The sequence below is a fragment of the Dryocola sp. LX212 genome, from assembly GCA_041504365.1.
In the GTDB taxonomy this organism is placed as follows: Bacteria; Pseudomonadota; Gammaproteobacteria; order Enterobacterales; family Enterobacteriaceae; genus Dryocola.
In genome coordinates this window covers 3,334,478-3,392,148 of the sequence record CP167917.1, presented here as the reverse complement: position 1 = coordinate 3,392,148, position 57,671 = coordinate 3,334,478, and the positions used below count along the sequence as shown (strand labels likewise).

Sequence of the window (57,671 nt, the reverse complement as noted above, 5' to 3'; positions counted from 1 at the left end):
TTTCCACCCTCGGCGTCACTGGCGGCAACAAAAAAAGCGGCTTCTACGAAGATGGCGTGCGTCAGAAAGAGCGCATGGACAACGACAATATGATTGCCCAGCTTGAAGCGCGCATCCGTGCCAAGGCCAGCATGCTCGATGAGAAGCAGCGAATCAGCATCCAGCAACTGGAAAAATAACGCGAAACATGGGAAGCACAAGGCTTCCCGTGTATGATTGAACCCGCTGGTTTTTTTGCAGTAGCGAAGAAACTGATTTCGGGTTCATTTTTTGTATAAAACGACAGAGAACAAACGTGGCAAAAAATATTCAAGCCATTCGCGGCATGAACGATTACCTGCCGGGCGAAACCGCCATCTGGCAGCGCATTGAAGGCATCCTCAAACAGGTACTCGGTAGCTACGGCTATAGCGAAATCCGTTTACCGATTGTAGAGCAGACCCCGTTATTCAAACGCGCCATCGGTGAAGTCACCGACGTGGTTGAAAAAGAGATGTACACCTTTGAGGATCGCAACGGCGACAGCCTGACCCTGCGTCCTGAAGGCACCGCGGGCTGCGTGCGCGCCGGTATTGAACATGGTCTTCTGTACAATCAGGAACAGCGTTTGTGGTACATCGGGCCGATGTTCCGCCACGAGCGCCCGCAGAAAGGGCGCTATCGTCAGTTCAATCAGCTGGGTGTGGAAGTCTTTGGCCTGCAGGGGCCAGATATCGATGCCGAATTAATCATGCTGACCGCTCGCTGGTGGCGTGCGCTGGGTATTGATAAGCATGTTAGCCTGGAACTGAACTCTATCGGTTCGCTGGAAGCGCGCGCGAAATACCGTGAAGCGCTGGTTGCCTACCTGGAGCAGTTCAAAGATAAATTAGACGAAGACAGCCAGCGCCGCATGTATAGCAACCCGCTGCGCGTGCTGGATTCTAAAAACCCTGACGTTCAGGCGCTGTTAGACGATGCGCCTGCACTGGGGGACTACCTTGACGAGGAGTCCCGTGAGCATTTCGCCGGCCTTTGCCAGTACCTTGACGCAGCCGGAATTGCCTATACCGTGAACCAGCGCCTGGTACGTGGTCTCGACTATTACAACCGTACCGTGTTCGAATGGGTCACAACCAGCCTTGGCTCCCAGGGAACCGTGTGTGCTGGTGGCCGTTACGACGGTCTGGTTGAGCAGTTAGGTGGCCGTGCGGCACCTGCTGTTGGCTTCGCCATGGGGCTTGAGCGTCTTGTTTTACTGGTTCAGGCGATAAACCCTGAATTTAAAGCAGAACCTGTTGTCGACATATACCTGATATCGTCGGGTCAAGGGACTCAGGCAGCGGCCATGCTGTTAGCAGAGCAGCTGCGTGACCAGATCCCGACGCTGAAACTGATGACCAACTATGGCGGCGGCAACTTTAAGAAACAGTTCATTCGCGCAGACAAGTGGGGCGCACGCGCCGCGCTGGTTTTGGGTGAAGATGAAGTTGCTAAAGGTCTGGTCGTTGTGAAGGATCTGCGCACAGGTGAGCAGCAAACCGTGGAACAGCAAAACACGGTGGCGCATCTGCAGGCGCTACTGGGTTAATTTCCCCGGTGATTAATCGTTAAGGAGAAGGACGCGTGGAAATTTACGAGAACGAAAACGATCAGATGGAAGCGGTAAAACGCTTCTTTGCCGAAAACGGCAAAGCGCTGGTGGTTGGTGTCGTACTGGGGATTGGCGCGCTGGTTGGCTGGCGCTACTGGAACAGCCACCAGGTTGATTCCGCAATGGCATCCTCTATGGAATATCAAACCGTCACCAGCAATGTGCAAGCCGATCAACCGGCAACGCTCAGCGCTGCTGAAAAATTTGCTGCTGAAACGGACAACACCTACGGTGCGCTGACCTCGCTTGAGCTGGCAAAAACGTATGCCAATAAAAATGATCTTGCCAAAGCTGCGGCGCAGCTGCAGCAGAGTCTGAGCAAAACCAAAGATGCGAATCTTCAGGCGCTGATCAATCTGCGTCTGGCTCGTGTCCAGGTACAATTAAAACAAGCTGACGCCGCGCTGAAGACCCTGGATGGGATCAAAGGTGAAGGCTGGGTGGCCATCGTCGCGGATATGCGTGGTGAAGCTCTGCTCAGCAAAGGGGACAAGCAAGGTGCGCGCGATGCGTGGAGCAAAGGCGCCCAGTCCGATGCCTCTCCTGCACTGCGTGAAATGATGCAGATGAAAATCAATAATTTGTCCAGCTAAGAGGGACACGATGCAATTGCGTAAATTACTTGTGCCAGGTTTGATTTCTCTGACGCTGCTCAGCGGCTGTTCGTTGTTCAGCGGCGAAGAAGATGTTGTTAAAATGTCTCCGCTGCCAACGGTTGAAAATCAGTTCGAACCAGAAAAAGTGTGGAGCACGTCGGTGGGCAACGGGATAGGAGACTTCTATTCCAACCTGCACCCGGCGTGGCAGGACGGCAACGTCTATGCTGCGGACCGTCGCGGTACCGTGAAAGCGGTTAATGCTGATGACGGTAAAGAAGTCTGGTCAGTTGACCTGTCAGAAAAAACCGGTTTCTTCTCCAGCAATCGCCCGGCACTGCTTTCCGGTGGCGTAACGGTTGATGGTGCACATGTCTATATTGGTAGTGAAAAAGCGCAGGTTTATGCGCTCAACACCTCCGATGGCAGCATTGCATGGCAGAGCAAAGCGGCGGGTGAAGTGTTGTCTCGTCCGGTGGTCAGCGATGGTTTAGTGCTGATCCATACCAGCAACGGCCAGCTGCAGGCGATGAACGAAACGGATGGCGCGCTTGTCTGGACCGTCAACCTCGATATGCCGGCGTTGTCCCTACGGGGAGAATCTGCTCCATCCGTTGCCTTTGGCGCAGCGATTGTGGGCGGTGACAACGGACGCGTCAGCGCAGTGCTGATGAAACAGGGCCAGCTGATTTGGCAGCAGCGTATTTCCCAGGCCACAGGCGCGACCGAAATCGATCGCCTGAGCGATGTGGATACGACGCCAGTTATCGTCAACGGCGTGGTTTACGCGCTGGCTTATAACGGTAACCTGACCGCGCTGGATCTGCGCTCCGGGCAGATTATGTGGAAGCGTGAGCTGGGCTCGGTTAACGATTTCATCGTTGATGCCAACCGCATCTTCCTGGTGGATCAGAGCGACCGCGTAATTGCTCTCAACGCAGAAGGCGGCGTGACGCTGTGGACGCAGAGCGATCTGCTGCACCGCAACCTTACCGCCCCTGCACTGTACAACGGCTATCTGGTCGTAGGCGACAGCGAAGGCTACATGCACTGGATTAACACCGACGATGGCCGCTTTGTTGCTCAGCAAAAAATGGACGGCTCCGGCTTCCAGACCGAGCCGGTTGTCGCCAGTGACAAACTGCTGATTCAGGCGAAAGACGGTACGCTGTACTCGATCAAACGCTAAACTTGCCCTGAGTAAGTTGTGAGTTCGAAACGGTTCCCTAAGTCCGGGAGCCGTTTCCTGTTTTTAAGAAACGGCGTATTTACACGTCGTTTGATGATGAATTATTGAGTAATGAGGCTTTTATAATGGTACCTGTGGTTGCGCTTGTCGGGCGCCCTAATGTCGGAAAATCCACGTTGTTTAACCGCTTAACGCGTACCCGTGATGCGCTGGTCGCGGATTTCCCGGGGCTGACTCGCGACCGCAAGTATGGTCGTGCAGAAGTGGAAGGACGCGAATTTATTGCTATCGATACCGGCGGTATTGACGGCACGGAAGACGGCGTTGAAACGCATATGGCTACTCAGTCGCTGCTGGCGATTGAAGAAGCGGATGTGGTGCTGTTTATGGTGGACGCTCGTGCGGGCCTGATGCCTGCCGATGAAGCCATCGCTAAACACCTGCGCTCGCGTCAGAAGCCAACCTTCCTGGTGGCGAACAAAACTGATGGCATGGACCCGGATCAGGCCGTTATCGATTTCTACTCCCTGGGTCTTGGCGAAATCCATCCAATCGCTGCCTCCCATGGTCGTGGTGTCACCACGCTTCTCGAACACGTGCTGATGCCGTTCATCGATGAAGTTAACCCTCGCGAAGCGGAAGAAGAAATCGACGAAGATGCGGCCTACTGGGCGGCATTTAACGCGAAAAACGGCATTGTCACCGAAGATGACGAGGCCGAAGAGGAAGAAGAAGAGGAAGCTTTTAATCCTCAGGATCTGCCGATTAAGCTGGCTATTGTCGGGCGTCCTAACGTTGGTAAGTCAACGCTAACTAACCGTATCCTCGGTGAAGACCGCGTCGTGGTCTACGACATGCCTGGCACCACCCGCGACAGTATCTACATCCCGATGGAACGTGACGAACGTGAATACGTGCTGATCGATACTGCGGGCGTACGCAAGCGCGGAAAAATCACTGAAACCGTTGAGAAATTCTCCGTAATTAAAACGCTTCAGGCTATCGAAGACGCTAACGTCGTGCTGCTGGTCATTGACGCCCGCGAAGGCATCTCCGATCAGGATCTCTCACTGCTGGGCTTTATCCTCAATAGTGGGCGCTCACTGGTAATAGTAGTCAACAAGTGGGATGGCCTGAGCAACGAAGTTCGCGAACAGGTGAAAGAGACCCTGGATTACCGTCTGGGCTTCATCGACTTTGCCCGCGTACACTTCATCTCTGCACTGCACGGCAGCGGCGTTGGCAACCTGTTCGAATCCGTACGCGAAGCCTACGACAGCTCAACACGTCGTGTGAGCACCGCGCTGCTGACCCGTATCATGAACATGGCATCAGAAGATCACCAGCCACCGCTGGTTCGCGGTCGCCGCGTGAAGCTGAAGTATGCGCACGCTGGTGGTTACAACCCGCCAATCGTGGTAATTCACGGCAACCAGGTGAAAGACCTGCCGGACTCTTACAAGCGCTACCTGATGAATTACTTCCGTAAGTCGCTGGACGTCATGGGGACGCCAATCCGCATCCAGTTCAAGGAAGGGGATAACCCGTTTGCCAACAAGCGTAATACCCTGACGCCGAACCAGATGCGTAAGCGTAAGCGCCTGATCAAGCATATTAAAAAGAGCAAGTAATTCATAACGGGAGCAAAGCGCTCCCGTTTTCTTTGAGGAGAAATCATGGAACTTAACTGCCCAATCTGCGACAAGCAGCTACAGGAGATCGACGGCGGCGGCCACTGCGAAAGCTGCAATCAGGATTTCAGACTGGTAGCCCGCTGCCCGGACTGCCATCAGCCGCTGGAAGTGTTGAAGGCCTGCGGCGCGGTGGATTATTTCTGCCAGAACGGCCACGGATTGATTTCTAAAAAGCGCGTCGAGTTTGTTCCCATCGTGCAGTAAGCGCTAACTTTTAGCCGCAGGTTTACGCTTGCGGATAGGCTTAACCGGCGTAATGCCGGTAACCTGACTCTCCACCCAGCCATCTTCCAGACGCGTTGTCAGCGTATCCCCGGATTTCACCTGTTTTGCCTTTTTTAGCACTTTGCCGTCTGTCGCCGTTGTGACGCTATAGCCACGGGCAAGCGTTGCCAGCGGGCTGACGGCTTCGAGCTGTGCCAGCGCCGTTCCAAAGCGTTGTCGGGTGCTGTTTAGCCGGGCCGTTAAAACCTGCGACAAACGATATTCCAGCTGCTGTATTCGGGTCTGTGCGCGGTGGATTCGTGCCTGCGGCTGCTGCTGGTTAAGGCGCTGGGCCAGACGCTGCTGCTGCTGGCCAGAACGGCGCAGCTTGCTCTCCATCGCGACGCTCAGGCGCTGCTGCAAACGCTCAAGCGCGGTCTGCTGACGGGCCAGACGAAGCTGAGGATGCTGTTGTTGAAGGCGATGCTGCAGGCGAGTGAATCGCTGCGTTCGCTGGGCGAGATAGTAGTCCAGCGCCATTTCCATCCTCGTTTGCTGGGACTTGATCTGACGTAATAATTCAAGCTGATTACGGCTGACAATCTCTGCCGCAGCAGAAGGTGTAGGAGCACGCAAATCTGCGACAAAATCGGCGATCGTGACATCAGTTTCGTGCCCTACGGCGCTAACGACCGGGATTTGGCTTGCAAAAATAGCGCGGGCTACTCGTTCGTCATTAAAACTCCATAAATCCTCCAGCGAGCCGCCGCCGCGCCCGACAATCAGTACGTCGCACTCAGCGCGCTGGTTGGCAAGTTCGATTGCGCGAACGATCTGAGCAGGGGCATCTGCGCCCTGAACGGAGGTGGGATAAATGACAATCGGCAATGAGGGGTCGCGGCGTTTCAGTACATGCAGAATATCATGCAGGGCCGCGCCGGATTTGGACGTAATTACGCCCACCTGGCGAGCAGGGCTGGGCAGGGATTTTTTGTACTGCTGCTCAAACAGACCTTCAGTCGTCAGGCGATGCTTGAGCTGTTCGTACTGCTGCTGAAGCAGACCTTCGCCCGCCAGCTGCATGCTCTCAACGATTATCTGGTAATCGCCTCGAGGCTCATAGAGCGTGATATTGGCGCGAACCAGAACCTGCTGGCCGTGCTGCGGCCGGAAGGTCACCCGACGATTGCTGTTACGGAACATCGCGCAGCGAACCTGGGCGGTATCGTCTTTCAGCGTGAAGTACCAGTGGCCGGAGGAGGGCTGGCTGAAGTTAGAGATTTCGCCGCTGATCCAGACCTGACCCATTTCCTGTTCCAACAGCAAACGGACCGCCTGATTGAGACGGCTGACGGTAAAAATTGAGGGAGAATTTGCGATTGGCATGTGAGCTGGATCAAATTTTAAATCAGCAGGTTATTCGGTCAATAGTACCTGCCATAATGCGAGTGGCAAGGATTTTTGGTAAAAAAATGTAGATGCAACCGATTACGCTCTGTATAATGCCACGGCAATATTTTATCTGTTCTCATTCACCCCAGGTTGAGATATTGCCATGCTACGAATCGCCAAAGAAGCACTGACGTTTGATGACGTTCTCCTCGTTCCAGCTCACTCCACCGTTCTGCCTAACACGGCGGATCTCGGCACCCAACTGACCAAAACTATTCGTCTGAATATCCCTATGCTGTCCGCAGCTATGGATACCGTGACCGAAGCACGTCTGGCCATTGCCCTTGCCCAGGAAGGTGGTCTTGGTTTTATTCACAAAAATATGTCGATTGAGCGCCAGGCTGAAGAAGTCAAACGCGTGAAGAAACACGAAAGCGGGGTAGTAACCGACCCGCAGACCGTGCTGCCAACCACCACTCTGCGTGAAGTGAAAGAACTGACCGAGCGCAACGGCTTTGCTGGTTATCCTGTCGTTACCGAGAAATACGAGCTGGTCGGTATCATCACCGGCCGCGACGTGCGTTTTGTTACCGATTTAAATCAGCCTGTTAGCGTGTACATGACCCCGAAAGAGCGTCTGGTTACCGTGAAAGAAGGCGAAGCACGCGACGTGGTGCTTTCAAAAATGCATGAAAAGCGCGTTGAGAAGGCGCTGGTTGTTGATGACCAGTTCCATCTCCGCGGCATGATCACCGTAAAAGACTTCCAGAAAGCAGAGCGTAAACCAAACGCCTGTAAGGACGACCAGGGCCGTCTGCGCGTTGGGGCTGCCGTAGGGGCAGGCGCAGGCAACGAAGAGCGTATCGACGCCCTGGTAGCTGCTGGCGTGGACATCCTGCTGATAGATTCCTCTCACGGCCACTCCGAAGGCGTTCTGCAGCGTATTCGCGATACCCGCGCCAAATATCCTGACCTGCAAATCATCGGCGGCAACGTTGCAACGGCGGCGGGTGCTCGTGCTCTGGCTGATGCTGGCGTCAGCGCGGTGAAAGTCGGTATCGGCCCTGGCTCAATTTGTACGACACGTATTGTCACCGGCGTTGGCGTTCCGCAGATTACGGCTGTTGCAGACGCTGTCGAAGCGCTGGAAGGCACGGGTATTCCGGTCATCGCCGATGGCGGTATTCGTTTCTCCGGCGACATTGCAAAAGCCATCGCGGCGGGTGCCTCGGCGGTAATGGTTGGCGGCATGCTGGCCGGTACCGAAGAGTCTCCGGGCGAGATCGAACTTTACCAGGGGCGTTCATTCAAATCTTACCGTGGTATGGGCTCACTGGGCGCAATGTCTAAAGGTTCTTCTGACCGTTACTTCCAGACTGATAACGCGGCGGACAAACTGGTTCCTGAGGGTATCGAAGGCCGCGTGGCTTACAAGGGCCATCTGAAAGCGATTGTTCACCAGCAGATGGGCGGCCTGCGTTCCTGTATGGGCCTGACCGGCTGTGCTACCATCGACGACCTGCGCACCAAAGCGGAATTTGTACGCATCAGCGGTGCGGGCATCCAGGAAAGTCACGTGCACGACGTGACCATTACTAAAGAGTCCCCGAATTACCGTATGGGCTCCTGATTCTTCATCGCCCGCACATGCGGGCGATTTACTTTCTCTGTTTCACTTGCCTCGGAATTAGCGTCAATGACGGAAAACATTCATAAACATCGCATCCTGATCCTCGATTTCGGTTCTCAGTACACCCAGCTGGTAGCGCGACGCGTGCGTGAGCTGGGCGTTTACTGTGAGCTGTGGGCGTGGGATGTCACTGAAGCACAAATCCGTGAATTCAACCCAAGCGGCATTATTCTTTCCGGCGGCCCGGAAAGCACCACCGAGCAAAATAGCCCGCGTGCGCCGGAATATGTATTTACCGCAGGCGTCCCGGTATTCGGCGTGTGCTACGGCATGCAGACCATGGCGATGCAGCTTGGCGGCCATGTAGAAGCCTCTAACGAGCGTGAATTTGGTTATGCGCAGGTTGAAGTTAAAACCGACAGCGCGCTGGTGCGCGGTATCGAAGATTCCCTGAGCGCAGCCGGTAAACCCCTGCTGGACGTCTGGATGAGCCACGGCGACAAGGTCACGGCCATCCCGTCTGACTTCGTGACCGTTGCCAGCACCGAAACCTGCCCGTTCGCCATTATGGCCAACGAAGAGAAGCGTTTCTACGGCGTTCAGTTCCATCCGGAAGTCACCCACACCCGTCAGGGACAGCGCCTGCTGGAGCGTTTTGTTCTGGATATTTGCGGCTGCGAAGCGCTGTGGACGCCGGCAAAAATCATCGAAGATGCCATTGTTCGTCTGCGCGAGCAGGTGGGTAACGACAAGGTGATTCTCGGCCTGTCCGGCGGCGTGGATTCTTCCGTAACCGCTATGCTGCTGCACCGCGCCATTGGCGATCGCCTGACCTGCGTATTCGTGGATAACGGCCTGCTGCGCCTGAACGAAGCCGAGCAGGTCATGGAAATGTTCGGTGACCACTTCGGCCTGAACATCGTTCACGTGCCTGCGGAAGAGCGTTTCCTTTCCCAGCTGGCGGGCATCGATGAGCCTGAAGCAAAACGTAAAACCATTGGCCGCGTCTTTGTTGAAGTGTTTGACGAAGAAGCGCTGCGCCTGGAAGACGTGAAGTGGCTGGCGCAGGGCACTATCTATCCTGACGTTATCGAATCAGCGGCCTCCGCCACGGGTAAAGCGCACGTCATCAAATCTCACCACAACGTGGGCGGCCTGCCGAAAGAGATGAAGATGGGGCTGGTTGAGCCGCTCAAAGAGCTGTTCAAAGACGAAGTGCGTAAAATTGGTCTGGAGCTGGGCCTGCCGTACGATATGCTGTATCGCCACCCGTTCCCGGGGCCAGGTCTGGGCGTGCGCGTGCTGGGCGAAGTGAAGAAAGAGTACTGCGATCTGCTGCGCCGCGCGGATGCTATCTTCATCGAAGAGCTGCACAAAGCGGATCTGTACAATAAAGTGAGCCAGGCGTTCACCGTGTTCCTGCCGGTTCGTTCCGTGGGCGTAATGGGCGATGGCCGCAAGTACGATTGGGTTGTTTCCCTGCGTGCAGTGGAAACCATCGACTTCATGACCGCGCACTGGGCGCACCTGCCGTACGACTTCCTTGGCCGCGTTTCCAACCGCATCATCAACGAAGTTAACGGTATCTCCCGCGTGGTTTACGATATCTCTGGCAAGCCGCCAGCAACTATTGAGTGGGAATAACCCTCACGCCGTAAATAAATCGGGTGGCCATGTGCCGCCCGTTTTTTTGTCTGGTATTCACGAACGACAGGCGTGACAAAGCTCACTGGCCAGAGGCAGCGTTATTTTGCTTAACGGGGCGGGTTACCGGTTGGTGTTATCCACGGAGAGGCTGCTTTGCTGGGCGTCCGCTTTTTTGTCCTGGTGATGATGCCAGGCGCCAATCGAGGAGTAGACAAAACGTCCAAAAAGGAAAAGGAAGCTGATAAGAAGAATAATGCGGGTCATTCGGCTGTTAAACCGGTGTCGTCTTCGCATACTCGTAACCTGTGTCACGCAAATGGTCTCTGGATTAGCCCGACAGCTGCGGGCGACGCTGATATTTAGGCATAGCACGGCGGCTGGGTCAATTCGTAATCGTGTAAAAGAGCGTCAATGAAGACGGACGGACTGATAGATAAATGTTTCTTTAGTATGAAAGGCGATATTTTATTACTGCGTATCCTGGAATATTCTGGTTCCTGACGCAACTTTCATCATAAATTGATCTGCATCAATTCTCATGACCTTTCCCTAACTAAAATCTTCATTTCATACCTGACCCTTTTCATATTAGCGCAGGCAGGCTGGCATCCTTTCTGACCTTCACCCAGACAATATTAATGGGATTTCTGGCGACTCACTATGCACTTTGCTGACTGGTACAAAACATATAAAAATAAATGGTGGGCGATGCCCCTGGTTATGCCGTGCCTGTTGCTTCCGCTGGCTGCCTGGTTTAATGCCAATACGGTCATGGACGGCGGTCGGGTATTCCTTATTTATATGCCGCTGGGGCTGATGACGGCCTGCACCGTTATCTTCGGCTGGGCGGCCCTGCCGGGCATTATGCTGGCGCTACTCATTCGCTACATTCCAGTGAAAGGCGAACTCATCGCTTTTTTCGCCGCCGTGCATTTTATTGTTCCCATTGCCCTTAGCTACAGCGGCTATCGTGCCTATGTGCCGCGTCGAAACGCGATTATTTTTGGCGTTATCTACCTTACCCTGCAACGCATGTTCTGGCTGGTATTATTTAACACTACAATTTTCTTATTTATTTATCAGATTGGTGTGTTTTTCGGCTGGTATGAGCCAGTCATGAAAATGGTGATGGAGAATCCTTTACAGCCGCGAACCCTGATTAATTTCCAGGCCGTGTTGGTAGGATGCCTGACGGGCATGCCATTTTTCTACACCATTATTCGTGCCATACGCCATCCGCGCTTTGTGCTGGTCTTCTGGTCTCGTATGCGTGCCCAGGCACAACACGGCGTAAGCAAAACGGAATTTGTCATTTGGGCGGTAATGCTGATAACGCTGGTCAATTTACTGTTGCTGCCAGACAGCCAGACGGGGTCGATTTTTAAAACCGATTATACCCTGACGCTTATTTTGCCCGTGATGCTGTGGGGGGCCATGCGTTTTGGCTACTTATTTATTACTACGATCTGGTCGATCATTTTACTTGTGCTTTGTAGCGGTTTTCATAACTATTTGCTGCCCGACATTGGCTTTCAGCTGCACCTGGCCATTGCAACGTCCTGCTATGCCGTATTTTCGCTGACCATTTACACCATGGCAGCCGTGACGACGCGGCAGCGTCTTCTTCACTCTAAAGCGAGGCGCGTGGCCTTCATCGACCCGATTACCCAAATGCCAAACTTGCGCGCTTTGACGCGTGATTTAAGCCGCTATCCCTGGTCCACCTTAACTTATTTATCCATTCCCGAACTTGAACTGCTGGGCCGACATTACGGCGTTCTGCTGCGTATCCAGTACAAGCAGCAGTTTGCCGAGTACCTTCGCCAGCATCTGCGCGTGAATGAAAAGGTTTATAATCTTTCCGGTCACGATCTGGCGGTGCGGCTTCACGGTGAGTCTCACGAAGAGCGAATTGAGATTATTGACCGGCGAGTTAAGCAGTTCCGCTTTACCTGGGATGATATGCCGCTTCAGCCGCAGGTGGGGATCAGCTACTGTTATGTTCGCCAGCCCGTCAGCCATTTGTACCTGCTGCTTGGTGAGCTAAGCACTATGGCTGAGCTGTCGCTGACGACCTCCCACCCGGAAAATCTGTTGCAGCAAGCTTCAGGGCAGGTTCAGAAAGCCGTGAAAAACAAAGTGGCGATGATGAACCGGCTCCAGGTTGCCCTCGATAACGGCGATTTTGTCTTAATGGCGCAGCGTATTCAGGGAAGCCGTGGGGATCATTACCACGAAATATTGATCCGCATGAAGGATGCCGATGGGGCAACCGTCCTGCCGGATAGCTTCCTGCCGGTGGCCCATGAGTTTGGCCTTTCGTCGAAAATCGATCGCTGGGTGCTGGAAGCGACGCTGCAGTTTATGGACCGGTGCCGGGAAGCGATGCCCGGCTGTCGTTTCTCCATAAATCTTACGCCTGCCTCGGCCGGACGTGCCCAGCTCCCTGCGGAGGTGAGGGTGCTGCTGAAGCAATATAATATCGAGCCCTGGCAGCTTATCTTTGAGGTAACGGAAAGTGACTCGCTAACTAATCTTGACCAGGCGAACATGACGCTTTCCGCATTGCAGGGCATGGGCTGCCGGGTCGCTATTGACGATTTTGGCACGGGCTACGCGAGCTATGCACGCCTGAAAGATATTCATGCGGATATGCTCAAGATTGACGGTAGCTTTATCCGCAATATCCTCACCAGCAGCCTGGACTATCAGATTGTCGAGTCTATCTGCCAGCTGGCAAGAATGAAGAAAATGCAGGTGGTAGCGGAATATGTAGAGAGCGAAGAAGTGCAGGAAGCGGTGCTGCGGTTGGGTATTGATTACATGCAGGGTTACCTGATTGGCCATCCGCAGCCGCTGGATGATCTGGTCGAAAACGGACAGGCGCTCACGGAATAAAATGGAATACCCGGCCTGCTACAGCCTGTAGCGAGCCGGGGTTTCAGCAGAGGCATTAAGCTGCAATTGTCGGGCTTGCCTCTTCTTCGATCACAAGCTTCCAGCCCGGCGTATTGTCCCAGTACTGCTGCTCCCGCTCCAGGTCGAGCATCACCAGCGTATTCTGGCTGAACCAGTCATGGGGGAAGCGCAGCGTCCAGTGGTTCTCATCCGTTTCAAGCACCAGCGTCGGCGGGGTCGTTGTCGCCTGGCGCTGGTTATTGAGCAGGACGCTCAGGCGCAGGATCTGGATAAGCGGCAAGAACTGCTTTTTCTTGAAGAGCGTGAAGCGCGGCAAATCGTCAATTTTAATCGCTTTACGGTGATAACGAACCAGCGAGGCGATAAGCATCTGCTGCTCCTGGTTAAACCCGGGCAGATTGCTGTGCTGCAGGATGTAGGCCGAATGGCGGTGCAGCCCGCTGTGGTTGATATTCAGCCCCACCTCGTGCAGCATAGCCGACCATTTCAACAGGGCTGCCATCTGTGGATTAGCCTGCTTCGGGTTTTGGGTCTCCCACTGCTGGTAAATTTTGTCGGTAGTATCCAGCACGCGTTTAGCCTGGTCGCTGTCTATGTGGTACTGGTCTGCAAGGCTCTGCGCGGTGCGGATACGAATATCCTGATGCCTGAATCTGCCTTCCATTTCGTAAAGTACCCCCTCACGAAGCGCGCCGTCGGACAAGCGAAGCTCACGGATGGCCAGCGAGTCGAATACCCCACAAAGAATCGCAAGCCCTGGAACAAAAACGGCTTTGCGCTCTTCTGAAAGGCCCGGCAGGCTCATTGACGAAAAGTTTTTATACTTCAGAACCTCGTCACGCAGCATCTCCAGCCGTTCGGGGGTGATTATGCCGTTCTTCTCACCCATATTGATCAGCACTTCATGGGCGGCTTTGATGGTGCCGGACGCCCCCATCGCCACATTCCAGCCCTGCAGGCGATACTGCCAGGAAAGGTTTTCCAGCTTCTGGACCGCCGCGAGACGTGCTCGCTTAAAGTTTTCAGCCGTGATGGCACCCTGTGGGAAATAGTTCTGCCCGAAGCTGACGCAGCCCATGCGGCGGCTTTCCACCAGCATCGGCTCGAAGTCTTCGCCTATTACCAGCTCGGTGGATCCTCCGCCGATATCGATAACCAGCTTGCTGCCTTTTTCCGGCTGCGTATGCTCCACGCCCATAAATATCAGGCGGGCTTCTTCGTTACCGGAGATGATTTCGATCGGGAAGGGGATAACCTGTTCGGCACGCTTGAGAAACGCCTCAGCGTTCACCGCCTCACGCAGGCTGTGGGTGCCCACAATACAGACATTTTCCGCTGAAAAGCCCTGCAGGCGTTCTGCAAAAAGCGTCAGACAGGAGAGGCCGCGTTCTATCGCCTCTTCGCTTAATTCGTTTTGCGCATTCAAACCGTCAGCCAGATGCACACGCTGTTTCAGGCGCCCGATAATTTGCATCGCGCCGTCAACCACGCGGGCAATGACCATGTGGAAACTGTTAGAGCCAAGGTCGACCGCGGCAAATTCCTGCGGGCGTGGGGCATGTTTTTTTATCGGCATAGCGTTAGTCAGGTTGTTCCAGAGATTTAATGTAGTCATAAATCGCCAGCTGCGAGCGCACCTTACGGCGATTGCCTCGTGGAACATAGCGATTGCTGAGTTCTTTATCGAGATAGCGTGCTTTCACGGTATCACTAAACAGAATGTCGATAATATCCAGTACCCGCTGCTTAAGGCGCGGATCGAGTACGGCTACCGCCACTTCAATTCGATAATCAATGTTGCGGGTCATCCAGTCAGCGGAAGAAAGATACACTTTCTTATCACCGCCATTTTCAAAGATATAGACACGATCGTGCTCAAGATAGCGGTCAACAATGCTGATGACGCGGATATTGTCGCTGATCCCTTCCAGATTAGGAATAAGAGAACACATGCCGCGCACCAGCAGATTAACCTTCACGCCGGAGCTTGACGCCGCATAGAGACGGTCCACCAGGCCTTTATCGACCAGGTTGTTCAGCTTCAGCGTAATGCCGGAAGGCTCGCCATTCTGCGCGTTGGCAATTTCGCGGTCGACCAGATCGTAGAGCAGGCGGCGCGAGTTTTGCGGCGAGACCATCAGGTAGTCAAACGTCACCGGACGATACGGGTTTTCAATGAAGTTGAACACCCGGCGCACTTCGTTGGTAATGCGCGCATCGGCGGTCAGTAACGAATAGTCGGTGTACAGGCGTGCCGTTTTCTCGTTGAAGTTACCGGTGCCGATGTGGGCGTAACGTACCACCTCGTCGCCTTCTTTGCGGGAAATCAGGAACAGCTTGGCGTGAATTTTCAGGCCCGGCGCGGAGAAGATAACGTGTACGCCAGCTTCCGTCAGGCGCTTAGCCCAGTGGATGTTCGCTTCTTCGTCAAAGCGTGCCTGAAGTTCGACCACCACGGTGACTTTCTTGCCGTTGTGAGCTGCGTGGATCATTGATTCAATAATGCGCGAGTCTTTCGCCACGCGGTAAATATTGATTTTGATTGCCAGCACGCTCGGGTCAAACGACGCCTGGCGAAGCAGCTCCAGCACGTGCTCGAAGGTGTGGTACGGGTAGTAAAGCAGCACGTCGCGGTTGCGGATGGCATCGAAGCCGTTACGGAACTTGTCGAACCAGATATGTCGCAGGCGCGGCAGCGGCTTGTTCACCAGGTTGGCTTTGCCAACGTTCGGGAAGTTAATAAAGTCTTTAAAGTTGTGGTAGCGCCCGCCGGGAATAATCGAATCGTAGTTGGTGATGGTGAGCTTGTTGCGCAGCATTTCTACCATCGCGTCAGGCATATCTCGCTGGTAGACAAAGCGTACCGGTTCGGCGGTCAGGCGCTGCTTCAGGCTGGACGACATCAGTTCAAGCAGGCTGGATTCCATTTCGGTCACCAGATCATATTCTGCGTCGCGGGTCATTTTCATCGAATAGGCGTTCAGCGCGTCATAGTCGAAGAAGCCTTTGAAAATGTCATCCAGGCAGTAGCGCAGAATGTTGTCCAGCAGGATCATCGGCTTGCGGCGGCGCGGTGCCTCCGGCGGCAGATTCACAAAGCGCGGCACTTTATCGGACGGGATCTCCAGCAGGGCATAGCGGGTATCGTCGCCGCGAATGATCTCCACTGCCAGGTAGGTGTAGTCATCCTTCAGAAACTGCACCAGATCGGTGTCGTGATTAATCAGGATCGGGGTGATGTGCTGGCGCAGATAGTGTTTAAAGTAGTGACGCAGCCAGTTTTGCTGGTTCTCAGAGAGCTGGCGTTCGTTAATCAGGAAGATTTGATTACGCGCCATTTCCAGCAGCAGATCGTTATACAGGCCGTCGAATTCCTGATCGGCTTTGAGCACACGGGCCTGGATTTTATTGAGCAGATGGCGTGAGTTCGGGGCGGTACCTTGTTCTTCGCTGATTAGAATGCGGCGTTTCAGCTCGGCAAAGCGAACCTTGTAAAACTCATCAAGGTTATTGGAATAGATGCCGAGAAATCGCATTCTTTCGATCAGCGGATTGATTTTATCCGCCGCTTCCTGGAGCACACGTTCGTTAAAAGACAACCAGCTCAGTTCTTTTTCGATATACAGCTTATCCTGACCCATTAGCCCTCACTTCCGTTTTCGTGGACGAAAAATGCCGTCGCGTCATCATTATGGCGAGCTTTGGCAGGGAATGTCCAACGCTGCGGGTTAAAGTAAGATGTTTGCTTCCTCTCGCTTGTGCGCAGGCATTAAAAAAGGGGCCGAAGCCCCTTTGTTTACTCTTCCGCCGCATGCCCTTCTGGGGGGAGCGGCTGCCCGTCGAGCCAGACAACGTTGCCGCGCATCTCCAGGCGTCCTTCCATAAACCAGCTGACGACCAGCGGGTAGATGGCGTGTTCCTGATGCTGCACGCGGGCGGTGATTACGTCTTCGTCATCCCCTTCAAAGACGGGAACTTTGGCCTGCAGAATGACCGGGCCGCCATCGAGCTCGTCGGTCACAAAGTGAACCGAAGTGCCGTGCTCTTCGTCGCCGTTTTCCAGCACCTGACGGTGGGTGTGCAGGCCTGGGTATTTCGGCAGCAGGGAAGGGTGAATATTGATCAAGCGGCCGCTGTAGTGGGTCACGAACGCCGGGCTGAGGATGCGCATATAACCTGCGAGCACCACCAGATCCGGGGCGTAGGCGTCGATCTCCTGCATTAATTCACGATCGAACGCCGCGCGGTCAGCAAAGTGGCTGGCGGTGAGGGCGTGGGCCGGGATCCCGGCTTCGCCTGCGCGTTCAAGACCGTAAGCATCGGCCTTGTTGCTGAACACCGCCGCAAGGGTGCCGCGAATCTTTTTTTGTTTGCAGGCGTCTATAATCGCCTGAAGATTGCTTCCGTTGCCGGAAATCAGCACCACTATGTTTTTCATTACTCAATAACCACGCGCTCTTCGCTATCGGATGCTTTGATAATACCGATTTTCCATGCGTTTTCACCTTTCGCCTTCAGCAGCTCAACGGCTTTATCGGCTTCCTGCGCGGGCAGGACGATGAGCATGCCCACGCCGCAGTTAAAGGTGCGATACATTTCGTGGCTGCTGATATTGCCTGCTTTTTGCAGCCAGCTGAACACGGCTGGCCACTGCCATGAGGCTTCGCTAATCACCGCTTGAGTATTGTCTGGCAGAACGCGCGGGATATTTTCCCAGAAGCCGCCACCGGTGAGGTGGGCAATGGCGTGCACGTCCACTTCGCCAATTAGCTCAAGCAGGTTTTTGACGTAAATACGGGTGGGTTCCAGCAGGTGATCCGCGAGCGGTTTGCCTTCCAGTTCGGTGGTTAGCGGGTCTGTGCCGCTCACTTCCAGCACTTTACGCACCAGGGAGTAACCATTGGAGTGCGGGCCACTTGAGGCCAGCGCAATCAGCACGTCGCCGTCGGCGACTTTCGAACCATCGATGATTTCTGACTTTTCGACCACGCCAACGCAGAAGCCAGCCACGTCATAATCTTCGCCGTGATACATGCCGGGCATTTCAGCCGTTTCGCCGCCGACCAGCGCACAGCCGGACTGGAGACACCCTTCGGCAATGCCGGTAATCACGCTTGACGCCGTTTCCACATCCAGTTTGCCGGTGGCGTAGTAGTCCAGGAAGAAGAGGGGTTCTGCACCCTGTACGACCAGGTCGTTCACGCACATGGCGACCAAATCGATACCGATGGTGTCGTGACGTTTTAAATCCATAGCCAGACGCAGTTTAGTGCCCACGCCGTCGGTGCCGGAAACCAGCACGGGTTCACGATATTTCTGAGGCAACGCGCAGAGCGCACCGAAACCGCCCAGTCCACCCATCACTTCCGGGCGGCGGGTTTTTTTCACTACGCCTTTAATTTTGTCGACCAGAGCGTTACCAGCATCAATATCAACACCGGCATCTTTGTAGCTAAGGGAGGTTTTGTCGGTCATCTTCAGGTTCCATCGGTTGGTCTGGAATAAAAAACGCCGCAATTCTAACAGTGGAGGCAAACGTTTGCGAGCCTCTTGTGCGGAGGGATGGAATATTGTTGCTCTATACTCTTTCGTGTCCCGTTGATCTCGATCAATCCCATTTCCGGTGGCGAAGCGGCTAAAAAGCGGTATAATCCGGCGATTTTTTTTATGGACGCCAACATCTCGGGGAGAAAGAGTATGAAGATCGTGGAAGTGAAACACCCACTCGTCAAACACAAGCTGGGGCTGATGCGTGAGCAGGACATCAGTACCAAGCGCTTTCGTGAACTCGCCTCAGAAGTTGGCAGCCTGCTGACTTACGAAGCCACTGCGGACCTGGAAACCGAACTCGTCACTATCGAAGGCTGGAACGGCCCGGTAGAAATCGACCAGATCAAAGGGAAGAAAATTACCGTTGTGCCAATTCTGCGTGCCGGTCTGGGCATGATGGAAGGCGTACTGGAAAACGTGCCAAGCGCGCGTATCAGCGTAGTTGGCGTTTACCGTAACGAAGAAACCCTTGAGCCGGTGCCTTACTTCCAGAAGCTGGTTTCTAATATTGAAGAGCGCATGGCGTTGGTGGTTGATCCAATGCTGGCAACCGGCGGCTCTATGATCGCCACCATCGACCTGTTGAAGAACGCCGGCTGTACGAGCATTAAAGTTCTGGTGCTGGTGGCCGCGCCTGAAGGTATTGCCGCGCTGGAAAAAGCGCACCCGGACGTGGAACTGTACACGGCTTCCATCGATCAGGGACTCAATGAGCACGGATACATTATTCCGGGGCTCGGCGATGCCGGCGACAAGATATTTGGTACAAAATAAAAAAGCAGCCGACTTCGAAAGTCGGCTTTTTTTTGGTTTGAAAACACGACGTCCGTTAAATAACACTCAGAGGAAAACAACATGACCCGCCGTGCGATTGGGGTAAGTGAAAGACCACCTTTGCTGCAAACGATTCCGCTCAGCCTGCAGCATCTGTTCGCTATGTTTGGTGCCACCGTGCTGGTACCTATCTTATTCCATATTAACCCGGCTACGGTGCTGCTGTTTAACGGTATAGGCACGCTGCTGTACCTCTTTATCTGTAAAGGCAAAATCCCGGCTTATCTGGGGTCCAGCTTCGCGTTTATCTCCCCGGTGTTGTTGCTTTTACCCCTGGGTTACGAAGTCGCTCTCGGCGGTTTTATCATGTGCGGCGTGCTGTTCTGCATCGTGGCGCTGATTGTGAAAAAGGCGGGAACCGGCTGGCTGGACGTGATGTTTCCCCCGGCGGCGATGGGGGCGATTGTTGCGGTCATCGGCCTTGAGCTGGCGGGCGTTGCGGCGAATATGGCCGGGCTGCTCCCTGCGGACGGCACCTCTCCAGACTCCACGACCATCATTATTTCTCTGGTAACGCTGGCGGTCACGATTTTCGGTTCCGTTCTGTTCCGGGGTTTCCTGGCGATTATCCCGATTCTGATTGGCGTGTTGGCGGGTTACGCGCTCTCCTTCGCGATGGGCGCTGTGGACGTCACGCCTATCGTGGAAGCCCACTGGTTTGCGCTGCCAACTTTCTACACGCCGCGCTTTGAGTGGTTCGCTATCTTCACCATTCTGCCTGCCGCGCTGGTCGTCATTGCGGAGCACGTAGGCCACCTTGTGGTTACCGCGAACATCGTGAAAAAGGATCTGATTCGCGACCCGGGCCTGCACCGTTCGATGTTCGCCAACGGCATCTCGACTATTTTCTCCGGCTTCTTCGGCTCGACGCCTAATACCACCTACGGTGAGAACATCGGCGTAATGGCAATTACCCGCGTGTACTCGACATGGGTCATCGGCGGCGCGGCGATTCTGGCGATTCTGCTGTCCTGCGTTGGCAAACTGGCGGCGGCAATTCAAATTATCCCGGTTCCGGTCATGGGCGGCGTTTCCCTGCTGCTCTACGGTGTAATTGGCGCGTCCGGTATCCGCGTGCTGATCGAATCGAAAGTGGATTACAGCAAGGCGCAGAACCTGATCCTGACCTCCGTTATCCTGATTATCGGCGTCAGCGGTGCAAAAGTGCACATCGGCGCGGCTGAACTGAAAGGCATGGCGCTGGCGACGATCGTGGGCGTAGGGCTGAGCTTAATCTTTAAGCTGATCGGTATTATTCGTCCGGAAGAAGTGGTGCTGGACGCGAAAGAAACCGACGTTATTCCTTAATTCAGCCTCCTGCCGGGCGGCGCGGCCGCCCGGTTCTACAGCGCTACAATAGTGTGATAAACTCTTAAGCGTTTTTCTGCCTGTTATGGTTGAGGTACTTCTGAATACGCCGGCACAGCTTTCGCTGCCACTCTATTTACCTGACGATGAAACCTTTGCCAGCTTCTGGCCGGGTGACAATCCTTCTTTGCTCGCAGCCCTGCAGTCCGTGCTTCGCCAGGACCACAGCGGCTATATTTATTTCTGGTCGCGGGAAGGGGGCGGGCGCAGTCATCTGCTGCATGCCGCCTGTGCTGAACTGTCACAGCGCGGCGAAGCGGTCGGCTATGTGCCGCTCGACAAGCGCACCTGGTTTGTGCCTGAAGTGTTAGACGGCATGGAGCAGCTTTCTCTGGTGTGCATCGATAATATCGAATGCGTGGCAGGGGACGAGCTGTGGGAAATGGCGATCTTTAATCTCTACAACCGTATTCTGGAATCGGGGAAAACCCGCCTGCTGATCACCGGCGATCGCCCGCCGCGTCAGCTCAATCTGCAGCTACCCGATCTGGCTTCTCGCCTTGACTGGGGGCAGATCTACAAGCTCCAGCCGCTGTCCGATGACGATAAGCTGCTGGCGCTTCAGCTGCGTGCAAAACAGCGTGGATTTGAACTGCCGGAAGATGTGGGTCGGTTCCTGCTTAAACGACTGGATCGGGAAATGCGCACGCTGTTTATGACGCTTGACCAGCTCGACCGGGCGTCGATTACCGCCCAGCGCAAGCTGACCATACCGTTTGTGAAAGAGATACTCAGTCTGTGACTTCCGGTGGATGACATTTTGTTTACCCACCCTACAAGCCAGGCCAATTTAAGCCTCTATAGAATCTCCAGCGCCGACTCCGGCGGGCGGCCAATTCTTGCCTGGCCATTCGCCAGCACGATTGGGCGTTCGATCAGTTTTGGATTGTCGATCATCACCTGAATTAGCTGCTCTTCCGATAAGCTTTCGTCTTTCAGGTTCAGCTCCTTATAAAGATCCTCTTTCTGGCGCATCAGGTCGCGGGCGCTGGCAAAGCCCAGCTTGCTCAGCAGAGACTTTAAGGTTTGCGCATCCGGTGGGGTTTCCAGATACAGCACAACGTCTGGCTCCACGCCATTTACCTTCAGCAGGCTTAGGGTTTCACGGCTCTTAGAACAGCGCGGATTGTGGTAAATTGTTACTCCTGCGGACATAAAAACTCCTGTTACATCTTCTGGTATTGTTGGAAACGCTTTTGCAGCTCGCGGAACTGGTCGATACGCGCGTCGTAGCGGGCCTGCTGCAGGCTGCCGAGCTTCGCCTGGGAGCTGGCGCTGCTGAGCAGGGTAATCGCCTGATCCAGACGCCCGCCCAGGGCCATCACCTCCGCCCGTGCAGCCAGTTCCTGATCTCGATTGCCTACTGCCGCTTCGGCCTGCGCTAGCAGATCCCAGCCGTTGACGTCATCGGGGTGTGCAAAGGTGTAGCGATTAAGGATTGTTGCCGCCTGCGCGTTCTGCCCGGCCTGAACATAAGCGTTGGCCAGGTTCAGCTGCAATACAGGATTGAGGTTGAGGCCCGGTGCGCTTTTGAGACGGTTAATGGCATCTGCGGTTTTATGCTGTCCCAGGTCGATATCCGTAGACAAATCGAGGAACCAGGGATTAGCAGGCTCGGCGGCCAGCAGCGGCTGGAGCTGCTTACGGGCTTCCGCCCAGTTATTTGCTTCCATCGCCAGCAGGGCGCGACCATAGGATGCCGCACGCTGCTCGCGAACGTTGCCTTTTGACCAGGCGTCCAGCATATCCGTGGTCAGCTGGTTGCGGCCTGAGTTATACATGCCAAGCGTTCGCACTTTCGCCATGTAGAAATCTTCAGACGACTGTACGACCACCGGACGCATCTGGTTGGCACGGTTACGGGCATCCGCCAGGCGGCTTTCCGGTAACGGGTGAGTCAGCAAAATTTCTGGTGGGCGGGTGGAGTAACGCGCCTGATCGAGCAGCTTCTCAAGGAATGTAGGCATAGCCTGCGGGTTGAAGCCGGAGCGCTGCAAAACCTGAATGCCGATACGATCGGCTTCCTGCTCGTTCTGCTGCGTAAAGCTAATCATACCCTGCTGCGTCCCTGCCAGCGTACCCGTCAGCGCAGCCATCCCTGCCTGCGGGCTCGCCATGGCCAGCAGGATGGAGCCTAATGCGCCAACCCAGGTGAGCGGGGCATTTTTCTTCTGATCTTCCATCGCGCGTGCGAGGTGACGCTGGGTCACGTGAGAGATTTCGTGCGCCATAACAGACGCCAGCTGGCTTTCATCATCCGCATAGCGGAACAGCGCGGAGTGCAGCACCACGTTGCCGCCGAAGAAGGCAAAGGCGTTGATTTCGTCGTTATTGATGAGGAAGAAATGGAAAGGTGTCTTGACCGAGTTAGCATGGCTGACCAGCCGCATACCGAGGCTATTGATGTACTGCACCAGTAATGGGTCGTTGATCAATGGGGCGCTTCCGCGCAGCTGGCGGACGTAGAAGTCACCCATCTGCATTTCCTGGCCGATAGACAGCGTGCTTCCTGCTGATGTCCCCATGTCAGGCAGTTGATCGGCCACATCCGCGGAGGCCGGAACGGTGGCTCCGGCGAGTAATGTTGTCATCAGGGTTGCAACGAGCGTTTTTTTCAACTGCTTGAGCATAACCACTATCCTGTTTGATCTAGGTCTGAATTCGACACGCCAAGCGCGGTTTTGTTCGTAAAGCGATACGAACAATTTGCGACGTAATAATTGAAGAAAATCTTAACACTGAAATAATAAACGTTCTTCAGGATGGTATGAATTGACTGTAAAAAGCAAAGTCTTTCATGTGACATTTCGATACAATCGCGATCCGCACAAAGCAGTCAGGGAAAGGATGTATGCTCGAGTTGTTAATGCAGTGGTATCGTCGGCGGTTCAGCGATCCGGAGGCCATCGCACTGCTGGTCATTCTGGTCGCCGGGTTTGTTATTCTCTTTTTCTTCCATGGTCTTCTGGCCCCGCTGCTGGTGGCTATCGTGCTGGCCTATCTGCTGGAGTGGCCTACGGTACGTCTACAGCGCCTGGGCTGTTCGCGAAGCTGGGCAACAAGCATTGTGCTTATTCTGTTCGTCGGCATTTTAATGATACTGATGTTGGTGATTGCGCCGATAGCCTGGCAGCAGGGTATTTATCTGATCCGAGATATGCCCGGCATGCTGAACAAACTTTCTGACTTTGCCGCCGCCTTACCCAAGCGTTATCCGGCGCTGGTGGATGCGGGCATTCTTGATGCAATGGCCGAGAACGCGCGTACGCGTATGTCCGGCATGGGCGATCAGGTGGTTAAATACTCCCTGGCGTCGCTGGTTGGCCTGTTAACCCTGGCTATCTATCTGGTGTTGGTACCACTGATGGTCTTTTTCCTCGTCAAGGATAAAGAGCAGATGCTCAATGCCGTCAGACGCGTCCTGCCCCGCAACCGGGGTCTGGCAGGGCAGGTATGGCTGGAGATGAATCAGCAAATCACCAACTACATTCGTGGCAAAGTACTGGAAATGATTGTGGTAGGCATCGCAACCTATATCGGCTTCATTATCTTTGGGCTGAATTATTCGTTGCTGCTGGCGGTGCTGGTGGGCTTCTCGGTGCTGATTCCGTATATCGGTGCGTTTGTGGTGACCATTCCGGTTGTGTGCGTCGCGCTGTTTCAGTTTGGCATGGGGCCGGAGTTCTGGACGCTGTTTGCGGTCTATCTCATCATTCAGGCGCTGGACGGCAACCTGCTGGTGCCGGTGCTGTTCTCTGAGGCCGTTAACCTGCATCCGCTGGTCATCATTCTTTCGGTGGTGATCTTCGGTGGGCTATGGGGATTCTGGGGCGTATTTTTCGCCATTCCGCTTGCCACGCTGATTAAAGCGGTGGTACATGCCTGGCCGGACGGGCTGGTCATGGACGACGAGCATCCTTAAAAAATAAAAAGCCGACGTGAAGTCGGCTTGAGTTTTGTAGGGGGGATAAGCGAAGCGCCATCGACCAGAGATGATTGTGGTGTCGGATGACGCTACGCTTATCCGACCTACGGACAAGAGCAAAAAGAGCTTTTGTAGGGGGATAAGCGAAGCGCCATCCACCAGTGATGGTTGCGATGTCGGATGACGCTGCGCTTATCCGACCTACGACAAAGGTATATCAGCAATAAAAAGCCGACGTGAAGTCGGCTTTTTTAATTTTGGCAGAGCTAAGCGTTCTCTTTCAGCCAGTTCACCACGATATCGTGATGATTGCTGGTTTTGAAATCATCAAACACTTTTTCAACTTTCCCTTCACCGTCCAGCAGGAAGCTGATGCGGTGAATGCCGTCGTAGGTTTTGCCCATAAAGGTTTTCTCGCCCCACACGCCAAACTGCTCGCAGACCTTATGGTCTTCGTCAGAAAGCAGGGTGAAGTTCAGCAACTCTTTTTCGGCAAAACGCGAGAGCTTCTCAGCTTTGTCGGTGCTGATACCCAGCACTTCAACGTTCGCTTTTTTCAACTCATCCATGTTGTCGCGCAGACCGCATGCCTGAACGGTGCAGCCTGGCGTCATCGCTTTGGGATAGAAATAAACCAGAACGCGCTGTCCCTGGAAGTCGGTCAAATTTACTTGCTCGCCGTCTTGATCGGGCAGGCTAAATTTCGGTGCACTGTCACCGGCTTTCAGTGGGCTCATCACTACTCTCCGTCTTTATTCATCTTGCTGTGGGTTCACCACGCTAATAGTGCCTTGTGCTTTAAGCTCTGTACATAGGGCTTTGAAGGCCTGTTCAATAATTGCGGCATCTTCTGACGCAGGACTATGGGCAGTGATTTGAATGTAGAGCTGCGGCGGCGTATTTTCCTGCGCGGGTTGCGTGCGGGAAACCAGCTCGGCGATGTTCATGTGGTGCGTGTCGAATAAATCTGTAAAGCGTTCGATCAAATGCGGTGAATCCGTTACCTCAACCTGTACCCAAACCGTGGCAGGCATGGCTGGTCTGTCCTGGGCCGCGGTGCGCTTCATCACAATCAACAGATCCAGCTCTGCGCCCTTGAGTGGCAGCGTCGATTCAATCAGGGTTATCGCGTTCCAGCTACCGGACAGCAGCATAATAAACGTGAACTCTTCACCGAGCATGGCCAGGCGGCTGTCTTCGATATTACAGCCACAGCTGCTCACATGGCGGGTGATGGTATTGACAATACCAGGGCGGTCAGCACCCAGAGCCGTGATAACCAAATAATGGTGAGGTGAAGGTGTCAAACGTGTTCTTCCTGTGAATCGGTGGGAGATCATAAGGAAAGCATAAAAAAATCCCGCATACAACCGTGTAGAGCCTCCTGGCGGCTTGCTTTTGATCCTGTACCAAACGTACCATTGAGGGACATGTTTGCACAGAGGATGGCCAATGTTCACGGGAAGTATTGTCGCGCTTGTAACACCGATGGATGAGAAAGGTAATATCTGTCGGTCAAGCCTGAAAAAACTGATTGATTACCATGTTGCCAGCGGGACGTCGGCGATTGTTTCGGTAGGGACGACCGGAGAGTCAGCGACCCTGAGTCACGACGAGCACGGCGATGTGGTGATGTTAACGCTGGAGCTGGCGGACGGGCGTATTCCGGTTATTGCCGGTACGGGCGCCAATGCCACTTCCGAAGCTATCTCCTTAACCAAACGCTTTGATAATAGCGGTATCGTTGGTTGTCTGACGGTCACGCCTTATTACAACCGCCCAACGCAGGAAGGGTTGTACCAGCACTTCAAAGCCATCGCGCAAAGCACCGACCTGCCGCAAATGCTGTACAATGTGCCGTCCCGTACCGGGTGCGACATGCTGCCAGAAACCGTTGCTCGCCTGTCGGAAGTTAAAAATATTATCGGTATCAAAGAAGCCACCGGGAACTTAACGCGAGTAAACCAGATCAAAGAGCTGGTTGAAGATGACTTCATCCTGGTCAGCGGTGATGATGCCAGCGCGCTGGACTTCATGCAGCTCGGCGGCCACGGCGTTATTTCCGTTACGGCAAACGTAGCCGCGCGTGAAATGGCGGAAATGTGTAAACTGGCGGCCAATGGGCAATTTGCACAAGCGCGTGAAATCAATCAGCGTCTGATGCCGTTGCATAACAAACTATTTGTAGAACCCAATCCTATCCCGGTGAAATGGGCCTGTAGAGAATTGGGACTTGTGGCGACCGATACCTTACGCCTGCCAATGACGCCGCTGACTGATGCCAGTCGTCCGGTGATTATCAGCGCGCTTAAGCATGCGGGTTTGCTGTAAAGTTTAGGGAGATTTAATGGCTTACTCAGTACAGAAGTCGATGGTAGCAACCGTTGCAGTGGTGTCGCTTGCCATGCTGTTATCCGCATGCAGTTCTGACCAGCGCTATAAGCGTCAGGTTAGCGGCGACGAATCCTATCTGGATGCACCTCCTCTGGCAGATATGCACGCGCCAGCGGGCATGATCCTACCGGTGGAGAACGGTCAGTATAACGTTCCTGTTACCAACGGCAGTGGCGCAGTAGGCAAACAGCTGGACATTCGTCCACCATCCCAACCGCTGGCGCTGGTGAACGGTGCCCGTACCCAGTTCACGGGTGATACCGCTACGCTGATGGTTGAAAGCGCCCGTGGCACTACGCTATGGCCGCAGGTGGTAAGCGTTCTACAGTCTAACAACTACACCATCGACAAGCGTGATGACGCAAGCCAGTCGCTGACTACCGACTGGGTGCAGTGGAACCGTGCTGACGAAGACGAACAGTATCGTGGTCGCTATCAGATCGGCGTGAAGCCGCAGGGTTATCAGCAGGCAGTGGTGGTTAAGCTGCTGAACCTGGAGCAGGCGGGCAAGCCAGTCTCAGACGCAGCTTCCCTGCAGCGTTACAGCGCGCAGATGCTTAACGTCATCAGTGCGGGTCTGGATAAAGTCCAGACGGACAGCCAGAACGTCAAAGACAGCCGTACCTCCACGCAGCTGGATATACAGAGCGCCGCAGACGACACCGGCTTGCCAATGCTGGTCGTACGTGCTCCGTTCAACGTGGTCTGGAGCCGTTTGCCAGCAACGCTTGAGAAAGCAGGCATGAAAGTGACTGACTCCACGCGTTCTACCGGCAGCATGGCCGTCACCTACAAGCCGTTGTCTGACAGCGCCTGGCAGGACTTAGGTGCCAAAGACCCGGGTCTGGTCAGCGGTGACTACAAGCTGCAGGTTGGCGACCTCGATAACCGCAGCAGCCTGCAGTTCATCGATCCTAAAGGACACACGCTGACCCAATCGCAAAATGACGCGCTGGTTGCCGTATTCCAGGCAGCTTTCAGCAAGTAACTTTAAGGGCCAGAGCAATCTGGCCTTTTTTCTGGTAGCCTACGCAAACGTGTGCGTAGCCCCAGTTAGCGGAATTAATCGTTAAATCTCACCAGGAGTAAGAAAGATGCAAAAGCAAGCTGAGTTGTATCGTGGCAAAGCAAAGACCGTTTACAGCACCGAAAATCCGGATCTGTTGGTACTTGAGTTTCGCAATGATACGTCAGCAGGAGACGGTGCCCGCATCGAACAGTTCGATCGTAAAGGGATGGTGAACAATAAGTTTAACCATTTCATTATGGCGAAGCTGGAAGAGGCCGGTATTCCTACCCAAATGGAGCGGCTGCTCTCCGACAACGAAGTGCTGGTCAAAAAACTGGATATGGTGCCGGTGGAGTGCGTTATCCGTAACCGTGCGGCTGGCTCCCTGGTTAAGCGTCTGGGCATTGAAGAAGGCATTGTGCTCAATCCGCCGCTTTTCGACCTGTTCCTTAAGAACGACGAGATGCACGACCCGATGGTCAACGAATCTTATTGCGAAACCTTCGGCTGGGTGAACAAACAGAACCTTGCCCGCATGCGCGAGCTGAGCTACAAAGCGAACGAGGTGCTGAGCAAGCTGTTTGACGACGCGGGGCTTATTCTGGTGGACTTCAAGCTGGAGTTCGGTCTGTTCAAGGGCGAAGTGGTGCTGGGCGATGAGTTCTCACCGGACGGCAGCCGCCTGTGGGACAAAGAGACCCTGGACAAAATGGACAAAGACCGTTTCCGTCAGAGCCTCGGTGGGCTTGTTGAAGCTTATGAAGAAGTGGCTCGCCGCCTTGGCGTAGAAATCGACTAATTCCCCCACCGTGATTTTTTAAAGGCCGATTGTTTTGTACTTTCGGCCTTTTCACTGCACGCTTCCTATGGTAATCCGGCCGTTAACCACCTACGATCTAGCTATTACAAGCTGTGAATAATGGGGTAGGTTATGCGTTGGCAAGGTCGTCGTGAAAGCGACAATGTAGAAGACAGGCGAAATAATTCCTCCGGCCCGAGCTTAGGCGGCGGCGGTGGGTTTCGTATCCCTCGGGGTAAAGGCGGGCTGATCCTGCTGGTTGTCGTGGTTGTGGCCGGCTATTACGGCGTCGATCTTTCGGCCCTGCTTGGCGGCGGTCAGCCGCTCACACAGCAAACCACTCAGCGTTCCATCAGCCCAAATGATGACGAATCGGCTAAATTTACCTCGGTGATCCTCGCAACAACGGAAGACACCTGGGGACAAATCTTCCAGCAGATGGGGCGTAGCTACCAGCAGCCAAAGCTGGTGATGTACCGTGGTGCCACGCGCACTGGCTGCGGCACAGGGCAGTCAGTAATGGGGCCGTTCTACTGCCCGGTGGACAGCACCGTCTATATCGATCTCTCCTTCTATGACGAAATGAAAACCAAACTGGGCGCCGACGGCGACTTTGCCCAGGGCTACGTCATTGCTCACGAAGTGGGACACCACGTGCAGAAGCTGCTGGGCATCGAGCCGAAAGTACGCCAGCTGCAGCAAAATGCTTCGCAGGTTGAAGGCAACCATCTGTCGGTGAAAATGGAGCTACAGGCGGACTGCTTCGCGGGCGTCTGGGGGCACAGCATGCAGAAGCAGGAAGTGCTCGACGCGGGCGACCTGAAAGAAGCGCTTAATGCCGCCGAGGCCATTGGCGACGATCGCCTGCAGCAGCAGGGGCAGGGCCGCGTGGTACCGGATAGCTTCACGCACGGTACCTCCGAGCAGCGTTACACCTGGTTTAAGCGCGGCTTCGACAGCGGTGACCCGGCGCAGTGTAATACCTTTGGTAACAGCGTCCGCTAGCCGCAGCAAGAAGGAAGGCGAGCATGGAGCAGCTAAGGCAGGCGACAGCCGAAATGGCCCGCAGCGGCATTCGCCGCATGCTGGTTATCGCAGGCGAAGCGGTATGGTGTAGCCAGCAGGTCGGCACGGTGGCCGGCCAGCTTCCCGGCGACTGGCTGTGGGTTGGCGCGGCGCCGGAGTTTCCCGTGAACTGCGCGCCATCTGCCGTGCGTACGCTGCTGGGCCGTGAATTTTTACATGCTGTTTTTGATGCCCGCAACGGGCTGGATGCCGAAGCGCTGGCCGCCGTTGCGGGGACGCTGAAAGCGGGCAGCTGGCTGGTTCTGCTGGTGCCTGACTGGACGCGCTGGCCCATGCTTCCCGATGCGGACTCGTGCCGCTGGAGCGACCGCCCGCAGGCCATCCCGACGCCTAACTTTGTTAATCACCTCAGGCGCAGCGTTGAGGCCGACGGGGAGTCTTTTCTCTGGCAGCAGCATCATCCTCTGTATTTACCCGAGTTTATAGTCCGCCCGCAGTGGCACCCGGCGAACGGTTCGCCCGAGCTGGAACAGGCGGATATCCTTGCTTCGCTCCGGTCTCTAATGTCTGGCGTAGCCGTCGTGACCGCGCCGCGTGGGCGGGGAAAATCTGCGCTAGCGGGAATGTTCGTCAGCAGCCTTCCCAGTAAAGCGATTGTCACTGCACCCACCCGGGGAGCAACGGACGTGCTGGCGCTCCACGCGGGGGATAAATTCAACTTTGTTGCGCCGGATGCCCTGCTGGCCCAACAGCAAAAACCTGACGCTGACTGGCTGATTATCGACGAAGCCGCAGCGCTTCCTGCACCGCAGCTGCGCAGACTTATCGCTCTCTTTCCTCGCACCCTGCTGACCACGACGGTGCAGGGCTATGAAGGCACAGGGCGAGGCTTCCTGCTTAAGTTCTGCGCCAGCATCGCGGATCTGAAGCGTTACAGCCTTTCAACGCCGATTCGCTGGGCGAAGAACGATCCGCTTGAAATCCTGCTCGACGCGATTTTGCTTTTCGATGAGGCGGACGTTACCGACGTGTCCGGTAGCGCCGTTGAGCTTAACGCCGTAGAGCAGCGTGATGGTGAACAGATCCAGCAGATGTACCGCCTGCTCTCCGGGGCGCACTACCGCACCTCACCGCTGGACTGGCGCAGAATGCTGGACGCTCCAGGGCAGCATTTCATTGCGGCAGGCGCCGGTGACGGCACCGTCGGGGCAGCCTGGCTGGTGGAAGAAGGTGGGCTGGATGAAAACCTGAGCCGCGCCGTGTGGGCAGGCTTTCGTCGTCCCCGTGGAAATCTAGTGGCGCAGTCCCTGGCTGCACATGGCGGCAGCCCGCTTGCGGCAACCCTGCGTGGGCTGCGCGTAAGCCGCATTGCCGTGCATCCTCTGCGCCAGCGTCAGCAGCTCGGCGGACGGATGATAGCCATGGCGAAAGCGCTCGCCCGGCGCGGTTTTGATTATCTGTCGGTCAGCTTTGGTTTTACCGATGAGCTATGGCGATTCTGGGAAAGCTGCGGATTTGTGCTGGTGCGGGTGGGCAGCCACCGGGAAGCGAGCAGCGGCTGCTATACCGCGATGGCGCTCCTGCCGTTAAGCGTTGAAGGTGAGGCGCTGACCCGCTTCGAAGCGCAGCGTCTGACGCGGGATATCACCTGGCTGCAGCCGTGGATAGACGAGCCTTTGCCCGTCATGCCGTCCGCAGAGGCAGCGTTAAATGATGATGACTGGTATGAGCTCGCAGGCTTTGCCTTTGCGCATCGTCCCGTTGAGGCGTGTACTGGCTCGCTTAACCGCCTGCTTCAGACGAGCGAACTGCCGCTGAATGCTCTGCGGGGAAGAGTTCAGGCGCGGCTGACAGCGGAGCAGGTTTGCGAGAAGCTTCGCCTTTCCGGGCGTAAAGCTTTGCTGGCCGCCATGCGTCAGGAGGCGGAGCAGGCTCTTATTTTGCTTGATAAACCGAAGGGCGAGGCGTTGAAAACCGCCGTTAAGCAGTTGCAGGTCGGGTAAGCTTACGTCACCCGACCTTGTAAGGGCGGATGACGTTTACGTCGATCCACCCGTGTTCTAAGGCTTCTTCTTAGGAAAGTCGTCTTCGTCATCCCACTTATCGTTAAAGTCACGATGCGGTGGAAGCTCGGGCTTGTTTGCCATGTATTTCTTCGGGTCGATGCGTTTCAAATCCTTAATCACGTTAAGGAAGATGCCTAACAGCAGCACCAGAACGATAATCCACCAGTAATGCGAGAGCCATTCCATGCCGGTACCTCTTTGAGTTGTACGGCCCGTCAGGCGACGAGCTGTTCCATAATACGCTGATACATGCGGGCCAGAAGCTGCAGATCGGCGGCGTTTACACACTCATTAATTTTATGAATGGTCGCGTTCACCGGCCCCAGCTCCACAACCTGCGCCCCCATCCGCGCGATAAAGCGTCCATCAGAGGTGCCACCCGTGGTTAACAGCTGCGGCCTGATCTCATTATAGTGCTCAACCGCGTTCACTACCGCATCCACCAGCTTACCACGTGAGGTAAGGAACGGTTGACCCGACAGCCACCAGTCGAGCGTGTAGCGCAGCTGGTGTTTCTCGAGCAGGGCAATGACGCGCTGCTTGATGTCGGCATCCGTCAGCTCGGTGCTGAAGCGGAAGTTGAACTGCACAAACATGTCGCCCGGGATGACGTTGTTGCTGCCGGTCCCTGCCTGCACGTTGGCAATCTGCATGCTGGTGGCCGGGAAGAATTCGTTGCCCTTGTCCCACTCGATACCGACCAGCTCGTTGAGCATTGGCGCGGCGCGATGAACCGGGTTGTCCGCCAGATGCGGGTAGGCGACGTGCCCCTGGACGCCATGGATGGTCAGGTTGCAGGTCAGCGAGCCGCGGCGGCCATTTTTCACCACGTCCCCAACGACTTCGGTACTGGAAGGCTCACCCACCAGACAGTAGTCCAGGCGTTCACGGCGTTCCATCAGCGTTTCAACCACCTTAACGGTACCATTTTTAGCGCTGGCCTCTTCATCTGAGGTGATCAGGAAGGCCAGGCGACCACGGTGATTCGGGTGCTGAGCGACAAAACGTTCGGCTGCGACCACCATCGCCGCCAGCGACCCTTTCATGTCGGCGGCACCACGGCCAAACAGCATGCCGTCGCGGATAGTGGGTTCAAACGGTGGGTTGATCCAGCGGTCCGCATCGCCGGACGGCACGACGTCGGTGTGACCAGCAAACGCCAGCGTTTCCCCTTGTCCTCGCCATGCCCAGAAGTTTTGCGTGTCGCCAAAATCCATATGCTCGACGGTAAAACCAATCGCGCGCAGCCGCTCAATCAGCAGCGCCTGGCAGCCTGCATCGTCTGGGCTAAGGGAAGGGCGGCGGATAAGCTGTTGCGTCAGCTCGATAACCGGGCAGGACATAGCACTATACCTCGTTGATAAACTGCTGATAGTTTGATTCGTTGAAACCCAGCAGCATAGGCTGCCCGGGCGCGCAGAGCAATGGTCGTTTAATCATTGCGGGCATTTCCAACATTAATGCGGCGGCGCCTGCCGCGTCTTTAATGGATTCGCGGCGCGCTTCGTCCAGCTTGCGCCAGGTGGTGCCACGGGTATTGAGCAGCGCTTCCCAGCCCAGCTCCGCAATAAAACCGTTCAGCAGCTCAGCACCAAGGCCGTCCGTGCGGTAGTCATGAAACTGGTACTCCACGCCGTTTGACTCCAGCCAGCGGCGCGCTTTTTTGATGGTGTCGCAATTTTTAATGCCGTAGAGGGTGATCACGGAGATTCAGTCCTTATGTCGAAATTCTGAATTTTTAATCAGATAATTAGCATGATTAAAAGATGATAAAAAAGTGCCAGGGAAAAATATAACCTGATTACTACTCTTTTCATCAGATAATATAACCGTTGCGCTGCATTTCGAATAATATTTCATCAATTATGCATCCGGCATCCTTCTTCAGTAATTGAAAAGCATCACATTAATGAGTTTCGTCTTAAACCCATACTGCATAGTTAAATAGCTTCTGCATTCTTTGACACGGCTGCTCACGCCCCCGTCCCGCTTAGATTCCGCCTGGCCTGCGCTTCCTTATTTCTTTATAAAAATTCTGAAATTGGCAGAAACATTTTGTTTCAGGTGCTGCGTCACATTATTCGCCAAAGTACGGGTTAAGATTAGGGGTATACGTAAAGTCGTTAATATGCGATGGCGGTCATAAAAGCAGCTATTCAGAATGGATTCCAACCGTAAAATGGATTGCGTATAATTAAAGCAATTATAAGAGAGGCCGTTATGATTGAGCATGAACTAGGGAACTGGAAAGATTTCATTGAAGATATGCTTCGTAAATGATCTGACCAGACGAGCAACAGCAGGATGTTCTTATTGAAATGCTTCGGTAAGCGACACCAGCAAATTAAGAAGATGTACCAGCAAAAAGGCGACCGAAAAGGCCGCCTTTTTTGTTGCTGTCAATTTACGGGCTAATCGTTGTGCGGCTCTTTGAGCGGGAAGCGGCGACGTACCAGCACAAAGAACAGCGGCACAAAGAAAATAGCCAGCACGGTCGCGGAAATCATGCCGCCCATCACGCCCGTCCCGACGGCGTGCTGGCTGCCGGAGCCCGCACCGCTGCTGGTCGCCATTGGCAGTACGCCGAAGATAAAGGCCAGCGAGGTCATCAGGATCGGACGCAACCGCTGGCGGCAGGCGTCAAGCGTGGCGGAGACCAGTTCGCGGCCCTGCGCATTCAGGTCGTTGGCAAACTCGACGATCAGGATGGCGTTCTTGGCCGAAAGCCCGATGACCGTCAGCAGACCCACCTGGAAATAAACGTCGTTTTCCAGCCCCCGCATCCAGGTGGCGAGCAGCGCCCCGATAACACCCAGCGGTACCACCAGCATGACCGAGAACGGCACCGACCAGCTCTCATAGAGCGCGGCCAGGCACAGGAAGACCACCAGCAGAGAAATCGCATACAGAGCAGGAGCCTGAGCGCCGGACAGGCGTTCCTGATACGACATTCCCGTCCACTCCAGGCCAAAGCCGTTAGGCAGTTTTTTCACCAGCTGTTCCATGATATCCATCGCCGTACCGGTGCTGACGCCCGGCGCAGATTCCCCGACGATCTCAAGCGCAGAATAGCCGTTATAGCGCTCCAGCCGCGGTGACCCCGTTTCCCAGTGCATGCTGGCAAAGGCGGAGAAGGGCACCATACCGCCGTCTTTATTGCGTACGTACCACTGGTTAATGTCATCGGGGAGCATGCGGAATTTGGCGGCGGCCTGCACGTAGACCTTCTTCACGCGGCCGCGATCCATAAAGTCGTTAACATAGCTCGACCCCCAGGCCGTTTGCAGCGTGTTGTTGATGTCGTCGATGGAAACGCCCAGCGCCTGGGCCTTACGCTGATCGATATCTATCTGCATCTGTGGGCTGTCGTCCAGCCCGTTGTGACGTACGCGGGTCAGTAATTTCTCGTCGCCGGCCATGTTCAGCAGCTGGTCGCGAGCGGCCATCAGCGCGTGGTGCCCGGCGCCGCCGTGGTCCTGCAGCTCCATATCGAAGCCCGCGGCGTTGCCCAGCCCGCTGATAGCCGGAGGGCTGCTGGCAATCACTCGTGCTTCTTTGATTTTATGAAAGGCTTTGGTGGCCCGCTCGATAATGGCGAAGGAACTGCCGTTATCCGGGTCGCGATCGTCCCAGTCTTTCAGGCGCACAAACATACGCGCCACGTTCTGGCCGTTCCCGCCGGGGCCTGCGCCGATGGTCGAAAACACGGACAGCACGTTATTTTTCTCCTGAGTGAGATAGTACTGCTCGATCTTCGCCACGACTTTTGCCGTCTGCTGCTGGGTAGAGCCACTCGGCAGCTGGACCGAAGTGGTGAATACGCCGCGGTCTTCCAGCGGCAAGAATGACGTTGGCAGACGCAGGAATAAGAAGACCATGCCGCCCAGCAGCACCACATAAATCAGCATCCAGCGGGCGCTGTGGTTCAGAATTTTACCCACGCTGCTTTCATAGCGCAGGGCGTTACGGTTGAACATCCTGTTAAACCAGCCGAAGAAACCTTTCTGGCCGTGGTGTTGGCCCTTGCGTAGCGGTTTAAGGATGGTGGCGCAGAGGGCTGGCGTAAGAATTAACGCAACCAATACCGACAGCACCATTGCCGACACAATCGTAATAGAGAACTGCCGGTAGATAGCCCCGGTGGTGCCGCCAAAGAAGGCCATCGGCACGAATACAGCGGAAAGCACCATCGCAATCCCCACCAGCGCGCCCTGGATCTGGCCCATCGACTTACGTGTTGCTTCCCGGGGCGACAGCCCTTCTTCGCTCATGATGCGCTCTACGTTTTCCACCACCACGATGGCGTCGTCGACCAGCAGGCCGATGGCCAGCACCATGGCGAACATTGTCAGGGTGTTGATGCTGTAGCCGAACGAGTAGAGCACGGCGTAAGTTCCCAGCAGTACCACCGGGACGGCGATGGTCGGAATCAGCGTGGCCCTGAAGTTCTGCAAGAAAAGATACATGACGAAGAACACCAGCAGGATAGCTTCCAGCAGGGTCTTCACAACGTCTTTGATGGAAGCCTTAACGAACGGCGTAGTTTCATAGGCAATTTTTGCTTCCAGCCCGTGGGGGAAGTACTGCGAAAGCTCTTCGATTTTGGCGCGAGCGAGCCTGTCCGTTTCCATTTCGTTGGCACCGGAGGCAAGCTTAATGCCCAGCCCGGATGCGGCCTGGCCGTTATAGCGACTCAGATAGTCATATTTTTCTGCACCCAGCTCAACCGTCGCCACGTCGCCCAGGGTAACAAGCGAACCGTCCTGATTTACGCGCAGGGTAATGTCTTTGAATTGCTGTGGCGTTTGCAGTAAGGACTGCGAGTTAACGGTCGCGTTCAGCGCCTGCATATCAACCGACGGCGTGCCGCCCAGCTGACCAACGGCAATCTGCGCGTTCTGGGAGCTGATGGCGTTGACCACGTCCTGGGTCGTCATCTGGTAGCTGGTCAGTTTGGTCGGATCGAGCCAGATGCGCATGGAGTACTGTGAACCGTAGGCGTCTACGTCCCCGACCCCGTTAATACGGCTGATGGGATCCTGGATATTACTCGCCACGTAGTCGGCGATATCCTGCTTGTCCATGCTGCCGTCGGTAGAGACGAAGGCGATCATCAGGATATTGCTGTCGCCGGTCTTACGCACCGTCACGCCCTGGGTCTGCACGTCCTGCGGCAGCTTACGCAGCGCGGACTGGAGCTGGTTCTGCACCTGCTGTACGGCTTCATCCGGGTCGGTGCCCGCCTTGAAGCTGAGCGTAATGGTGGCCTGGCCGGTGCTGCTGCTCTGGGACGACATATACATCATGTTGTCCAGGCCGGTCATGTTCTGTTCGATAACCTGGGTGACGGTGTTTTCCAGCGTCTGGGCGGAAGCCCCTGGGTAATTAGCCGTTATGCGCACGTTAGGCGGCGCGAGGTCCGGGTATTGCTCAACGGGGAGCGAAAAGATAGCAAGCGTACCGGTGAGGCATAAAATAATGGCCAGCACCCAGGCAAAAATGGGGCGATTGATAAAGAAATTCGCCATCTGGTCAGGACCTCGTAAGCACTTCAGACTGTCGTTAGGGGGGCAGTTGACACTTTAGCCCTATCCGCCTGCCCAAACGTGGAGAAAATGAGGAGATAATGTAAATGATCTTAGCCTGACACAGCCCATCGCGCCGGGGATTCAACGGGTTAAACCCCGCGGCTTTCGAAATACAGCACGGTAGCCGCCACGCGTGAACGCACCTGAAGCTTGCGCAGTAAGTTGCGGATATGCACTTTGACCGTCTCTTCGGAGATATGCAGCCCTGCTGCTATCTGCTTGTTAGACAGGCCGCGGGCCACTTCCTGCAGTACATCCAGCTCCCGCTCCGTCAACGCAGCAAAGGGATCGCTACCGCGTTTTTCCGTCCCGCGATTATGCAGATACTCTGCCACCTGAGCGCTGAACGCTTCGCCGCCCTTTGCTCCACGCCGGATATCATCCAGTAACACTTCCGGATCGCTGTCCTTGAGCAGGTAGCCGTCGGCACCGGCATCAATCAGCGTGAAGATGTCGCTTTTCGAGTCGGATACGGTCAGTACGATAATGCGCGCGTTGATCCCTTCCCGCCGCAGAGCGTTCAGCGTATCCAGGCCGCTCAGGCCTTTCATATTAAGATCCAGCAGAATCAAATCAGGGCTGAGGCGATTCGCAAGGCTTATTGCCTCCGTGCCGCTGCTGGCTTCGGCCACTACCTTAAAACTGTCGTCCATTTCCAGCAGCTGGCGGATACCCCGCCGCATCAGCGGATGGTCATCAACAACCAGTACCTCACAGACATGTTGCTCACTCATTGCTGCTCCTGCGTTTTAATTATCGTTATTGTCTGAAGTCGATGAACGAAACGTTATCGAGATCAGCGTCCCGCCCTCGGCGGGGCGGGAAATTGTCAGCGTGCCGCCCAGCCGGGCCGCACGTTCATGCATAATATTCAAACCATAATGGCCTTCCGGCTCCTTCAGGCTGGCGATACCGCTGCCGTTATCAAGAATAGATGCCCTGTGCTCGCCTTCAGGGGAGGTCGCGCAGGTTATGGAAATGTCCTGCGCACCGGCGTGTTTAATCGCGTTGAGCACGGCCTCACGAATAATTTGCAGCAGATGCACCTGCTGCTGGGCGTCCAGCGCCTGGGTCGGCATGGTGCAGTCCAGATGGATAGCGGCATCCGTTTGCTGGCGGAGCGGGGCAATCATCTCCCTGAGCGCGGCGGGCAGGTCTGCCTGTTGCAGCGTCAGGCGGAACGTGGTCAGCAGCTCGCGAAGCTGTCGGTAGGCGTCATTCAGCGCCTGCGAAAAATCATCGATGATGCGCCGGGCATTGTGATTCTCTTCCGGCACCGAGCGTTTGAGCAGCGTCAACTGGATGCGCAAATAGGAGAGCACCTGGGCCAGGGAGTCGTGCAGCTCGCGGGCAATTGTCGCGCGCTCCTGCATCAGCAGCAGCTGCTGATAGTGTTTCTGTGCCTGGTTGAAGTAAAGCCCGCGCCCGAGCATATTCGCCACGCTTTGCATCAGCGCCAGGGGCGGCATGCCCGCGGTAGCCTGCCAGCGCAGCTGCCCCAGCTCATGATCCTGCTGCATGACCGGCACCGACTGCCACAGCACGTCGCTGCGCTGCGTCCCCTCTCGCAGCAGCCAGTTCTCGCCAACCTGCAGTTCCAGATAGCCCACCTGCTCTTTCTGGCGCACCAGCTGCAAAATTTGCGTAAAGCAGTGCTGGTCGATGGTGCTGACGTTCAGCGCCTGGGAGCAGGAGTAAAGCACTTCAAGAGTCCGATTCGCCTCCTGCAGGCTCAGCGTTTTTTGTTCGACCTTTTCTTCCAGCGAGCGATAAAGCCGCTGCAGCTCATCCGCCATACGCGTGAAGCTGTGCGCCAGCAGACCGATCTCGTTAGGCAGAGCGGTATCCAGCGGCTGGAAGCTAAATTCCCCCCGTTCGATTGATTCGCTGGCAAGCATCAGCTTATTGAGCGGGGCCACGACCTGATGGCGGAAGCGGCGGAGGGTAAAAAAGACCAGCGTGAAGATAGCGATAAAGCCCACAACGGAAGTGGTGACCACCTGCATCATTTTGCGCTCTGCGTAGTGCTGAAGGGCCAGCACATACTCATCAATTTGCTCCACGTAGGCCGTGATATTGGCGTCATACCAGGCTTTATCGCCCTGGCGGATATGCCGCTCCATATGGGCCCAGGTATCGTTAAGGGCGTTGTAGCGTTCGAGAACCTCCTGTGGGATCCACAGGCGGCCAGGGTTGATAAGCGCCTGCGAGCCTAATGTCCGGTTATACATCGCCAGATGTTCCTGAATGCGGCTGCCGCTGCCCTGTAAATCGTACCCCAGGCGATAGCTCTGCATCCGCAGCGACCCGGCAACGTTCACCGCTTCGGCATCGCGCAGGCTGCTGGCAAGCGTGATCAGCGCAACGCCCGTGGAGAGCATGGAGAGCAGGACAATATAGAAAAAGGCGCGGGCAAGGCTTGCCCGGACCGAGCGTTGCAGCATCACAAGGCGAAAGTCTCTGAAAATCACTGGTGGGCGAAACGTACCAGAAACCCGGGCTGGCTCAAACGTTTGTTGGCGTTATTTCGGCACGGGTTCCAAAACTAAACTTTGCCGTTAACGTCGGGCGATCGGAACTGTTTCATTGGTTTTACAACCGTATCCGAATCTATGTCCCTTCAGCTGTTGCTTAAAGTGTTCTCCTTTCCTGCAAACCGTACCCCTTTTTGATCCCACAACGGCATTTACCCCTTTAGGGGGATGCCGCTACTCCCCCTTTGTCACATAACGTACCACTCATATAAAAACCCGTGGAAAACTGCGGATATAACAGTGATGTCTTTGCCGGCTGCAGGTCGATAGTCGGCGTTTTTGAAGCAAGGACGGGCAAATGGCTGAACTCTCCCGACGTGGATTATTAACCGGTAGCTGGCGCGGTGGCGCGGCGGCTTTTCGTCCTCCGTGGAGCGGCGATGAACACCATTTCCTGCTCGAATGCCTTCGATGCAACGACTGTCTGCCGGTTTGCGAAACCCGAATTTTACGGCGCGGGCAGGGCGGCTATCCCGAAGTGGATTTCAACCTGGGTGAATGCACCTTCTGCTACGCCTGCGCAGAGGCCTGTCCGCAGCAGCTTTTCAGCGCGCGGGAATCTTCCCCCTGGGAACACACTCTATTTATCGGCGATACCTGCATGGCCTACAGCCAGGTGGAGTGCCGCAGCTGTCAGGACGCCTGTGAGACGCAGGCCATCACGTTCATACCTTCTTCGCAGGGGATCTCTCTGCCTCAGCTTAACCGCTCGGCCTGTAACGCCTGCGGCGGCTGTATTTCCGGATGCCCGGTATCCGCACTAACCATGAGGCACGCCGATGCAAACTAGCTGGCACGTCTGTGGCCTGGTCGTTCAGGCCCACCCGCAGCATATCGCGACCGTCAGCGCCGCCCTGAGCGAACTGGACGGTAGCGAAGTCGCCGTCAGCGATGCCGAACACGGCAAGCTGGTGGTTGTCATGGAGGCGGCACAAAGCGACGTGCTGCTTCGTCAAATTGAGTCGGCACGCAACATTGCAAACGTGCTGGCGGTGTCGCTGGTTTATCACCAGCAGGATGAGCAAGGTGAGGAAACACCATGAAACTCAGTCGTCGTAGTTTTATGAAGGCGAACGCCGTCGCGGCAGCCGCAGCGGCGGCAGGCCTCAGCGTGCCCTCAGTGGCCCGCGCGGTAGTCGGCAAAGAAGAAGCAATCAAATGGGATAAAGCTCCGTGCCGTTTCTGCGGCACCGGCTGCGGCGTGCTGGTCGGCACGCAGAATGGCCGTATCGTGGCAAGCCAGGGCGACCCTGAAGCGCCGGTTAACCGTGGCCTGAACTGCGTTAAAGGCTACTTCCTGCCGAAAATAATGTACGGCAAAGATCGTCTGACCCAGCCGCTGCTGCGCATGAGAGACGGCAGATTTGATAAAGAAGGCGAGTTCGCACCGGTGAGCTGGGAGCAGGCCTTCGACATCATGGAAGAAAAATTTAAAACCAGCCTCAAAGCCAAAGGGCCAGAATCTGTCGGCATGTTCGGCTCCGGCCAGTGGACCGTGTGGGAAGGCTATGCGGCGGCGAAGTTGTTTAAAGCCGGGTTCCGCACCAATAACATTGACCCGAATGCGCGTCATTGCATGGCCTCGGCGGTAGTGGGTTTTATGCGTACCTTCGGTATGGATGAGCCGATGGGCTGCTATGACGACATCGAGCAGGCGGACGCCTTCGTGCTGTGGGGCTCCAACATGGCGGAGATGCACCCGGTACTCTGGTCGCGCATTACCAACCGCCGCCTCTCCGGCGACAATGTTGAAGTCGCCGTGCTCTCCACCTTCCAGCACCGCAGCTTCGAGCTGGCGGATAACGGCATGGTGTTCACGCCGCAGAGCGATCTGGTCATCCTCAACTACATCGCCAACTACATTATTCAGAACAACGCGGTGAACGAGGCGTTCTTTAAGCAGCACGTGAACCTGCGCCGGGGCGTAACGGATATCGGCTATGGCCTGCGCCCTACGCACTCGCTGGAAAAGGCGGCGAAGAATCCAGGTTCTGATAAATCCGACCCGATGACCTTCGACGAGTACAAAGCATTTGTTGCGGAGTACACGCTGGAGAAAACCTCAGAGATGAGCGGTGTACCCACCGACCAGCTGGAAGCGCTGGCGAAGCTCTATGCCGACCCGAACAAGAAAGTTGTCTCCTACTGGACGATGGGCTTTAACCAGCACTCGCGCGGCGTGTGGGCGAACAACCTCGTTTATAACCTGCATCTGTTAACCGGCAAGATTTCAAAGCCCGGCTGCGGCCCGTTCTCGTTAACCGGCCAGCCTTCCGCCTGCGGCACCGCTCGCGAAGTCGGGACTTTCTCACACCGTCTGCCTGCGGATATGGTCGTGACCAACGACAAGCACCGGGCAATTGCGGAAAACACCTGGCAGCTGCCTGCGGGCACGATTCCTGCCAAAGTTGGCCTGCACGCCGTCGCCCAGGACAGAGCGCTGAAAGACGGCAAGCTCAACGTCTACTGGGTAATGTGCAACAACAACATGCAGGCCGGGCCGAACATTAACGAAGAGCGCATGCCGGGCTGGCGCGATCCGCGTAACTTCATCATCGTCTCCGATCCCTATCCCACCATCAGCGCGCTGTCGGCGGATCTCATTCTGCCAACGGCAATGTGGGTGGAAAAAGAGGGCGCTTACGGCAACGCCGAACGTCGCACCCAGTTCTGGCGTCAGCAGGTTAAGGCACCGGGCGAGGCGAAATCGGATCTCTGGCAGCTGGTGGAGTTTGCGAAGCGTTTCAAAGTGGAAGAGGTGTGGCCTGCGGAGCTAGTGGATCAGAAGCCGGAATATCGCGGTAAGACGCTGTTCGACGTGCTGTTTGCCAGCGAAAACGTCAGCAAATTCCCGGTCAGCGAGCTGGCTAAAGATCAGCTTAACGATGAATCCCGCGAGCTGGGCTTCTATCTGCAAAAAGGGCTGTTCGAGGAGTACGCTTCCTTTGGTCGCGGCCACGGGCACGACCTGGCTCCGTTCGACGATTACCACAAAGCGCGCGGCCTGCGCTGGCCGGTGGTGAACGGCAAAGAGACGCTGTGGCGCTACAGCGAAGGCCACGATCCTTACGTGAAGGCGGGCGAGGGCTTTAAGTTTTACGGCAAGCCGGACGGCAAGGCGGTGATCTTTGCGCTGCCGTTTGAGCCAGCGGCGGAGTCGCCGGATCAGGAGTATGACCTGTGGCTGTCAACCGGCCGCGTTCTGGAACACTGGCATACCGGCACCATGACGCGTCGCGTGCCTGAGCTGCATCGCGCCTTCCCTGAAGCCGTGCTGTTCATCCACCCGCTGGATGCGAAATCCCGCGATCTGCGCCGCGGCGACAAAGTGAAGGTGATGTCCCGCCGCGGCGAGATTATCTCCATCGTTGAAACGCGCGGGCGCAACCGTCCGCCGCAGGGGCTGGTCTACATGCCGTTCTTCGATGCGGCGCAGCTGGTCAACAATCTGACGCTCGACGCCACCGACCCGCTCTCCAAAGAGACGGATTTCAAGAAGTGCGCCGTGAAGCTGGCGAAGGTCTAAGGGGACATCATGAAAAACAAAAGGTTATTCCAGTGGATGGCGGCGCTTACCCTGCTGGTGAGCGGGGCGCTGTGGGCGACCAACGGCGTGGATCTCAGCCAGTCGCCGGAGGTCTCCGGCACCAAGCTCGGCACGGTACATATGCCTAAACAGCAGGGCCGCATGGCGCTGAACTATGTGAACCAGCCGCCGATGATCCCGCACAGCGTAGAAGGCTACCAGGTCAGCAAAAACACCAACCGCTGCCTGGCGTGCCACGGGGTGCAAAGTTATCGCACTACCGGCGCGCCTCGCGTTAGCCCAACGCACTTTATGGACAGCGATGGCAAAGTGCTCGCCGACGTGGCCCCGCGCCGCTATTTCTGTCTGCAGTGTCACGTGCCACAGACCGACGCCGCGCCGATTGTGGAAAACACCTTCACGCCGTCTAAAGGCTTTGGGAACTAGAGGCCGATATGGATAAAGCAAACCGTAAGCCGGGCATGCTGCGCCGCATCTGGCAGTGGTGGCGTCGCCCGAGCCGCCTGGCGCTGGGCACGCTGCTGCTGATTGGCTTCGCCGCCGGGATTATTTTCTGGGGCGGGTTCAATACCGGCATGGAGATGACCAACCGCGAAGAGTTCTGCAACGGCTGTCACGAGATGCGTGCCAACGTCTACCAGGAATACATGGAGACGGTGCATTACAATAACCGCAGCGGCGTGCGGGCAACCTGCCCGGACTGCCACGTTCCGCACGAGTGGGGACCGAAAATCATCCGTAAACTCCAGGCCAGCAAAGAGCTGTATGCAAAAGCGTTCGGGCTGATAGATACGCCGCAGAAGTTTGACGATCATCGCCTGGCGATGGCGCAAAACGTGTGGCGAAGGATGAAGAACAACAATTCCCAGGAGTGCCGCAACTGTCATAACTTCGATTTTATGGATTTAACCGCGCAGAAAACCGTGGCGGCGAAAATGCACAATAAAGCGATCAACGACGGTCAGACCTGCGTGGATTGCCATAAGGGCATCGCGCACAAGCTGCCGGATATGAGCGAAGTGAAGAACGGTTTTTAATATCCCCTGACCCTCTTCCATACAGGGAGAGGGTCGGTAAACGTATTCCAAAGAGAGACAAAGCTCACATTCCGGCTTATGATTATCGGCTCCCTTAATCCGCTGCGGAGACCGTATGTCGATACAAATCGAAGTCATCAAAGATAAAATCCTCTCAGATAACTACTTCATCCTGCGCAATATCACCTACGACCTGTCCCGCAATAACAGCGAAGCCATCCGCCATAAGCGCGAAGTCTATGACCGCGGCAACGGCGCGACCATGATGCTCTATAACCGTGAAAAAAAAACGGTGGTGCTGACCCGTCAGTTTCGCGTCGCGACATGGGTTAACGGCAATCCGGACGGGATGCTGATTGAAACCTGTGCGGGCCTGCTGGACGCGGACGAGCCTGAAGTTTGCGCCCGTAAAGAAGCAATGGAAGAAACGGGCTATCTGGTGGGCGAAGTCGAAAAATTGTTTGAGCTTTACATGTCCCCCGGCGGCGTGACCGAGCTGATCCACTTCTACATGGCAGAATACAGCGACGCACAGCGTGAATTTGCCGGTGGCGGCGTGGAAGACGAGGACATCGACGTGCTGGAAATGCCGTTTACGCAGGCGCTGGCGATGGTCAAAAGCGGTGAAATTCGCGACGGCAAAACGGTAATATTGCTGCAGCAGCTGCAATTACGCGGCATCATGGGATAAAAGAATTATTTTTCAATTGGTTAGATTAATCATTTTTTACATGAATCTATCCGACAAATCCGATTGAGACACAGCACTGAGAAGCCGAAGATATCGCCAAAATCTGTACGTTTTTTTCTCTTCGTCTTCTCAGGATATTTGCCGCTCATGTGTTACCGGATGAAATCGCTTCTTCTCTTCAGCTTTTTTCTTGCGACCTCCGCCGTCGCGGCTCCGGCACAAAAATCCTTTACCGACTGGCAGGTCACCTGTAATAACCAGAACTTCTGCAGCGCGAGAAATACCGGCCTTCATCAGGGGTTGGTGATGACGTTAACCCGCAGCGCCGGGGCGCATCCGGATGTGAGCCTGCGCATCGATTTGGGCAATCTTGCTACCGCCGAAAGCAAAGCGCCCCCCATTGCCGCCCGTTTGCTGTTGGACGGCGAAACGCTGCTACTGAATAAAGAGAAATGGCAGGAAACGTCGCACCATCTGGTGACGGGCGATACCGAAACCATTAACTCGCTGCTGGAGACTATCGGCGATGCCAACGCGATCACGCTGGCGGACGGACAGGGGACGATCTCTCTTGTCGGGCTTAAAGCTGCGCTGCTGTTTATTGATAGCCAACAAAAGCGTGTGGGAAGCGAAACCGCGTGGATTAAAAAGGGTGACGATCCTCCCCTGAGCGTTCCTCCGGCACCCGCGCTTAAAGAAGTTGCTATCACCAATCCCACCCCGACCCCCTTCGCTCAGGCTGAACTCAACGATTTGCTGGATTACGGCACCTGGCGCATGAACAACACTCAGTGCTCCCTTGATCCGGCCCGGCGTGAAGTTCGAGTATTTGCGCTTAGCGATGAAAAAGCCCTGATGCTGATTAGCTGTGAGGCGGGCGCCTACAATGTGGTGGATCTCGCGTGGATTGTCTCACGTCAGAAACCGTTTGTGGCCCGCCAGATCCACCTTCGGCTGCCGTTTATGCCGGATACCGGCGACACAGATCTTGAGTTGATGAACGCGGGATATGACGACAGCAACAAAGAGCTGACGACGCTTTCGAAAGGGCGGGGGCTGGGTGACTGCGGAATAACCAGCCGCTGGCGTTTTGACGGCCAGCGTTTCCGGCTGGTGCGGTATGCGGAAGAGCCAGCCTGCGACGGCTGGCACGGCAGCGGAGCGTGGCCGACGCTTTGGGTGACCAAGTAATATTGTCGGATGACGCTGGGCTTATCCGACCTACGGTTTGCTTTGTTGTCGGATAAGCATCAGCGTCATCCGCCGGGCCGTACTATTTTCCCAGCGCCTTTTTAGCCTTGCTCACCACGTTCTCAACGGTAAAGCCAAAGAACGGGAAGAGCTTGTCGGCCGGGGCTGACTCGCCGTAGCTGGTCATGCCGACAATCTGGCCTTTCAGACCCACGTACTTGTACCAGTAATCCGCAATACCCGCTTCTACCGCTACGCGCGCGCTGACGTCCGAGGGCAGAACGGACTCACGATAGCTTTCATCCTGCGCATCGAACACGTCCGTAGAAGGCAGCGAGACTACGCGAACCTTGTGCCCCTCGGCAGCCAGCTTTTCCGCCGCCAGCACTGTAATTTCCACCTCGGAGCCGGTGGCAATCAGGATGATATCCGGCTTGTCGCCGCTGTCTTTCAGAATATAACCGCCGCGAGCAACGGCCTGCAGCTGTTCGGCGCTGCGATCCATCTGCGTCAGATTCTGTCGCGACAAAATCAGCGCCGTCGGGCCACTGTGCCGTTCAACCGCCGCTTTCCACGCCACGGCAGCTTCGACCTGGTCGCATGGGCGCCAGGTGCTGAAGTTTGGCGTCAGGCGCAGGCTGGCAAGCTGTTCAACCGCCTGGTGCGTCGGACCATCTTCCCCCAGACCTATAGAATCGTGGGTGTAGACCATGATCTGCCGGGCCTTCATCAGCGCCGCCATACGCGCGGCGTTACGGGCGTACTCCACAAACATCAGGAAGGTTGCTGTGTAAGGAACAAAACCGCCGTGATGGGCGATACCGTTGGCAATCGCCGTCATGCCAAACTCGCGCACGCCGTAATGGATGTAATTGCCCGCGATATCCTCTTTGATGGATTTAGAGTCTGACCAGATGGTCAGGTTGCTTGGCGCAAGGTCCGCAGAGCCGCCGAGGAGTTCCGGCAGAATCGGACCAATCACGTTAAGCGTATTTTGTGAGGCCTTACGGGTGGCAATTTTAGCCGGTTTGGCCTGCAGGTCTGCAATCAGTTTTTGGGTGGTTTCCTGCCAGCTGTCCGGCAGCTCGCCGTCCATGCGGCGTTTAAATTCGGCTGCCAGCTCGGGATGGGCTTTGGCATAGGCGGCGAATTTATCCTTCCAGGCCGCTTCGGCTTTTTCACCTTCTTCTTTGGCATCCCAAGCGTGATAAATCTCTTTTGGGATCTCAAAGGCAGGGTATTTCCAGCCCAGCTGTTTACGCGCCAGCGCGACTTCTTCTTCCCCCAGCGCGGCCCCGTGCGCCTCTTCTTTACCCGCTTTATTAGGCGAGCCGAAGCCAATCACCGTGCGGCAGATAATCAGAGAAGGTTTGTCCTTAACGCTTTGCGCTTCCTGAACCGCTTTTTTAATGGCTTCCGGATCGTGGCCGTCGATTTCATGCACCACGTGCCAGTGATAGGCCTCAAAGCGTTTGGCCGTATCGTCGGTGAACCAGCCTTCGGTTTCCCCGTCGATGGAGATACCGTTATGGTCGTAGAAGCCGATGAGCTTGCCCAACCCCAGCGTCCCCGCCAGCGAACACACTTCGTGGGAAATGCCTTCCATCAGGCAGCCGTCGCCCATAAAGACGTAGGTGTGGTGATCGACCACTTCATGATCCGGGCGGTTAAACTGCGCGGCCAGGGTGCGCTCAGCAATGGCCAGGCCTACTGCGTTAGCCAGCCCCTGGCCCAGCGGGCCGGTGGTGGTTTCGACGCCCGGCGTATAGCCCTTTTCCGGGTGGCCAGGCGTTTTGGAGTGAAGCTGACGGAAGTTTTTTAATTCCTCCATCGGCAGATCGTAGCCGCTCAGGTGAAGCAGGCTGTAGAGCAGCATCGACGCGTGTCCGTTTGACAGTATGAAGCGGTCCCGATCGGCCCAGGCCGGGTTGGTCGGGTTATGTTTGAGAAAATCGTTCCATAGCACTTCGGCGATATCCGCCATGCCCATCGGCGCGCCGGGGTGGCCGGAATTTGCTTTTTGTACCGCATCCATACTCAGGGCACGAATGGCGTTGGCAAGCTCTTTACGAGATGACATGTTTCACTCCCATGTGTTGTTAAAGTTTGGCGGCGAGTAAATCTTCCAGTTTTCGTTGGTCAACGGCGAACAGACGGATCCCTTCGGCCAGCTTGTCGACCGCCATCGCATCCTGGTTATGCTCCCAGCGGAATTCAGCTTCCGTTAGCGGCTCAGGACGGCGGAAGCCCTGCGAGGACGGCACCAGCTTGCGGATCACCGGCTCTTCGCTCTCCTGGAGCTGCTGCAACAGATTTGGTGCAATGGTCAGGCGGTCACAGCCCGCCAGCGCCAGGATCTGCTCGGTGCGGCGGAAACTTGCGCCCATCACCACGGTGGTGTAGTTATGCTGCTTGAAATAATCGTAGATATTGCGCACTGATTTGACGCCGGGGTCTTCTTCCACCACGTACGGATCCATCGGTTTGCTCTCCTGGTACCAGTCGTAGATACGGCCCACGAAAGGTGAGATCAGGAACACGCCAGCTTCTGCACAGGCGCGGGCCTGGGCTAAGGAGAACAGCAGCGTCAGGTTGCAGTCGATACCTTCTTTTTGCAGCTCTTCAGCCGCTTTGATGCCTTCCCAGGTTGAGGCGAGCTTGATGAGAATGCGCGACTTATCGATACCCTGCTCGGCATAAAGCTCCACCAGGCGACGGGCTTTGGCGATACTTTTCTCTTTGTCGTAAGAGAGGCGGGCATCCACCTCGGTAGAGACGCGGCCCGGAATGCTTTTCAGAATTTCCGCACCAAAATTCACCGCCAGCTTGTCGCTGGCCTCCATAACCTGCGCTTCACGGGTGCCGCCGCGCTTTTTACCGTAGGTCAGCGCGTCTTCGATAAGCCCGTGAAAATGCTCAAGGCCTGCGGCTTTCAGTAACAGAGAGGGGTTGGTGGTGGCGTCCATCGGCTGATAGTGGCGGATAGATTCAATGTCTCCGCTGTCGGCAACCACGGTGGTGAACTGTTTTATGGCGTCTAACTGATTCATGTTTATCTCCTTGAAATACAATGTCTTACTGGAGTGCTCCGTGTCACTCCAGACGGGAATTTATGAAATACATAACTAAAAAGCATAGCAGACGGGCATGGCGTTGCCGCCGATCCGGTAACATAGCCACTATAATTCCCTAACAATTTTGACCCCGGATGTTGATAGTATGGTCATGTTCAAAGTTTAGTGAGCGCGCAGGCGTGATACTACGTGACCTAAACGACCCCTGAGAATGAGCAGAAAAGGAACGACCTAATGGACGAACAGTTAAAGCAAAGTGCCCTCGATTTTCACGAATTCCCGATCCCCGGCAAAATTCAGGTTTCCCCGACTAAGCCGCTGGCAACCCAGCGTGATTTAGCGCTGGCCTATTCGCCGGGCGTTGCGGCACCTTGTCTTGAGATTGAAAAAGATCCGCTTGCAGCCTACAAATACACCGCGCGCGGCAACCTGGTCGGCGTGGTGTCCAACGGTACCGCCGTGCTGGGGCTGGGGAACATTGGCGCGCTGGCGGGCAAGCCGGTAATGGAAGGCAAGGGCGTGCTGTTCAAAAAATTTGCCGGTATCGACGTGTTCGATATCGAAGTGGACGAGATGGATCCGGACCGGCTTATCGACGTGATTGCGGCGCTGGAACCGACTTTCGGCGGCATCAACTTAGAAGATATCAAAGCCCCGGAATGTTTCTATATTGAGAAAAAACTGCGTGAACGCATGAATATCCCTGTGTTCCACGACGATCAGCACGGCACCGCCATCATTTGTACCGCCGCCGTGCTGAACGGTCTGCGCGTGGTTGAGAAGAATATTTCTGATGTGCGCCTGGTGGTATCCGGCGCGGGCGCGTCGGCCATTGCCTGTATGAACCTGCTGGTGCAGCTGGGCGTGCAGAAGCACAACATCGTGGTCTGCGACTCGAAGGGCGTGATCTACAAGGGCCGTGAAGAGAATATGGCCGAAACCAAAGCGGCCTATGCCATCGACGATAACGGCAAACGCACGCTGGACGAGGTTATCGAAGGGGCGGATATCTTCCTCGGCTGCTCTGGCCCGAAAGCCATGAGCCAGGAGATGGTCAAGAAAATGGCCCGCGCGCCGCTGATCCTGGCGCTGGCTAACCCGGAACCAGAAATCCTCCCGCCGCTGGCCAAAGAAGTGCGTCCCGACGCGATTATCTGCACCGGCCGTTCTGACTTCCCAAACCAGGTGAACAACGTGCTGTGCTTCCCGTTCATCTTCCGCGGGGCGCTGGACGTTGGCGCTACGGCAATCAACGAAGAGATGAAGCTGGCTGCGGTACATGCCATCGCCGAGCTTGCTCATGCAGAGCAGAGCGACGTGGTTGCTTCCGCCTACGGCGAAGAAGAGCTGACCTTTGGCCCGGAATACCTTATCCCGAAACCGTTCGATCCGCGTCTGATCGTGCAGATCGCCCCGGCCGTAGCGAAAGCGGCGATGGATACCGGCGTGGCAACCCGCCCGATTCAGGATTTCGAAGCTTATAAAGAGAAGCTCACCGAGTTCGTCTACAAAACTAACCTGTTTATGAAGCCGATCTTCTCCCAGGCGCGTAAAGATCCGAAGCGCGTTGTTCTGGCGGAAGGCGAAGAGGCACGTGTGCTGCATGCAACTCAGGAGCTGATTACCCTGGGCCTGGCGAAGCCGATTCTCATCGGCCGTCCTTCCGTTATCGAAATGCGGCTGAAGAAGCTTGGCCTGCAAATGCGCGCAGGGATTGACTTCGAGATCGTCAACAACGAATCCGACCCGCGCTTCAAAGAGTACTGGAACGAGTATTACAACATCATGAAGCGCCGCGGCATTACCCAGGAGCAGGCGCAGCGTGCAGTGATCAGCAACACCACCGTCATCGGGGCGATCATGGTGCACCGTGGCGAAGCGGACGCGATGATCTGCGGCACCATCGGTGAATACCACGAGCATTTCGAAGTGCTGGAAAAACTGTTTGGCTACCGCGAAGGCGTGAAGGCGGCTGGCGCTATGAACGCGCTGCTGCTGCCAAGCGGCAACACCTTTATTGCCGATACCTACGTCAACGACGACCCGACGCCGGAAGAGCTGACGGAAATCACGCTGCTGGCAGCGGAAACGGTGCGCCGCTTTGGTATCGAACCGAAAGTTGCGCTGCTGTCGCACTCTAACTACGGCTCTTCCAACTCGAAAGCGGCCTGCAAAATGCGCGCAACGCTTGAGATGGTCCGCGCCCGCGCGCCGGAGCTGGAAATTGACGGTGAGATGCACGGTGACGCCGCGCTGGTAGAAAGTATCCGCAACGACCGCATGCCGGACAGCCCGCTGAAAGGCTCCGCGAACATCCTGATCATGCCGAACGTGGAAGCGGCGCGCATCAGCTACAACCTGCTGCGCGTATCGAGTTCCGAAGGGGTGACCGTTGGGCCAGTACTGATGGGCGTTGCGAAACCGGTGCACGTGTTAACGCCGATCGCCTCCGTGCGTCGCATCGTTAACATGGTGGCGCTGGCGGTTGTTGAGGCGCAGACCGTTCCGCTTTAAGGGATTGTGGTGGATGGCGCTTGCGCTTATCCACCCTACCGGACAAGGTTTCGCAGGTCGGATAAGCGACGCGTCATCCGACCAACAAAGCTATACCCACTCTCTGACAGGTAAGAAATCACGATATAAGGCAGCCTCCGGGCTGCCTTCTTCCGGTTGGTAGTTGTACTCCCAGCGCACCAGCGGCGGCATCGACATTAAAATCGACTCCGTACGGCCGCCGGTCTGCAAACCAAACAGCGTGCCGCGATCCCACACCAGATTAAATTCCACGTAGCGCCCGCGGCGGTAGAGCTGGAACTCTCTCTCACGTTCGCCCCACGGCACTGCTTTACGGCGCTCCACGATGGGCAGATACGCATCCAGATACCCGTTGCCCACCGCCTGCATAAAGCTGAAGCAGTGGTCAAAATCCGGGGTGTTCAGATCGTCAAAGAACAGGCCGCCTATGCCGCGCTGCTCGTTGCGATGCCGGATAAAGAAATAGTCGTCGCACCATTTTTTATAACGAGAGAAGACGTTCTCACCGAACGGCAGGCAGATGTCGCGGGCTGTTTTGTGCCAGTGAACCGCATCTTCCTCAAAGCCGTAGAACGGCGTCAGGTCAAAGCCGCCGCCGAACCACCAGACGGGCTCAAAACCTTCTTTCTGCGCGATAAAAAATCGCACGTTAGCATGGCTGGTCGGCACGTAAGGGTTCAGTGGATGCACAACAAGCGAAACGCCCATCGCTTCAAAGCTGCGCCCGGCAAGTTCAGGACGATGCGCAGTGGCTGATGCTGGCATTGCGTCGCCATGGACATGGGAAAAGTTAACGCCCGCCTGCTCGAAGATATTGCCGCCCCGCAGCACCCGGCTGCGCCCGCCGCCGCCGCCTTCACGCTGCCAGCTCTCTTCTTCAAACGCCGCGCCGTCGGCCGCAGCCAGCTGCTGGCACAGGGTGTCCTGCAGCTGTATCAGGAACTGTTTAACGGCGTGGATATCGGGCTTATTCATCATGATTAGCGCTTAATGTGAGCTTTGTGATTATCGAACCAGTTGAAGTAACTGATGATCCCGGATGCGATGGCGTGAGCAATTTTCTGACGAAACGCCGTGGTGCCCAGCAGCTTCTCTTCGCCCGGATTAGTAATAAACGACGTTTCTACCAGTACAGAAGGAATAGAAGGGGATTTCAACACCACAAACGCCGCCTGCTCGGTGTTACGGCTGTGCAGCTTATGCACTGGCTTGATTTGCTTGAGGATGTGCGAACCCAGCGTCAGGCTGTTTTTGATGGTGTCGGTTTGCACCAGATCGAACAGCACCTGCTGAAGATAGTGGTCTTTGTTTTTAACCCGGCTGCCCGCCACGTCATCGGCGGCGTTTTCTTTATCGGAAAGGTATTTTGCCATGGCGCTACTCGCCCCGCGATTGGAGAGGGCAAACACCGAGGCTCCGGCTGCTGACGGGCTGGTAAAGCCGTCGGCATGAATTGACATAAACAGATCGGCACCGTGCTTGTGGGCAATCTCAACGCGATCGTACAGCGGAATGAACTCGTCGCTGCTGCGGGTGAGCTTTGCATCAATACCGTTGTTTCTCAGAATGCTGCGCACGTTTTTGGCGATGGCCAGAACCACGTGTTTCTCTTTTGAGCCGTTATGGCCGATAGCGCCGGTATCAATGCCGCCATGGCCCGGATCTAACATGACCACGCGGCGAGCGCCTGATTTCTTTGCAGGTTTGCTGTGATGAGTCGTGGTTTTAAGGGTTTTGCTTTCCTGGCTTGCCAGCGCCCTGGTTGCGCCGGTTAAGGTCAGCGCCGCCAGACCAGTGAGCAGCACCTGACGACGTGTTGCGAGTTGCGTTAGTGATTTAATTTTACTCATGCGGCAATTATTTATCTTATGAATGTTCGACTGGCATTTATAGCGTATTGCCAGGGCGTTAACGACCGGCGTTTGATCGAAATGTATATCATTTCGTTTCAACCCATTAATTTGCCCTAAGTATGCCATTTTTTAGCTGCTTTTGCGGCAGATATTGGCTTAATGGCCAGTTACCTCCATAATCAGAGTTTTGGGCTAACAGCGGCTAATACCATGGAAATACGCGTTTTTCGGCAGGAAGATTTCGAAGAGGTTATCACCCTTTGGGAGCGCTGCGATCTCCTGCGCCCGTGGAACGATCCCGAAATGGATATCGAACGTAAGCTTCAGCACGATGCGGATCTGTTTCTGGTGGCGGAGGTGGGCGGCGAAATCGTCGGCTCGCTGATGGGCGGCTACGACGGGCATCGCGGCTCGGCTTACTATCTGGGCGTGCACCCTGAATTCCGGGGTCGCGGCATTGCCAATGCATTGCTCAGCCGCCTGGAGAAAAAGCTTATCGCCCGCGGCTGCCCGAAAATTCACATCATGGTGCGTGAAGAGAACGATCTGGTGATCGGCATGTACGAGAAGCTCGAATATGAGCAGCAGGACGTGGTGATGCTGGGCAAACGACTGATAGAAGATCAAGAATATTAATGCCTTTAGCCTATCCACCTTCTGACTACGACGTGCACGGACATCTTAAAGCCCCCGTTCTGTTCTGGTTGATCCTGCTGTTTCAGGCGCGAACCTGGTTTTTGCTGGTGCTGGCGGGGGCTTCCCGGCAGCAGGGCGATGCGCTGCTCGGCCTGTTCTACCCGGACAGGGATAACTTCTGGCTGGGTCTGCTGCCCGGCGTTCCTGCCGCGCTGGCCTTTTTGATTAGCGGGCGGCGGCATTTGTGGCCACGGCTATGGAAGGTCTGGCGCTGGGTGCTGGTCGTCGCACAGCTCGCGGTGCTTGCCTGGCAACTTGTGCTGCTGGGGCAGGGGGAAGCGCTGACCGGCCTGAGCCTCGCTTTACTGATCGGCGACGTCTACGCCCTGTGGTGGCTGTTGACCAGCCGTCGTCTGAAAGATTACTTTGCGTTACGAAGTGAATAACGGGGCACTTTTAAGAAAGTTTGCACTCCAATGCCCGTAATCACGCCAAAACAAAGGATGAACTGATGAAAACGTTGCGCATGATGTTGTTAGGCGTTCCGCTGCTGCTGAGCGGCTGTTCGACAATGTCTGATATGCACTGGTCAAGCCTCTCTCCCATGAGCTGGTTTGGTTCCTCGCTGGAAGTCAGCGAGCAGGGTGTGGGCGGGCTTAACGCCAGCACGCCCATGAACGAAGAAGCCGTCAGTGAAGGACTTAATGATAATTACCGTCTGCGCAGCGGCATGAAAACCGATAACGGCACCGTAGTGCGCTACTTCGAAGCGCTGGACGATAAAACCCTGATGGTTGTCGTCAATGGCGAAAACGGCACGGTGAGCCGCGTTGATGTGATGGATAAAAACGTCAAGGCTGAAAGCGGCGTTGAGATTGGCACACCGTTCAGCGATCTCTATAGCAAAGCGTTTGGCGCCTGTACTAAAGCTACCGGCGACGATGCCGACAGCGTGGAGTGTAAAGCACCGAACAGCCAGCACATCAGCTATTTGTTCAGCGGCGAATGGCACGGCCCACAGGATCTGATGCCAGCCGATGACCTGTTAAAAAAATGGACCGTCAGCAAAATTATCTGGCGTAAATAAATTCGCGCCTGGTTTGCGCCTTCTCAAGAAGGCGCGGCCCTAATCGGGTATCATTGGACGATAAGCGCCGCGCAAAGCGGCGCGTGTTTTTTCAGGAGGAATCATGTCTCGGGCTCAAACCGGCATTTTGCCGGAACACTGTCGTGCCGCCGTCTGGCTGGAAGCGACTATTCAGGGCGACTTTGATGCTGTTCGTCAGGGCTGCAAAACCTTCACCCAGTCGCTGAATACCTTTCAGGAAAACTTTCCGGATGCGAATCTGGGCGCGGTCGTCGCCTTTGGCTACGATCTGTGGCGCGATCTGAGCGGCGGGGAAGGCGCGACAGAGCTGAAGAACTTCACGCCGATGGGCAAAGGTCTGGCACCGGCAACCCAGCATGACGTGATGATCCACATCCTGTCCCTGCGTCACGACGTTAATTTCTCCGTGGCCCAGGCGGCGCTTGCGGCTTTCGGCGACGCGCTGAAAATTGAAGAGGAAGTGCATGGATTCCGCTGGGTGGAAGAGCGCGATCTGAGCGGCTTTATCGACGGCACCGAAAACCCCCAGGGCGAAGATTCGCGCCGTGAAGTGGCGGTGATCAACGAAGGCGTGGATGCTGGTGGCAGCTACGTCTTTGTGCAACGCTGGGAGCATAACCTTAAGCAGCTTAGCCGCATCAGCGTGGGCGAACAGGAAATGCTCATCGGGCGCACGAAAGATGCCAACGAAGAGATCGACGGCGACGAGCGCCCGGCGACTTCTCACCTGAGTCGCGTCGATCTAAAAGAGAACGGCAAAGGGCTGAAGATTGTGCGTCAAAGCCTGCCGTACGGCACCGCCAGCGGCACCCACGGCCTGTATTTCATCGCCTACTGCGCTCGTCTGCACAACATTGAACAGCAGCTGCTGAGCATGTTTGGCGAGACGGACGGCAAGCGTGACGGCATGCTGCGCTTCACAAAGCCGGTGACCGGCGGTTATTACTTTGCGCCGTCACTGGACAAACTTTTAAGCCTGTAGAACTGAATGGTGGATGGCGCTGGCGCTTACCCACCCTACAAATGCATCTCAAACGTAGGTCGGGTAAGCGTTAGCGCCACCCGACAAATCCCCGTAAAAAACCTTATATCCCTTTCTTATTGCAAATCACCAAACGGTATATAAAACCGTTACAGCTTTGCTGCTCGTTATAAATAAACTGGTTGCCTACAGATGACACATTTATAAGGGTGCACAATGGCGATCGGCTCAGTTAAAAAGGTTTGGAGTGCGCTGGTAGTTTCAGCGCTGCTGGCGGGATCTGCCCACGCCACGGAGCTGCTCAACAGCTCTTATGATGTGTCTCGCGAGCTTTTTGCCGCCCTCAATCCGGCGTTCCAGCAGAAGTGGGCGCAGGAGAATAACGGCGATAAGCTGACGATAAAACAATCTCATGCCGGGTCATCAAAACAGGCGCTGGCGATATTACAGGGTTTAAAAGCTGACGTTGTAACGTATAACCAGGTAACAGACGTACAGATCCTGCACGACAAAGGCAACCTCATCCCGGCGGACTGGCAGAGCCGTTTGCCTAACAACAGCTCGCCGTTCTACTCCACCATGGCTTTCCTGGTGCGTAAGGGCAACCCGAAAAACATCCACGACTGGAACGATCTGGTCCGCCCGGATGTAAAACTGATCTTCCCAAATCCGAAGACTTCCGGTAACGCTCGTTACACCTACCTGGCTGCATGGGGAGCGTTTAACAAAGCCGACGGCGGCGACAAAGCCAAAACTGAAAAGTTGATGACCCAGTTCCTGAAAAACGTCGAGGTGTTCGATACGGGGGGCCGTGGGGCGACCACGACATTCGTGGAACGTAATCTGGGTGATGTGTTGATCACGTTCGAATCTGAAGTGAACAATATCCGTAAGCAGTACGAAAAAGAAGGCTACGAGGTTGTCGTGCCGAAGGTCAACATCCTGGCGGAGTTCCCGGTCGCCTGGGTTGATAAAAATGTAAAGGCTAACGGTACGGAAAAAGCGGCCAAAGATTACCTC

The 57,671-nt window shown here is 55.6% G+C and carries 52 protein-coding genes (2 of these 52 running past the window's edge); 32 read left to right on the top strand and 20 right to left on the bottom strand.

Annotation, left to right across the window (positions count from 1 at the left end; genetic code table 11):
* From ispG to ACA108_16370, 6 genes are all read left to right on the top strand, one after another.
* Positions 1-179, top strand: partial view of a flavodoxin-dependent (E)-4-hydroxy-3-methylbut-2-enyl-diphosphate synthase gene (ispG, locus tag ACA108_16395; GenBank protein ID XEX94934.1) — the end only. It extends 943 nt beyond the left edge of the window; the window shows 179 of its 1,122 coding nt (coding positions 944-1,122); the start codon falls outside the window, past its left edge; it ends in the stop codon at positions 177-179.
* A 116-nt stretch (positions 180-295) separates the two neighbouring features.
* On the top strand, positions 296-1,570 hold the full coding sequence (gene hisS, locus ACA108_16390) for a histidine--tRNA ligase (protein XEX94933.1): 1,275 nt from the start codon (positions 296-298) through the stop codon (positions 1,568-1,570).
* A gap of 35 nt (positions 1,571-1,605) precedes the next feature.
* Positions 1,606-2,226: a YfgM family protein gene (locus ACA108_16385; protein XEX94932.1), complete on the top strand. Its 621-nt coding sequence runs from the start codon at positions 1,606-1,608 to the stop codon at positions 2,224-2,226.
* A gap of 10 nt (positions 2,227-2,236) precedes the next feature.
* Complete coding sequence (bamB, locus tag ACA108_16380) at positions 2,237-3,418, top strand: outer membrane protein assembly factor BamB (GenBank protein ID XEX94931.1); 1,182 nt, start codon at positions 2,237-2,239, stop codon at positions 3,416-3,418.
* A gap of 125 nt (positions 3,419-3,543) precedes the next feature.
* Entirely contained in the window at positions 3,544-5,049 is a 1,506-nt protein-coding gene (gene der, locus ACA108_16375; protein XEX94930.1) for a ribosome biogenesis GTPase Der, read from the top strand.
* A 45-nt stretch (positions 5,050-5,094) separates the two neighbouring features.
* Positions 5,095-5,316 carry a zinc ribbon domain-containing protein gene (locus tag ACA108_16370; protein ID XEX94929.1) on the top strand — a complete coding sequence of 74 codons (222 nt, stop codon included), beginning with the start codon at positions 5,095-5,097 and terminating at the stop codon, positions 5,314-5,316.
* Positions 5,317-5,319: 3 nt separating this feature from the next.
* Here ACA108_16370 and xseA read toward each other — a convergent pair whose 3' ends face one another.
* On the bottom strand, positions 5,320-6,702 hold the full coding sequence (gene xseA / locus ACA108_16365; protein ID XEX94928.1) for an exodeoxyribonuclease VII large subunit: 1,383 nt from the start codon (positions 6,700-6,702) through the stop codon (positions 5,320-5,322).
* A 169-nt stretch (positions 6,703-6,871) separates the two neighbouring features.
* Between xseA and guaB the strand changes: the two genes are divergently transcribed.
* The gene (gene guaB, locus ACA108_16360) at positions 6,872-8,338 is read left to right on the top strand and encodes an IMP dehydrogenase (protein ID XEX94927.1); all 1,467 of its coding nucleotides are present in this window, start codon (positions 6,872-6,874) and stop codon (positions 8,336-8,338) included.
* 66 nt (positions 8,339-8,404) lie between these two features.
* Complete coding sequence (guaA, locus tag ACA108_16355) at positions 8,405-9,982, top strand: glutamine-hydrolyzing GMP synthase (GenBank protein XEX94926.1); 1,578 nt, start codon at positions 8,405-8,407, stop codon at positions 9,980-9,982.
* Positions 9,983-10,105: 123 nt separating this feature from the next.
* Here the strand turns inward: guaA and ACA108_16350 are convergent, their stop codons facing one another.
* Complete coding sequence (locus ACA108_16350) at positions 10,106-10,297, bottom strand: YfgG family protein (protein XEX94925.1); 192 nt, start codon at positions 10,295-10,297, stop codon at positions 10,106-10,108.
* A gap of 348 nt (positions 10,298-10,645) precedes the next feature.
* Here ACA108_16350 and ACA108_16345 point away from each other — a divergent pair, with 348 nt between their 5' ends.
* Positions 10,646-12,883: an EAL domain-containing protein gene (locus ACA108_16345; protein ID XEX94924.1), complete on the top strand. Its 2,238-nt coding sequence runs from the start codon at positions 10,646-10,648 to the stop codon at positions 12,881-12,883.
* A gap of 55 nt (positions 12,884-12,938) precedes the next feature.
* Here the strand turns inward: ACA108_16345 and ppx are convergent, their stop codons facing one another.
* The 4 genes from ppx to purM form a co-directional block, all read right to left on the bottom strand.
* Positions 12,939-14,480, bottom strand: a complete 1,542-nt coding sequence (gene ppx / locus ACA108_16340) for an exopolyphosphatase (GenBank protein XEX98137.1) — start codon at positions 14,478-14,480, stop codon at positions 12,939-12,941.
* A gap of 4 nt (positions 14,481-14,484) precedes the next feature.
* A complete protein-coding gene (ppk1, locus tag ACA108_16335) occupies positions 14,485-16,545 on the bottom strand; it encodes a polyphosphate kinase 1 (GenBank protein XEX94923.1) in 2,061 nt (686 codons plus the stop codon).
* A gap of 155 nt (positions 16,546-16,700) precedes the next feature.
* Entirely contained in the window at positions 16,701-17,342 is a 642-nt protein-coding gene (gene purN / locus ACA108_16330) for a phosphoribosylglycinamide formyltransferase (protein XEX94922.1), read from the bottom strand.
* A complete protein-coding gene (gene purM / locus ACA108_16325) occupies positions 17,342-18,379 on the bottom strand; it encodes a phosphoribosylformylglycinamidine cyclo-ligase (protein ID XEX94921.1) in 1,038 nt (345 codons plus the stop codon). The genes purN and purM overlap by 1 nt, the downstream gene beginning before the upstream one ends.
* 222 nt (positions 18,380-18,601) lie before the next feature.
* On the opposite strand from purM, the gene upp reads away from it, so the two are divergent.
* The 3 genes from upp to ACA108_16310 all read left to right on the top strand — a co-directional run bounded on the left by upp (position 18,602) and on the right by ACA108_16310 (position 21,398).
* Positions 18,602-19,228, top strand: coding sequence for a uracil phosphoribosyltransferase (upp, locus tag ACA108_16320; protein XEX94920.1), 627 nt, complete (start codon positions 18,602-18,604; stop codon positions 19,226-19,228).
* A gap of 81 nt (positions 19,229-19,309) precedes the next feature.
* Entirely contained in the window at positions 19,310-20,596 is a 1,287-nt protein-coding gene (gene uraA / locus ACA108_16315; protein XEX94919.1) for a uracil permease, read from the top strand.
* A gap of 100 nt (positions 20,597-20,696) precedes the next feature.
* Entirely contained in the window at positions 20,697-21,398 is a 702-nt protein-coding gene (locus ACA108_16310) for a DnaA inactivator Hda (protein ID XEX98136.1), read from the top strand.
* A gap of 56 nt (positions 21,399-21,454) precedes the next feature.
* Here the strand turns inward: ACA108_16310 and arsC are convergent, their stop codons facing one another.
* Both arsC and bepA read right to left on the bottom strand, forming a co-directional pair.
* The gene (gene arsC / locus ACA108_16305) at positions 21,455-21,811 is read right to left on the bottom strand and encodes an arsenate reductase (glutaredoxin) (GenBank protein ID XEX94918.1); all 357 of its coding nucleotides are present in this window, start codon (positions 21,809-21,811) and stop codon (positions 21,455-21,457) included.
* Positions 21,812-21,822: 11 nt separating this feature from the next.
* Positions 21,823-23,286, bottom strand: coding sequence for a beta-barrel assembly-enhancing protease (gene bepA / locus ACA108_16300; GenBank protein XEX94917.1), 1,464 nt, complete (start codon positions 23,284-23,286; stop codon positions 21,823-21,825).
* A 221-nt stretch (positions 23,287-23,507) separates the two neighbouring features.
* Here bepA and ACA108_16295 point away from each other — a divergent pair, with 221 nt between their 5' ends.
* Positions 23,508-24,578 carry an AI-2E family transporter gene (locus ACA108_16295; protein XEX94916.1) on the top strand — a complete coding sequence of 357 codons (1,071 nt, stop codon included), beginning with the start codon at positions 23,508-23,510 and terminating at the stop codon, positions 24,576-24,578.
* A 269-nt stretch (positions 24,579-24,847) separates the two neighbouring features.
* On the opposite strand, the gene bcp is transcribed toward ACA108_16295, so the two are convergent.
* Both bcp and ACA108_16285 read right to left on the bottom strand, forming a co-directional pair.
* Entirely contained in the window at positions 24,848-25,318 is a 471-nt protein-coding gene (gene bcp, locus ACA108_16290; protein ID XEX94915.1) for a thioredoxin-dependent thiol peroxidase, read from the bottom strand.
* Between the two features lie 15 nt (positions 25,319-25,333).
* A complete protein-coding gene (locus ACA108_16285; protein XEX94914.1) occupies positions 25,334-25,888 on the bottom strand; it encodes a glycine cleavage system transcriptional repressor in 555 nt (184 codons plus the stop codon).
* A gap of 145 nt (positions 25,889-26,033) precedes the next feature.
* On the opposite strand from ACA108_16285, the gene dapA reads away from it, so the two are divergent.
* The 5 genes from dapA (at position 26,034) to ACA108_16260 (ending at position 31,812) form a co-directional block, all read left to right on the top strand.
* The gene (dapA, locus tag ACA108_16280; protein XEX94913.1) at positions 26,034-26,912 is read left to right on the top strand and encodes a 4-hydroxy-tetrahydrodipicolinate synthase; all 879 of its coding nucleotides are present in this window, start codon (positions 26,034-26,036) and stop codon (positions 26,910-26,912) included.
* Between the two features lie 16 nt (positions 26,913-26,928).
* The gene (gene bamC, locus ACA108_16275) at positions 26,929-27,963 is read left to right on the top strand and encodes an outer membrane protein assembly factor BamC (GenBank protein ID XEX94912.1); all 1,035 of its coding nucleotides are present in this window, start codon (positions 26,929-26,931) and stop codon (positions 27,961-27,963) included.
* Positions 27,964-28,069: 106 nt separating this feature from the next.
* On the top strand, positions 28,070-28,783 hold the full coding sequence (gene purC, locus ACA108_16270) for a phosphoribosylaminoimidazolesuccinocarboxamide synthase (GenBank protein XEX94911.1): 714 nt from the start codon (positions 28,070-28,072) through the stop codon (positions 28,781-28,783).
* Between the two features lie 132 nt (positions 28,784-28,915).
* Positions 28,916-29,788, top strand: a complete 873-nt coding sequence (locus ACA108_16265) for a neutral zinc metallopeptidase (protein XEX94910.1) — start codon at positions 28,916-28,918, stop codon at positions 29,786-29,788.
* Between the two features lie 23 nt (positions 29,789-29,811).
* Complete coding sequence (locus ACA108_16260) at positions 29,812-31,812, top strand: tRNA(Met) cytidine acetyltransferase TmcA (protein ID XEX94909.1); 2,001 nt, start codon at positions 29,812-29,814, stop codon at positions 31,810-31,812.
* A gap of 57 nt (positions 31,813-31,869) precedes the next feature.
* On the opposite strand, the gene ACA108_16255 is transcribed toward ACA108_16260, so the two are convergent.
* Genes ACA108_16255 through ACA108_16245 form a run of 3 tightly spaced genes read right to left on the bottom strand, consistent with a single transcriptional unit; the run spans position 31,870 to position 33,579 of the window.
* Positions 31,870-32,061, bottom strand: coding sequence for a YpfN family protein (locus ACA108_16255; protein XEX94908.1), 192 nt, complete (start codon positions 32,059-32,061; stop codon positions 31,870-31,872).
* Positions 32,062-32,090: 29 nt separating this feature from the next.
* Positions 32,091-33,218: a succinyl-diaminopimelate desuccinylase gene (dapE, locus tag ACA108_16250; GenBank protein ID XEX94907.1), complete on the bottom strand. Its 1,128-nt coding sequence runs from the start codon at positions 33,216-33,218 to the stop codon at positions 32,091-32,093.
* Positions 33,219-33,222: 4 nt separating this feature from the next.
* Entirely contained in the window at positions 33,223-33,579 is a 357-nt protein-coding gene (locus ACA108_16245; protein ID XEX94906.1) for an ArsC family reductase, read from the bottom strand.
* Positions 33,580-34,095: 516 nt separating this feature from the next.
* On the opposite strand from ACA108_16245, the gene ypfM reads away from it, so the two are divergent.
* Positions 34,096-34,155, top strand: a complete 60-nt coding sequence (gene ypfM, locus ACA108_16240; protein XEX98135.1) for a protein YpfM — start codon at positions 34,096-34,098, stop codon at positions 34,153-34,155.
* Between the two features lie 131 nt (positions 34,156-34,286).
* Here the strand turns inward: ypfM and acrD are convergent, their stop codons facing one another.
* The 3 genes from acrD to narQ form a co-directional block, all read right to left on the bottom strand.
* Positions 34,287-37,403, bottom strand: a complete 3,117-nt coding sequence (gene acrD, locus ACA108_16235) for a multidrug efflux RND transporter permease AcrD (GenBank protein XEX94905.1) — start codon at positions 37,401-37,403, stop codon at positions 34,287-34,289.
* 149 nt (positions 37,404-37,552) lie between these two features.
* Positions 37,553-38,197 carry a nitrate/nitrite response regulator protein NarP gene (gene narP, locus ACA108_16230; protein ID XEX94904.1) on the bottom strand — a complete coding sequence of 215 codons (645 nt, stop codon included), beginning with the start codon at positions 38,195-38,197 and terminating at the stop codon, positions 37,553-37,555.
* Positions 38,198-38,212: 15 nt separating this feature from the next.
* Positions 38,213-39,907: a nitrate/nitrite two-component system sensor histidine kinase NarQ gene (narQ, locus tag ACA108_16225; protein XEX98134.1), complete on the bottom strand. Its 1,695-nt coding sequence runs from the start codon at positions 39,905-39,907 to the stop codon at positions 38,213-38,215.
* Between the two features lie 388 nt (positions 39,908-40,295).
* Between narQ and napF the strand changes: the two genes are divergently transcribed.
* From napF to ACA108_16190, 7 genes are all read left to right on the top strand, one after another.
* A complete protein-coding gene (gene napF, locus ACA108_16220) occupies positions 40,296-40,787 on the top strand; it encodes a ferredoxin-type protein NapF (protein ID XEX94903.1) in 492 nt (163 codons plus the stop codon).
* Positions 40,777-41,040, top strand: coding sequence for a chaperone NapD (gene napD, locus ACA108_16215; GenBank protein ID XEX94902.1), 264 nt, complete (start codon positions 40,777-40,779; stop codon positions 41,038-41,040). The genes napF and napD overlap by 11 nt, the downstream gene beginning before the upstream one ends.
* Complete coding sequence (napA, locus tag ACA108_16210; protein XEX94901.1) at positions 41,037-43,523, top strand: nitrate reductase catalytic subunit NapA; 2,487 nt, start codon at positions 41,037-41,039, stop codon at positions 43,521-43,523. The genes napD and napA overlap by 4 nt, the downstream gene beginning before the upstream one ends.
* 9 nt (positions 43,524-43,532) lie before the next feature.
* Positions 43,533-43,970: a nitrate reductase cytochrome c-type subunit gene (gene napB / locus ACA108_16205; GenBank protein ID XEX94900.1), complete on the top strand. Its 438-nt coding sequence runs from the start codon at positions 43,533-43,535 to the stop codon at positions 43,968-43,970.
* 8 nt (positions 43,971-43,978) lie between these two features.
* On the top strand, positions 43,979-44,581 hold the full coding sequence (napC, locus tag ACA108_16200) for a cytochrome c-type protein NapC (GenBank protein ID XEX94899.1): 603 nt from the start codon (positions 43,979-43,981) through the stop codon (positions 44,579-44,581).
* A gap of 115 nt (positions 44,582-44,696) precedes the next feature.
* The gene (gene nudK / locus ACA108_16195; protein ID XEX94898.1) at positions 44,697-45,272 is read left to right on the top strand and encodes a GDP-mannose pyrophosphatase NudK; all 576 of its coding nucleotides are present in this window, start codon (positions 44,697-44,699) and stop codon (positions 45,270-45,272) included.
* Positions 45,273-45,419: 147 nt separating this feature from the next.
* Positions 45,420-46,463, top strand: coding sequence for a DUF1176 domain-containing protein (locus ACA108_16190; protein ID XEX94897.1), 1,044 nt, complete (start codon positions 45,420-45,422; stop codon positions 46,461-46,463).
* 82 nt (positions 46,464-46,545) lie between these two features.
* Here the strand turns inward: ACA108_16190 and tkt are convergent, their stop codons facing one another.
* Together tkt and tal are read right to left on the bottom strand one after the other, a co-directional pair.
* Positions 46,546-48,543 (bottom strand): transketolase, encoded by a 1,998-nt coding sequence (gene tkt, locus ACA108_16185; protein XEX94896.1) that lies wholly within the window; start codon positions 48,541-48,543, stop codon positions 46,546-46,548.
* A gap of 19 nt (positions 48,544-48,562) precedes the next feature.
* Positions 48,563-49,513: a transaldolase gene (tal, locus tag ACA108_16180; GenBank protein ID XEX94895.1), complete on the bottom strand. Its 951-nt coding sequence runs from the start codon at positions 49,511-49,513 to the stop codon at positions 48,563-48,565.
* A gap of 258 nt (positions 49,514-49,771) precedes the next feature.
* On the opposite strand from tal, the gene maeB reads away from it, so the two are divergent.
* Positions 49,772-52,051, top strand: coding sequence for an NADP-dependent oxaloacetate-decarboxylating malate dehydrogenase (gene maeB, locus ACA108_16175; GenBank protein ID XEX94894.1), 2,280 nt, complete (start codon positions 49,772-49,774; stop codon positions 52,049-52,051).
* Positions 52,052-52,141: 90 nt separating this feature from the next.
* Here the strand turns inward: maeB and hemF are convergent, their stop codons facing one another.
* Together hemF and amiA are read right to left on the bottom strand one after the other, a co-directional pair.
* Positions 52,142-53,047 (bottom strand): oxygen-dependent coproporphyrinogen oxidase, encoded by a 906-nt coding sequence (gene hemF / locus ACA108_16170; GenBank protein ID XEX98133.1) that lies wholly within the window; start codon positions 53,045-53,047, stop codon positions 52,142-52,144.
* 5 nt (positions 53,048-53,052) lie between these two features.
* Entirely contained in the window at positions 53,053-53,922 is an 870-nt protein-coding gene (gene amiA, locus ACA108_16165; GenBank protein ID XEX94893.1) for an N-acetylmuramoyl-L-alanine amidase AmiA, read from the bottom strand.
* Positions 53,923-54,135: 213 nt separating this feature from the next.
* Here amiA and ACA108_16160 point away from each other — a divergent pair, with 213 nt between their 5' ends.
* The 5 genes from ACA108_16160 to ACA108_16140 form a co-directional block, all read left to right on the top strand.
* Complete coding sequence (locus ACA108_16160) at positions 54,136-54,561, top strand: GNAT family acetyltransferase (GenBank protein ID XEX94892.1); 426 nt, start codon at positions 54,136-54,138, stop codon at positions 54,559-54,561.
* Positions 54,561-55,007 carry a DUF2919 domain-containing protein gene (locus ACA108_16155; protein ID XEX94891.1) on the top strand — a complete coding sequence of 149 codons (447 nt, stop codon included), beginning with the start codon at positions 54,561-54,563 and terminating at the stop codon, positions 55,005-55,007. Before ACA108_16160 ends, ACA108_16155 begins: the two co-directional genes overlap by 1 nt.
* Positions 55,008-55,072: 65 nt before the next feature.
* On the top strand, positions 55,073-55,648 hold the full coding sequence (locus ACA108_16150) for an RpoE-regulated lipoprotein (protein ID XEX94890.1): 576 nt from the start codon (positions 55,073-55,075) through the stop codon (positions 55,646-55,648).
* A gap of 103 nt (positions 55,649-55,751) precedes the next feature.
* The gene (locus ACA108_16145; protein ID XEX94889.1) at positions 55,752-56,651 is read left to right on the top strand and encodes a Dyp-type peroxidase; all 900 of its coding nucleotides are present in this window, start codon (positions 55,752-55,754) and stop codon (positions 56,649-56,651) included.
* 216 nt (positions 56,652-56,867) lie between these two features.
* On the top strand, positions 56,868-57,671 hold the 5' portion of the coding sequence (locus ACA108_16140) for a sulfate ABC transporter substrate-binding protein (GenBank protein XEX94888.1). Its footprint extends 213 nt past the window's final position; the window shows 804 of its 1,017 coding nt (coding positions 1-804); it begins with the start codon at positions 56,868-56,870; the stop codon falls past the right edge of the window.

Bases quoted from the DNA above. Each gene is read 5' to 3' on its own strand.
- purM (XEX94921.1), bottom strand. From the start codon at position 18,379: ATGACCGACAAAACCTCCCTTAGCTACAAAGATGCCGGTGTTGATATT.
- amiA (XEX94893.1), bottom strand. From the start codon at position 53,922: ATGAGTAAAATTAAATCACTAACGCAACTCGCAACACGTCGTCAGGTG.
- ACA108_16370 (XEX94929.1), top strand. From the start codon at position 5,095: ATGGAACTTAACTGCCCAATCTGCGACAAGCAGCTACAGGAGATCGAC.
- tal (XEX94895.1), bottom strand. From the start codon at position 49,513: ATGAATCAGTTAGACGCCATAAAACAGTTCACCACCGTGGTTGCCGAC.
- guaA (XEX94926.1), top strand. From the start codon at position 8,405: ATGACGGAAAACATTCATAAACATCGCATCCTGATCCTCGATTTCGGT.
- narP (XEX94904.1), bottom strand. From the start codon at position 38,197: ATGAGTGAGCAACATGTCTGTGAGGTACTGGTTGTTGATGACCATCCG.
- ACA108_16265 (XEX94910.1), top strand. From the start codon at position 28,916: ATGCGTTGGCAAGGTCGTCGTGAAAGCGACAATGTAGAAGACAGGCGA.
- ACA108_16145 (XEX94889.1), top strand. From the start codon at position 55,752: ATGTCTCGGGCTCAAACCGGCATTTTGCCGGAACACTGTCGTGCCGCC.
- ACA108_16160 (XEX94892.1), top strand. From the start codon at position 54,136: ATGGAAATACGCGTTTTTCGGCAGGAAGATTTCGAAGAGGTTATCACC.
- bamB (XEX94931.1), top strand. From the start codon at position 2,237: ATGCAATTGCGTAAATTACTTGTGCCAGGTTTGATTTCTCTGACGCTG.
- bcp (XEX94915.1), bottom strand. From the start codon at position 25,318: ATGAGCCCACTGAAAGCCGGTGACAGTGCACCGAAATTTAGCCTGCCC.
- bepA (XEX94917.1), bottom strand. From the start codon at position 23,286: ATGCTCAAGCAGTTGAAAAAAACGCTCGTTGCAACCCTGATGACAACA.
- ppx (XEX98137.1), bottom strand. From the start codon at position 14,480: ATGCCGATAAAAAAACATGCCCCACGCCCGCAGGAATTTGCCGCGGTC.
- purC (XEX94911.1), top strand. From the start codon at position 28,070: ATGCAAAAGCAAGCTGAGTTGTATCGTGGCAAAGCAAAGACCGTTTAC.
- napA (XEX94901.1), top strand. From the start codon at position 41,037: ATGAAACTCAGTCGTCGTAGTTTTATGAAGGCGAACGCCGTCGCGGCA.
- napB (XEX94900.1), top strand. From the start codon at position 43,533: ATGAAAAACAAAAGGTTATTCCAGTGGATGGCGGCGCTTACCCTGCTG.
- der (XEX94930.1), top strand. From the start codon at position 3,544: ATGGTACCTGTGGTTGCGCTTGTCGGGCGCCCTAATGTCGGAAAATCC.
- ACA108_16345 (XEX94924.1), top strand. From the start codon at position 10,646: ATGCACTTTGCTGACTGGTACAAAACATATAAAAATAAATGGTGGGCG.
- hemF (XEX98133.1), bottom strand. From the start codon at position 53,047: ATGAATAAGCCCGATATCCACGCCGTTAAACAGTTCCTGATACAGCTG.
- ACA108_16295 (XEX94916.1), top strand. From the start codon at position 23,508: ATGCTCGAGTTGTTAATGCAGTGGTATCGTCGGCGGTTCAGCGATCCG.
- purN (XEX94922.1), bottom strand. From the start codon at position 17,342: ATGAAAAACATAGTGGTGCTGATTTCCGGCAACGGAAGCAATCTTCAG.
- napF (XEX94903.1), top strand. From the start codon at position 40,296: ATGGCTGAACTCTCCCGACGTGGATTATTAACCGGTAGCTGGCGCGGT.
- ACA108_16150 (XEX94890.1), top strand. From the start codon at position 55,073: ATGAAAACGTTGCGCATGATGTTGTTAGGCGTTCCGCTGCTGCTGAGC.
- dapA (XEX94913.1), top strand. From the start codon at position 26,034: ATGTTCACGGGAAGTATTGTCGCGCTTGTAACACCGATGGATGAGAAA.
- napC (XEX94899.1), top strand. From the start codon at position 43,979: ATGGATAAAGCAAACCGTAAGCCGGGCATGCTGCGCCGCATCTGGCAG.
- tkt (XEX94896.1), bottom strand. From the start codon at position 48,543: ATGTCATCTCGTAAAGAGCTTGCCAACGCCATTCGTGCCCTGAGTATG.
- acrD (XEX94905.1), bottom strand. From the start codon at position 37,403: ATGGCGAATTTCTTTATCAATCGCCCCATTTTTGCCTGGGTGCTGGCC.
- uraA (XEX94919.1), top strand. From the start codon at position 19,310: ATGACCCGCCGTGCGATTGGGGTAAGTGAAAGACCACCTTTGCTGCAA.
- maeB (XEX94894.1), top strand. From the start codon at position 49,772: ATGGACGAACAGTTAAAGCAAAGTGCCCTCGATTTTCACGAATTCCCG.
- napD (XEX94902.1), top strand. From the start codon at position 40,777: ATGCAAACTAGCTGGCACGTCTGTGGCCTGGTCGTTCAGGCCCACCCG.
- bamC (XEX94912.1), top strand. From the start codon at position 26,929: ATGGCTTACTCAGTACAGAAGTCGATGGTAGCAACCGTTGCAGTGGTG.
- nudK (XEX94898.1), top strand. From the start codon at position 44,697: ATGTCGATACAAATCGAAGTCATCAAAGATAAAATCCTCTCAGATAAC.
- ACA108_16155 (XEX94891.1), top strand. From the start codon at position 54,561: ATGCCTTTAGCCTATCCACCTTCTGACTACGACGTGCACGGACATCTT.
- arsC (XEX94918.1), bottom strand. From the start codon at position 21,811: ATGTCCGCAGGAGTAACAATTTACCACAATCCGCGCTGTTCTAAGAGC.
- ACA108_16255 (XEX94908.1), bottom strand. From the start codon at position 32,061: ATGGAATGGCTCTCGCATTACTGGTGGATTATCGTTCTGGTGCTGCTG.
- upp (XEX94920.1), top strand. From the start codon at position 18,602: ATGAAGATCGTGGAAGTGAAACACCCACTCGTCAAACACAAGCTGGGG.
- guaB (XEX94927.1), top strand. From the start codon at position 6,872: ATGCTACGAATCGCCAAAGAAGCACTGACGTTTGATGACGTTCTCCTC.
- ppk1 (XEX94923.1), bottom strand. From the start codon at position 16,545: ATGGGTCAGGATAAGCTGTATATCGAAAAAGAACTGAGCTGGTTGTCT.
- dapE (XEX94907.1), bottom strand. From the start codon at position 33,218: ATGTCCTGCCCGGTTATCGAGCTGACGCAACAGCTTATCCGCCGCCCT.
- ACA108_16190 (XEX94897.1), top strand. From the start codon at position 45,420: ATGTGTTACCGGATGAAATCGCTTCTTCTCTTCAGCTTTTTTCTTGCG.
- ACA108_16260 (XEX94909.1), top strand. From the start codon at position 29,812: ATGGAGCAGCTAAGGCAGGCGACAGCCGAAATGGCCCGCAGCGGCATT.
- narQ (XEX98134.1), bottom strand. From the start codon at position 39,907: ATGCTGCAACGCTCGGTCCGGGCAAGCCTTGCCCGCGCCTTTTTCTAT.
- xseA (XEX94928.1), bottom strand. From the start codon at position 6,702: ATGCCAATCGCAAATTCTCCCTCAATTTTTACCGTCAGCCGTCTCAAT.